Here is a 55,387-nt window from a genome sequence, read left to right as displayed (position 1 = left end):
CCCTCTATGCATCGGGCGAGCCCTGCGTGATGTGCGCAGGCGCGATCTTCTGGTCGAACATCGGCCGCGTGGTGTTCGGCATCGATGCCGAGCGCCTGCGCGTGTTCCGCGGCGAGCGGCAGGACCAGCGCGATGTGGAGCTGTCGTGCCGCGACGTGTTCCGCGCCTCTGCGCATCCAATCGAATGCATCGGACCCGCATTGTTGGACGAAGCGAGCGCCGCCCACCACGGAGCGTGGGGTAGCTAGTTCCAAAGGAAAGAGAGCGCGCGGGGCGAATAGACTCGCTGGATGTCCTGGCACGCACGTCTCCATCTCGATTACCGGCACGAAACCGGGCGCAGCGTTGCGCGCTTTCGGCACGACGGGCCGCTGCGCATTCTGCAAAGCCTGTACCCCGAAGGAGACGCGATCTGCCACAACGTGCTGGTGCATCCGCCGGGCGGGCTGGTCGGGGGCGACACGCTGGACATCGACATCGAGGCGGCGGATGGGAGCCATGGGCTGATCACAACGCCGGGCGCGTCGCGCTTCTACCGCTCCGAAGGCGAACTGGCGCTGCAGCGCACGCGCATCCGGCTCGCCAGTGGCGCGCGGCTCGAGTGGCTGCCGCTGGAGGCCCTCTGCTACAGCGGATGCCGGGCCGAGAACCGGCTCACCATCGAGGCCGAACCGGGTGCCGAGATGATCGGCTGGGACGTGACGGCGCTCGGTTTGCCGAATGCCAACCAGCCGTTCGAGCGCGGCACCTATCTGCAGCACATCGAAGTGCCCGGCGTCTGGCTCGAGCGCGGCCGCATCGACGCGGCGGACCATCGCCTCTTGCAAAGCCCGCTGGGCTTCGGCGGGCACCGCTGCATTGCATCGCTGTTCTTCGTGGCGGGCACACCGTCCACGAAGGCGCGGCGCGAGGCGCTGCTTGCCCTCGCGCGCACCGCCATCGAGTCGCATGGCCTGCAGGAGAGCGCGGGCGCGACGAGCCCGCATGCGGAGATCGTCGTGCTGCGCGTGCTCGCGCCGGTGGTTGAGCCCGCGATGCAGCTGCTGCGGCAGGCGTGGCAGGCATGGCGCGCCGAGCTGTGGCAACTGCCCGCGAGTTCTCCGCGCATCTGGGCCACCTAGGCCCACCAAGGGTTCAGGCCGGCATGTCGGTGCGCGGCAGCCGCAGGTGCTTCTTCAAGGTTTCGAACACCTGCCGCGTGACCGGGTTCACCACGTGGCTGCGCACGTACAGGTAGTACGCCAGGTCGGGCAGGCGCGGCATGCCGTCGCCCGCGCCGAGCACGCGCAGGCCCGCATCCAGTTGCTCAACCCCGCGCGCCGTCACACCCAGGCCGGCACGCAACGCGGCCTTGATGCCGATCAGGCTCGACGAGGTGTAGCGCGGCGTCCAGGCCACGCCCGCGCCATCGAGCGCCTCATGGCCGATGCGGCGAAAGATGCTGGGGCCGTCGGCCATGATCAGCGGCACCGGCTTGGCCGGGTCGTGCACATAGCTGGCCGCGCAGAGCCACACGGTCGGCGAATTGCGCAGCACCACGCCATCGAACTGCGGATCGGCACGGTTCGAGATGATCATGTCGACCTCGCCGCTCTTGAGCGAGGTCATGAGGTAGGGGCTGCGGCCGATGTGGATGTCCAGCTGCAGCAGCGGCGACGTGCGCGCTATCTCGGACAGCAGCAGCGGCAGCATGGTCTCGGCCACGTCGTGCGGCGCGCCGATGCGCAAGTTGCCTTCGAGCTCGCCCTGCCGGAGGCTGCGCAGCGCCTCGTCGTTGAGGGCGAGCAGATGGTGGGCGTAGGTCAGGAGCCGCTCGCCATGTTCGGTGAGCCGCTTCTGCCGGCCCTGCTTGGCGAACAGCGGATGGCCCGCCTGCTCTTCGAGCCGCTGCATCTGCTGCGTGATGGCCGACTGCGTGCGCCCCATGTGCACGGCCGCCGCCGCAAAGCTGTGGTGGCTGACAACCGCCACGAAGGAGCGCAGCAGTTCAAGATCGAGCGTGGGCATACATTAATTTTATTGATGTATTTCGTGCGCCGGCTGGATTGTCGGGTCACGCCCGCGTCACTACAGTGAGCGCACACCCAGACAAGCATCCCCATTGGAGAAACCCGCATGAGCCCCCTGTCCGACCAGCGCCGCGAGGCGGTCGCCGCGTCCATCGCCCAGATGAAGAAAGCCATTGGCGGCGCTGAGCCCACCCGCGAAAAGCTCGATGCGGTGCTCGGCTCGCTGCAGGGGCTCGCCGCGCACACCGACTACTGGGGTGCCGCCGACTTTCCGCCGCCCGAAGCCGGCGAGCACCAGGCCCGCTACCTGATTGCCGAAGACCCGGACCAGAGCTACGCGCTCTACCTCAACGTGATGCGCCCGGGCAAGAAGATCGTGCCCCACAACCACACCACCTGGGCCTGCATTGCCGCGGTGGAAGGCACAGAGCACAACCGCGTGTACGAGCGGCGCGACGACGGCTCGGTGCCGGGCGTCGGCAAGCTCGAGGAAACCGCGCTGGTCGTGGTCGCGCCGGGCACTGGCATCGCGCTCATGCCCGAAGACATCCACTCGGTCGAGATCCAGGGCGAGCAGGTCATCCGCCACCTGCACATGTACGGCCGCGCGCTCGAAACGTTGAACCAGCGCACCGCGTACGACCTTGCGGCCGGCACGTACCAGACGATGGGCATCGGCGTGCAGACGCGGCGCTAGGCGCCACCTCCCTTTCTTTTTGACTCTTTCGATGCGGGCCGCCTGTGCGGCTTCGCACGGAGCCGCTCGCCCTGCCGCATCCGCCTCATCGATTTCCCTCCTTGCCCATGACGACTTCTCACATCGATCCGAAGACCCTCAGATCCTGGTTGCACGATGGCAGCGAGATCGCACTGCTCGACGTGCGCGAGCACGGCCAGTACGGCGAGGCGCATCTGTTCTATGGCATTCCCCTGCCCTTCAGCCGGCTCGAACTCGATGCGCCGCGACTCGTGCCGCGCCGCGGCGTGCGGGTAGTTGCGTATGACGATGGCGATTCCGACGTGGCCGAACGCGCCGCCCGGCGGCTCGCGGTGCTGGGCTACACCGACGTGCATGTGCTGCAAGGCGGCACCCGCGCCTGGAAGGCCGCGGGGCATGCGCTCTTTGCGGGCGTCAACCTGCCCTCGAAGACCTTCGGCGAGCTGGCCGAAGAGGCCTATCACACACCCCGCGTCAGTGCCGACCAATTGGCCGGCATGCTGGCGCGCAACGAAAAGGTGGTGGTGCTCGACGGCCGGCCCGTGAGCGAGTTCCACAAGATGAACATCCCCACGGCCACCTGCTGTCCGAATGGCGAACTCGCCTACCGCGTGCGCCAGCTGGTGCCCGACACCACCACGCCCATCGTCATCAATTGCGCGGGCCGCACGCGCAGCATCATCGGCGCGCAGACGCTCATCAACCTCGGCCTGCCCAACCCCGTCTATGCACTGGAGAACGGCACGCAGGGCTGGTACCTGAACGACCACACGCTGGAGCACGGCGGCACGCGGCACTACCCGGCGGACAGCGGCAACACCGATCTCCGCCCCGCCGCCAAGACGTTGGCCGAACGCTTCGACGTGCCCACGGCCACCGCGCAGACCGTGCAGCAATGGGCCGGCGACGCGAGCCGCACCCTGTTTCTCTGCGACGTGCGCACGCCCGAAGAATTCGCGGCCGGCAGCCTGCCCGGCGCACAGCACACGCCCGGCGGGCAATTGATGCAGGCCGGCGACCAGTACGTCGGCGTGCGCGGCGCGCGGCTCGTGCTGTTCGACAACGACGGCGTGCGCGCGCCGACGATTGCGAGCTGGCTGCGGCAGATGGGACACGATGCGAGCGTGCTCGAAGGCGGCCTCGCGAGCGGGCTTGCTCTTGCGCCTGCGGCCATCCCCAAGGCTCCCGCGCTGCAGACCATCGATGCACAGGCACTGTCCACTCGCCTGGATCGAGGCGACGTGGCGCTGATCGACTTGCGCCCGAGCATGCAGTTCCGCGCCGGCCACATTCCGCAGGCACGCTGGTCCATTCGCCCGCGCCTCGCCGATGACGTGAAAAGCGAAACGCGGCAACTGGTGCTGCTGGCCGACGACGCCGCTCTCGCGGCCTGGGCCGCGGCCTCCGAGCTCGCCGGCCGTTCGCCCGCCCCGCTGCTGCTCGAAGGCGGCATGGCCGCGTGGCGCGGCGCCGGACTGCCGGTGGAACCCACGCCCGGGTTGCCCGCCGATGCGGAGTGCATCGACTACCTGTTCTTCGTGCACGACCGCCATGACGGCAACAAGGAAGCGGCTCGCCGCTACCTCGCCTGGGAAACCGGGTTGGTCGCACAGCTGGACGCAGAGGAGCGCGCGGCCTTCAGGCTGCCCGCCGCGCCTCACGCCTGAGCCGGTTTCGCATCTTTCCTTTCATTCGTTCGCCGTTGTCCGTTCCTATTCCGGGAGTCCTGCCATGTCGTCTGCCGATCGCCTTTCGAGCCTTGCCCGTCTTACCGTCGTCGCCGCATGGCTGGCGGCCATGGCCCTGCAGCCTGCCGCGGCGCAGCCGCTGCCCGCGCGCAACGGCTTTCCTTCGCAAACGGTGAAATTCGTCTCGCCGTTTCCACCGGGCGGCGGCAACGACGCCACGGCCCGGCTGGTGACCACGCGCCTGCCGGAAATCATGGGCCAGGCCGCGGTGGTGGACAACCGCGGCGGCGCGGGCGGCAACATCGGCGCCAAGTCGGTGGCCGAGGCCAAGCCCGACGGCTACACGGTGCTCACCTCGCAGGTGTCGATCATGGCGGTGAACCCGTCGCTCTACTCGGCGCCGGGCTTCGATCCGCTGAAGAACTTCATGCCCATCACGCAGGTCAACGCGGCCCCGCTCGCCCTGGTGGTGGAAGCCAATTCGCCCTACAAGACCTTTGCCGATCTCGCCACGCGCGCCAAGGCGAGCCCCGGCAAGGTCACCTATGCCTCGCCGGGCAACGGCACGCTCTCGCACCTGGTCGGCGTGGTGCTGCAAAAGGACAGCGGCGTGGACATGACCCACGTGCCCTACAAGGGCGCCGGCCCCGCGCTCACCGATCTGCTCGGCGGGCAGGTCGACGTGCTCGTGACCTCCACCGCCTCGGTCGCCGGCATGGTGCAAAGCGGCAAGCTGCGCGTGCTGGCCGTCACCAGCCCGCGCCGCATCGGCGTGTTCGCCAAGGCGCCCACGCTCGAGGAGCTGGGCTACGCGAATGCCCGCTTCGAAGACTGGTACGGTTTCTTCGCGCCGGCCGGCACGCCGCCCGAGCGCGTGGCCTATTTGAACGAAGCCATCGTGCGCACGCTGCGCCTGCCCGAAGTGACCAAGCTCGTGACCGACGGCGGCAGCGAAGTGGTGGCCAACACGCCCGAAGCCTTTGCCGCGCAGTTGCGCCAGGACATCGATCGCTGGTCGCGCGTCGTCAAGCTTTCCGGCGCCAAGGCCGATTGACGCACCATAGAGGCCTTGCGAATAACGCCCTTCGTTCACCAACATGACTGCTTCTTCGCACACCGATCCCGCCGCGCAGGCGCTGCAAACGCGACTTGCCCACACCGGCAAGTCGCCGCGCCATGCCGGCGGCAAGCCCGTCAACCCGCCGCTGGTGCGCGCAAGCACCGTGGTGTTCGACAGCGTGGCCGCCATGCGCGATGCCCGCGCACGGCGCGGCGACGAGCGCGTCTTCAGCTATGGTGCACGCGGCACGCCCACCACCTTCGCGCTCGAAGATGCGGTGAACGAACTCGAAGGCGGCTTTCGCACGCGCCTCTTTCCCACTGGCCTCGCGGCCATCGGCATGGTGCTGCTGTCGTACCTGAAGCCCGGCGACCACGTGCTGATGTCGGACAGCGTGTACGAGCCGGCGCGCAACCTCGTGCATTCCTTTCTCGATCCCTACGGCATCCGCTGCACCTTCTTTGCGGCGGACGGCAGCGGCGTGGAAGAACGGTTCGAGCCGAACACGCGGCTCGTGTATGCCGAGTGCCCGGGCTCGCTGGTGTACGAGATGTGCGACCTGCCCCGCCTGGCCGAGCTGGCCCATGCGCGCGGCGCGCTCCTGGCCGCGGACAACACCTGGGGTTCGGGCGTCCAATACCGGCCGCTTGCGCTGGGTGCCGACATCTCGCTGATGGCCGCGACCAAATACCTCTCGGGCCATTCCGACGTGATGATGGGCACGGTCGCCACCACGCGCGAAGCCTGGCAGCCGCTCAACGAGCGCTGCGATGCCTTCGGCATGACGGTGAGCCCCGACGACGCATGGCTGGTGCTGCGCGGCATCCGCACCTTGTCGGCCCGGCTGCAGATGCACGAGCGGCATGCGCTCGAAGTGGCGCGCTGGCTCGAGGCACGGGACGAAGTGGCGGCCGTGTTCTGCCCCGCACTTCCGCAGCACCCGGGCCACGAACTCTGGAAGCGCGATTGCCGCGGCACCAACGGGCTGCTCTCGTTCGAGCTGAAGCCCGGCATCCAAGACGCCGCGGTCGAGCGGATGGTCGATGCCCTCTCGCTGTTCGGCCGGGGTTCATCGTGGGGCGGCTATGAAAGCCTCGTGGCCTGGGCCAACATGCGCACGGCCCGCAGCGTGACCGACTGGAGCGCGCGCGGCGCCGTGGTGCGGCTGCATGTGGGGCTCGAAGCGCCTTCGGACCTGCTGGCCGATCTGGCGCGCGGGTTTACCGCCTTGAGCGCAGGCTGAGCGGTTTTTTTGCCGGCTCAGGCGGCCACCGGCTCGACCGGTTCTGGCTCGGGTTCAGGAAGAATCGCCGTCAGCGCAAAGTCGACCAGGTGAAGCCAGGTCGATTCGAGTCCCATGATGCTGTGGTGGTTGGAGCCGGGAACGGTCTGCACGCTGATGGGCGTCGGCCAGGCCGCGATGAGCTTTTGCGAGCGCTCGGGCAGCACCACGGTATCGTGCTCGGCCAGCAGCACCTGGGTTTTGGCGGCCACCTCCTTGCAGTGCATGAGCGAATCGAACCGGTGGCGCAGCAGCAGCGACAGCGGAACCAGTGGAAAGCGCCGCTTTGCAACCTCCAGCATCGAGTCGTAGGGCGTGACCAGTTGCAGGCTGGAGAAATGCTGCTGCGCCACCAGCTGGATGGCCACGCCCGTTCCCAGGCTGCGCCCGACCACGTGCAGGCGCGCCTTGGGAAACGCCTTGCGCAAGTGGCTCGCAAACTGGATCGCGTCCGCCACCGACGCGATCTCGGAAGGATGGCCCTGCGAATCAGCCACGCCCCGATAGTTCACGGCCGCAAACCCGAAGCCGTCGGGCAGCCAGTGCAGCGCCTGCGCAGTGGCGCGCACGTCCTCGCCGCGGCCCGCAAAATAGATGAACAGGTCTTGCAGCGAGTCTTCGCCCTGAGGGTGATAGACGTAGCCGCGGACCATGCCGCCGGGCACCGTGTGCGAGTAGGTGGAGAAGTGGTCGGACAGATGAACGACCGGATGCTTTCCGACGTTGAACAGGATGTGCCCCTGGCGTGCAGCCAGGATGGTCCAGTACGCCGCGATGCTTCCGATGGCGGCGGCCGAAACCGAGAGTGCAATGCGAGAGACTTTGCGGGACAAGGTGAGCTCCGGAAAAAAGTGCGATGGCAGGGCAACGGCTTACTGCTTGCAGCTGCCGCCGACGGTCACCGTGCCGTCCTTGCATTCCGTCAGGATGCGTTCGTTCGACGGGGCGGGCGCGGCAGGGCGCACCGGGGCGCCGTCCGCTGCGGTAGCGCCTTCGCGCTGATAGACGATCTTCTTGCTGCCGAGATCGCAACTGCCCACCACTTGGCCATTGGCCTGTGCATTGGCATCGATGGTGGTGACGCTGAAGCGCGTCACGCCCGACGCGGCGATCTTCGATTCGATCTGGGTGCGCAGGGCTTCGCAGTTTTCAGCGCCGTGGGCGGCGCCGGCAAAAGCAAGCGCCATGGAAATCGACCAGAGTTTCATGATGAGTCGGCCTCATGCCGAGGATTTCGTGAACCACGAGTCTAGCCCCGCATTCGCGGAGACAGCATCCTCGCGCACACTCTGGTAACCGCACGTCACCAGCCCCGGAATGCCGGCTCACTCGCAGGCGTTTCTTCCAGAAGGAGACTGGCGCAGCCTGTTCAGGAAAGTGAGCTGGACCCTGGCCGTGTCGCTGCCCTGCGACGCGGCCCGCAGCATCCACCTGCGGGCTTCGCAGCGATCGGCCTTCACTTCAGTGCCGTACAGCGTGGAGCCGGCCAGCAGCACCATGCCCAGCATCTCCTGCGCCTCGGCGCTGTCCTCGGCAGCCGCCTGCCTGAGTTCCTCGAGCATGGTGCGGTAGTCGCGCGCCGCCTGCGCTTCCAGTGCCAGCTGGAAGCGCTGGTCGGCATGCAGCACGATATTCGCACCGGGCGGCTGCGCCGCGGAAAGCGCTGCCACGAGGCATAGCGCGCCCGAAAGAAAGATGCGCCAGCGCAGCGACCAGCTCGTGATCTGGTTCAGTTCGGATGCCATCGATGTTCTCCACCATTCAGTTGTGTGGGGGCATCGTGGCAGCAAGCGCTTGCAAAAAGAAACTGGAATTCGCGCAGGCAGGCTCAGTTGGCGCCTGAGCCTTTGCCGTTCTCTTGGCCTTGCGCCCGATCAGAACTTCGCGGTCAAGGCCACCTGCAGCTCGCGCCCCGGACCCGGCATGATCAGGTTGTCGACGCTGCCGTGTGCCGACACGTAGTACTTCCTGCCGGTGATGTTCTTCAGGTTCACGGAGAGTTCGTACTTCGCGGTCTTGTAGCTCGCCGCCAGATCGGCGGTGACATACGAAGGCAGCGTCACCAGGTTGCTGAGCGAGGCATAGCGTGCCGCCACGTAGTTGACGCCACCGCCCGCGCTCAGGCCATGCCCCAGGTCTTTCATCAGCCAGACGAAGGCCGAATGCCGCGGCGTGAGCGGTGCCACCTTGCCCTGCACCGGCATGGCCGCACCGATGGGCAGCTGCAGCGAACTCACGGTGGCCAGCGACTTGACCATGCGACCGTCGAGGTAGGCGTAGCCCGCGCTGATGTCCCAGCGGCCCGGCAGCTTGCCGGCCAGCGCCAGTTCCATGCCGTTGGTGCGCTGCGTGCCCACGTTGATCTGCCGTGTCGGGTTGGCGGGGTCGGTGTTCTTGATACCCGAGCGCTCCAGGTTGAAGAGCGCCGCCGTGAGGTTGAGCGCGCCGTCCAGGAAGTCGAGCTTGGCGCCGATCTCCTTGTTCACCGTGATCTCCGGGTCGTTGGCCGCGTTGTTGGCAGACAGCGCAAAGGTTTCGGCCGACGGCTGGAACGAGCGGCTGTACGACAGGTAGTAAGACTGCGCTTCGGTCGGCTGCCAGACCACGCCCGCACGCGGGCTGAACTTGCGATCGGTTCGCGACATCGGGGCCAGCGTGCGCTCGAACGAGGTCTCCTGGCCGAAGACATCGTAGCGTCCGCCGATCAGTGCCTTCCACTGCGGCGCCAGCGTGATCTGGTTCTGGGCGTAGAGGGCCGACGTTTCAAAGGTGGAGTTGCTTGGAATCGCGCTGCTGGCCAGGTAGCTCGCCAGCGGGATGGGCGGCGGCGCGGACACGGGGTTGAGGATGCTCACGCGTTCGTAGCCGGTGGGGGAAGACACCGAATACAGGCGCTTGTCCTGCTTGCCGAACTCCGCACCGACCAGCCATTCCTGCTTGAAGCCGCCGAGCTCGTTGCGCCACGTCAGGTCGGTCTGGTTGAACCAGCCGCTTTCGTCGCGGTCGACGAAGCCGCGCGTGCGGCCCACGGTCAGCCGCACCGGGTCGGTGGTGCCGCTGGGCAAGGTGTTGAAGCGGTCGAGCTTGTAGCTGTAGTAGCGGGTGGTGTTGCGCAGGCTCAGCGTATCGCTGAACCGGTGGTTCAGCGTGGCCGTGAAAGACTGCACGCGCGTGGTGGTGGTGTCGTCGCGCTTGGCGAAGGCAGAGCCGAAGTAGGTGCCGATGGGCACGTTGACGGGGCGGCCGTTGAGCGCGGGAACGCCGAAGTCCGTCAGCCGCTGGTCGTAGGTGTTGGTGTACTGCAGCAGCAAGTCGGTCTGCGGGCTGAACTTCATCGCCAGCGAGGGCGCGATGTTGTAGCGGTCGATGAACTGCTGATCGCGGTAGCTACCCGATTTTTCGCGCGCCACATTGAGGCGGAAGGCCATGTTCTCGCCGATGGGCTGGTTGAGGTCGGCCGTGAGCCGCTTGAAATCGTGGCTGCCCAGGCCGAGCGAAACCTCACCGAAAGGACGCTCGAAAATCGGCTTCTTGGTCACGCGGTTGACCAGTCCGCCCGACGATCCGCGGCCATAGAGCACAGCGGCAGGGCCCTTGAGCACTTCGATGCGCTCGGTGTCCGACAGGTCGCGAAAGTACAGCGCATCGTCGCGCACGCCGTCCACGAACCAGTCGGCGATGGCCGTGAACCCGCGAATGACCACCTGGTCGCGCTGGCCGTCCCCGGCATTGAATGAAACGCCGGGCGCATTGCGCAGCGCGTCCTGCATCGACGTGGCGCCCTGGTCGCGCAGCAGCTGCGCCGGCAGCACGTTGACCGCCTGCGGAATGTCCCGCAGCGGCGCACTGCCTTTGGTGGCCGTGCTGCTCACCGATGGCGCGTAGCCTGTCTCCTGCTCGGAGGTGACGGTGATTTCCTTGAGCGTGCCGGTACCCTGCGCGTGGGCGGCAGAGCCCAGAACGGCGAGGACGGCAAGACACAGGGGCTGGTGGCGCAGGCGCAGCGCATGCAAACGATCGGGCATGAGATTCCTTCAGGGCAACAACAAGATCGCGAAGCGACATGCCGCCTCGCCATCCATCGGATGGCGAAACGCATGTGCCCTGCCTCGAAAATCTGGGTTGGGTGCCCTCGCCGACCCATGCTGGCGCGGTGGCCAGGGGGTGCAGCAAAAGGGGATCGCATCGCGCGACCCGGCGGATTCTAAGCGGCGAAAAGCTCAGTTCGCGCTCAGGTCCATCAGCATGCGCGACAGCAGATAGAGCCGCGGCACCACGCTTTCGACCTCGGCGTATTCCTCCGGCGTGTGGATGCCGCCGCCCACGATGCCGAAGCCGTCGAGCACCGGCACGCCCACGCCCGCCACCAGGCTGGCGTCGGCCGCGCCGCCGCTGCTCTCGATGGTGAGCTTCTTGCCGATCTCGGCATAGATGCCCTCGGCCATGGCGACCAGCTTGTCCGACGCAGGCGAGCGCGGCATCGGCGGCAGGCCGCGGATGAGGCGCACACGCACTTCGGTGTCGGGAATCAGCTTGTTCTGCGAGATGCGGGCCAGGTCTTTCTCGACGCGGTCGAGTTCTTCGGGCGTGGCTGCGCGCACGTCGCCCTTGGCGCTGGCGCTTGCGGGAATCACATTGGTCGGGCCGTTGGCCGTGAGCACCGTGAAATTGACCGTGGTCTTCTTTGCGGCATCCCCCGTCTTCGAAAGCTGCAGCACCTGGTGCGCCACTTCCATGGCCGCGTTGCGGCCGGCCTCGGGCGCGACGCCGGCATGCGAGGCCAGTCCCTTCACCTCGATGAGGGCGGTGGCCGAGCCCTTGCGCTCCACCACGAGGCCATCGGCCGGGCGGCCCGGCTCCAGGTTCAGCGCCACGTCGTGTTGCTTGGCCACGCGCTCGATGAGCGCGCTGGTACCGACCGAGCCCACTTCTTCGTTCGTGTCGATGAGGAAAGTGATCTGCCCATAGTCCTTGAAGCCGATCTTCTGCAGGATCTTCAGCGCCTGGAGCCCCGCGACCACGCCGCCCTTGTTGTCCATCACGCCGGGGCCGTAGGCGCGCCCGTCCTTGACGTAGAACGGCTTGGCCGCGGCCGTGCCTTCCTTGAACACGGTGTCGATGTGGGCGAGGATCAGGATCTTCTTCTTGCCCTGGCCGGTGAGTGTGGCGACCACGTTGGTGCCGGGGTGCGGCTCCGCCGGAAAGGTCTCGATGCGCGCGCCGAGCTTGCGCAGCTCTTCGACGGCAATCCCGCGCACCTTGTCCAGGCCCTCGGTGCTGGCCGAGCCGGAGTCGATGTTGACCATGCGCTCCAGCAGCTTGAGCGCCTCTTCCTTCTGCTGCGTGGCCGCGTCCAGCGCACCCTGGTGCGGCTTCTGGGCCATGGCGTTGCCGGCCAGCAGTGCGCAGGCCAGCACAATGCCGTGGCAGGCGGCGCGCAACGGCGCGGGGTTTGTGAAGGGATGGCGCTTCTGGATAGTCATGGGTTCCGTTCTGTTGTTCGTTCGAGGTTGGGCGAAAGAAAGCCCGCTGGCCGCGGGCGTCTCAGGCTATCACCCGCCTTTCGCGCGGGTCAAGCGAACAAGCAACAAACGGGCCCTGGCGCCCTAGCAGCAGCGGCCCTTGCCGGCGCCGTAGCGCGCCTCGAGCCGCTCCCGAAAAAAAGCCTCGTAGCTCATCGGCGGCTGGTCCGGATGGGTGGCCGCCATGTGGGTCAGGTAGGCGTCGTAGTCGGGCATGCCGACCATGAGCCGCAGCGACTGCTTGAGCGAGCGGGCGAAGTAGCGCCCGGCTTCCGGCAATGCGAGACCCATGGCGTTGCTCAGGGCGCCGCCGACGCGGCGAGCGGCTCGAAAGGCGTCTCTTGCGCGGTGGGGCGGTTGGCCGCGCGCGCCGCGAGGCATGCCTTCACGGCATACACCAGCACGCTCAGCACCACGAACATGAAGAGCGCGCAGAGCGCGGCGTCGAGCCGGTCGTTGAAGACGATGCGCGACATGGCCTCGGGCGTCTTGGCCGGCGCCACCAGCACGCCGTTGGCAAGGCCTTCGGTGTACCTGGCCGCATGCGAGAGGAAGCCGATCTTCGGATCGGGCGAGAAGATCTTCTGCCAGCCCGCCGTGAGCGTGCAGGCCAGCAGCCATGCGGCGGGCGCAATGGCCACCCAGGCGTAGCGCTCGCGCTTCATGCGGAACAGCACCACCACGCCGAGCAGCAGCGCCACCGCGGCCAGCATCTGGTTGGAGATGCCGAAGAGCGGCCACAGCGTGTTGATGCCTCCCAGAGGATCGACCACGCCCTGGTACAGGAAGTAGCCCCACGCCGCCACGCACAGCGCCGTGGCAATCAGGTTGGCCGGCAGCGAATCGGTGCGCTTGAGCGCGGGCACGAAGCTGCCCAGCAGGTCTTGCAGCATGAAGCGGCCCGCGCGGGTGCCGGCGTCCACGGCCGTGAGAATGAAGAGCGCTTCGAACAGGATCGCGAAGTGGTACCAGAAGGCCATCATGGCCTGCCCGCCGATCACCTGGTGAAGGATGTGGGCCATGCCCACCGCGAGCGTGGGCGCACCGCCCGCGCGGCCGAGGATGGTGCTTTCGCCCACGTCCTTGGCCGTTTGCACCAGCATCTCGGGCGTGACCACGAAGCCCCAGCTCGAGATGGTCTGCGCCGCCTGCTGCGCGGTGCTGCCCACCAGCGCGGCCGGGCTGTTCATTGCAAAGTAGATGCCGGGCTCGATGCACGATGCCGCCACCAGCGCCATCACCGCCACGAACGATTCGGCCAGCATGCCGCCGTAGCCGATGAAGCGCGCGTGGCGCTCGTTGTCGAGCATCTTGGGCGTGGTGCCCGAGGAGATCAACGCATGGAAGCCCGACACCGCGCCGCAGGCAATGGTGATGAACAGGAACGGGAACATGCTGCCCGCCCATACCGGCCCGCCACCTTGCGCAAACTGCGTGAGCGCAGGCATTTGCAGCGTGGGCATGACGAACACGATGCCCAGGGCCAGCGCGATGATGGTGCCGATCTTCAGGAAGGTCGACAGGTAGTCGCGCGGCGCCAGCAGCAGCCACACCGGCAGGCTGGCGGCAATGAAGCCGTAGCCCACCAGCATCCACGTGAGCGCCTTGCCGTCGAAGGTGAAGAGCGGCGCCCACACGGGGTTCTGGCTCACGGCCTGGCCGCCGAAGATGGCGAGCATGAGCAGCACGAAGCCGATCAGCGACACCTCGCCGATGCGGCCCGGTCGAATGAAGCGCAGGTATACGCCCATGAAGAGCGCCACCGGAATGGTGGCCGCCACCGTGAAGGTGCCCCACGGCGATTCGGCCAGCGCCTTCACCACGATCAGCGCCAGCACCGCGAGGATGATGATCATGATCATGAAGGTGCCGAACAGCGCGATCATGCCGGGCACCGTGCCCATCTCCTGCTTGACGAGGTCGCCCAGCGAGCGGCCGTCGCGCCGCGTGGAGATGAACAGGATGATGAAGTCTTGCACTGCGCCCGCGAACACCACGCCCGCCAGCACCCACAGCAGTCCGGGCAGGTAGCCCATCTGCGCGGCGAGCACCGGGCCCACCAGCGGACCGGCACCGGCAATGGCCGCAAAGTGATGGCCGAACAGCACGTTCTTGTCGGTGGGCACGTAGTCGAGCCCGTCGTTGTGGCGGTGCGCCGGCGTCTTGCGGTTGTCGTCGAGCCCCAGCACCTTCTCGGCAATGAAGAGGCTGTAATAGCGGTAGGCGATCAGGTAGGTGCAGATCGCGGCGGTCACCACCCAGAGGGCGTTGACGCTTTCACCACGCGTCAGGGCGACGGTGCCCAGCGCGAATGCGCCGACCACGGCCACGACGAGCCACACCAGGTGGCGGCGGATGCTATGCATGGGAATGTCTCCTCGGTATTGGAACCCGGGAGTGTTCCCCGCCAGCCTCGAACCCGCATCCGTCGGACCGCGTGGGCGCTATGCGTGGGAATTCTTAATGGAAAACCCTAGCGCAGGCCATGCGGCCGTGGCGCTCGTCTTGCAGGCAGCGGCGTCAACGGACGGTCGACATCACCGTCGCGCGGCAGCGGGGTTGGTCGCGCGGAGCCAGCAGGTTGCAGTTGTCCAGCGCGCGCTGCTGCATGTCGCTCAGCCTCGGCTGTTCGCCGGGGGGCGGGGCGTCCCACTGGCGATAGACCGGCGGCGGCGGCGGTTGTTCGGCCCAGCGCTCGCGGCGCTCGTATTCGCGGCGCTGCTCCCTTTCGTAGGCGCGCTGCTCGCGCCGTTCATGGCGCTCCTCGCGGTCGCGCTGGATGCGCCACATGCAGGTGTTGAAGTCGACGCCGGAGCGGCCGCTGGCGCAATAGCGGCGGTCGTTCTCGTACGAGTCGGGATCGCGCTGCGCAAGGGCCGGGAGCGCGGTGGCAAGGCCCAGAATGGCCAGGACGATGAGTTTTTTCATGGGGACCTCTCCGAGGTTCGGTGATATCGGCACAGCATGCCACACCGATCAGACCGCCCCAAGGCAGGCATCCCTGTAGACCAATGTCTACGCCGATCCGTTAAGTTGGATTGAGTGGCGATTTCCAGCGCCTAGAGCCGGCGCGCCTGCATCGGTTGGCGCGACCAGTAGATGCCGTCCAGCCGGTCGAGCCGCACCTCCCCACCGGTCGATGGCGCATGCACGAACTGCCCTGCCCCCACGTAGATGCCCGCATGCGTGGGCGTGGACGCGCCGAAGAGCACCAGGTCGCCCGAGCGGATGTCCGACGCGGGCACCGGCCGGCCGAAAGCCGCCATGCGCGCCACCGTGCGCGGCGTGGCCTGGCCCGCGCTGTTTTGGTACACGTAGCCGATGAGCCCGCTGCAATCGAACCCGCCCTCGGGCGTATTGCCGCCATAGCGGTATGGCGTGCCAACCAGGCCCAGTGCATGGATCGCGACGCTGTTCGATTCTTCGGACGTGAGCGGCGAGGTGCTGTATGAGGCCGACGGCGGTGCCCGCGGGCTCGCGCAACCCAGCGCCAGGAGGCAGGCGCCGACGGAAAGCAGACGGAACAGCAGCAGTGGCATGCGGGGACGGGGCGCGGGTACGAGTGCGTCGGGCATGTGGGATGGCGGTCTTGTGGACGTGAGCGGACTCTAACGCGAGCAGCCGATCCGGCCAAGGCAAGAGGCCGGCCAGCAGATGGATATGGCACGATCAAAACATGCCCGAGCCCTCACGCCGCATCCCGTACCGCACCTGGCCAGCTGCAATCGCCGTTCTCCTGGCCATTGCCGGCTACGTGGGCGGCCTCGTGTTCTGGGACAGGCACACGCCCGGCAACCGGCCGTTGCCTGCGGGCGAAATGGTCGAGGTCGGCCATGCGAGGTTCGTGCCCGCCAGCGGGTGGGAGATGGACGTGTCGCGCTCAAGGGCCGGCCGGTCGCTGATGCTGTTCAAGGGCGGCCACAAGTTTCTGGTGACCACCGGCCCATGGGCGGGTGGCCCCGATGGCCCGCTGGTGAGGCAGCAAAGGCTCATGGAGCGCGGCCAGCGTTTGCGCATCGACGGCGACGCCTCCGACTTCGTCACGACCTGGGGGCTGCAGGGCAAGACCTTTGCCTACTATGGATCGAAGCTGGCGGGCCGCTTCTGGCAAGTGGTCGACCTTCAGCGCCGGTCGCTGGTACAGATCGACTTCTACGGCGCGACCGACGGCTTGAACGAAGCGATGGCCGAGGCCCGCAGCATGCTGGAGTCGATGGACCTGGAGGCTCCGCAGTGAACCTCAACGTCTCCGAACAACAGGACCGGGGCGACTGGCCCATTGGCACCGACTCGTTCTTCCAGCCGCATCGCGCAGCCTTTTGGGTGTTGGCGGCGCTGATCGTCAACGGCTTGTTCTACACGGTCAACATGTTCTCGATGGGTTTCCGCGTGGTCCCCATCACCGCGTTGCTCGGCATCCTGGTGTGGGCCATCTACACGCTGGTTTTTCTTCTCGTTTTTCGCGCCCTGGATTTGCTCGAGCAGCACCCGCCGGAGGCTTTCGCGCTGGCCTTTGCGTGGGGCGGCCTGGGCGCCGTGTACTTTGCCGCGCCCGCGAACATTGCCATTCAGAGCCTGTGCGCCAAGCTGGTGTCGCCGGACTTCGTCGCGGCCTGGGGGCCGGCCATCGCGGGGCCGATCACCGAGGAGTTCCTGAAGCTTGCCGGCGTCGTGCTGCTGGTGCTGGTGGCGCGCAACCAGTTCCAGACTTATCTTTCGGTGCTGATCGTCGGTGCCATGACGGGGCTGGGTTTTCAGGTGGTCGAGAACCTCACATACACCGTCAACGCCTCGATGCATTTTCCGCTCGAGAACCAGGTGGTCCCGGTGCTCATCAACCTGCTGACGCGCGGGCTGCTGAGCGGGCTGTGGAGCCACGCGGCCTATACGACGATCGCCTCCTTCGGGGTCGCGTGGTTTCTGCTGCACCCCGAGCGGCCGATGGCGGTGAGGATCGCCTGCGCCCTGCTGTGCTTTGCGCTGGCATGGGCCATGCACTTCATCTGGAACTCGCCGTGGCTCGAAGATCTTTTCGATGGCGGATACGGCGAGATGGCGGTCTTGCTCGTCATCAAGGGCATTCCCGCGATGGCCGCCGCCTGGCTCGTCTGGCGCGAAGCCGCCCGCGAGAACGGCGCCTACCTTCATGCGCTTGCGGCCTACTTCGTGCCGGAGCGCGAACTGATCCGCGACGACGAATGGCTCCGTTTGGGCGCGCCTTTGTTGCGGTACAGGGTTCGCCGTCAGATCGGCTGGACCTTCGGCCTGCGCGCAAGGCGGCTGAAGGCGCAACTGCAGCGCGAGCAGCTGCGGTTGATCCGCAAGGCGATGACTTACGGGCGCGGCGCGCAGACGCTGCGGCACGAAGTGGCGATAAGGCGCATACGGGCCGAGCTGGATCCGCTCATCGCGACGCAGCCCTGAACCAATGGGCGCGAGACACGGGCCGGTCGCGACGCACACCCGGCCGATGTGCCTGCGGGCGAGTGAGAACCTTGGAGCTACATCGCACGCGCCTCCTTTGAAAAGAGCTAGGCGACTGCAGGGTCTTCACCCAGAATCCCGCCGGTGTTGAAGTTTGCCCCCCGCAAACCGCCCACCGCAAGGACCGCCCATGAAGTGCCCGATCCGCCGTTTCTTCACCACAACCGCCGCGGCCCTGAGCCTGGCGGCCGCGTTGGCCTCCTGCGGTGGTGGCGGCGGGGGTGGAGGCGGCGGAGGGATCGGCGTTCCATTGGCGTCCGCGCCGACCACCACGGCGCAATTGCCGGAACGCGAGGCGCTCATTGCCCGCGCGCGAGCCCTCGAACTGAACACGCCTTATGTGCCGCCGCCCGGCAACGTGCTGGAACACAACACCTCCGGCTATGCCAAGACGATGTGCTCCGCCGTGTTCATCACCGGCATCGACCCCGACGTAGCCGCCGAAAGCCTCGGCTACTTCGTGGGACCGTACGACCAGCGCAAGAACGTGAGCAAGCCCGTGGTCGATCGTGTCAAGAAGGAAGTCCGCATCTCGATTCCCAACGGCCCGACGCTGGTGGCACGCCACTTCGGCTCGCAGGGCTGCGTCACGCTGCCGGCCGGCAGGGACGACGTGTTCTTCACGCCCGTCGTGGTCCAGAGCACACTGCCCGACCCCGCGACCCAAGCGTGGCCGATGGGCGATGTGCTGCCGGGCGACCCGCCACCGGCCGAGGTCAACATGGCCAAGGTGAACGAGGCCGTGGAAGCCGCGTTCGGCGTTTCGGAGGCCTACACATCGGCCTTCGTGGTCACCCACAAGGGACGCATCATTGCCGAGCGCTACATGAACGGCATCGGTGCAACGACGCCGCTCGAATCGTGGTCCATGGGCAAGAGCGTCGTCGCCACGATGATGGGGTTGCTCATCAGACAAGGCGTGTACAAACTCGACCAGCCGGCGCCGATTCCCGAGTGGCAAGCCACTGGCGATGGGCGGCAGAAGATCAAGATCTCAGACATCCTGCAGATGTCGAGCGGACTGCGCATCAAGGCGCCGGACGATCCGGACTTCGATCCCAACGGCACCTACCCCGACCACACCTACTACTACACCGGCCGCATCAATGCGTTCAACTACGCCGCCACCCGTCCGCAGCAATGGCCACCGGGCGCGGTGGGCCGCTACCGCAACACCGATCCGGTGCTTGCGAACTACCTGGTTCGCCTCGCGGTAGAAAAGCGCGGCGAGGAGTACCTGTCGTTTCCGCAACGCGCGCTGTTCGACAAGATCGGCATCCGCTCGATGGTGATCGAGACCGACCCCTACGGCAACTTTCTCACGCAGGGCTACGACTTCATGTCGGCCCGCGACTGGGCTCGCCTCGGCAATCTCTATCTGCAGGACGGCGTGTGGAACGGCGAGCGCCTTCTGCCCGAGGGCTTCGTCAACTTTGTGAGCAGCGTTGCACCGGCCTGGGCAGCGGACAAGCGCCCGATCTACGGCGGCTTCTTCTGGATCAACGGGATGGGCTCGTTGTCGATGCCGACGTCGGCCTACTACATGCTCGGCGCCGGGGGCCAATTTGTGCTGGTGATTCCGTCGCACGATCTCATCGTCGTGCGCATCGGGCATTCCAAGGGCGAGCGCTTCGCGACCTCGACGCTGAACCAGGCGCTTGCGCTGCTGACAGCTGCCGTGCCCCGCGTGCGCTGACAGGCAGCGATTCAGGACTGGGGCTGACCTTTGCGCAAGGTCGGCAAGCCGACCCCCGCAGCATCGAAGCCGCCATCGACCGCCAGCACCTGGCCGTTGATGAAGCTGGCCTCGTCGCTGCACAAAAAGCCCACCGTGTTGGCCATCTCTTCCGGCGTGCCGTAGCGGCCCTGAGGAATGGTGTCGTAGTAGTCGGAGCGGATCGCCACGGTGTGGACGAGCTTCGCCATCTCGGTTTCTACCGGCCCCGGTGCGATCACGTTGACGCGCACTCCTGCGTTGCCCAGCTCGACCGCGTACTGCTTGGTCAAATGGATGAGCGCCGCCTTGCTGGTGCCATAGGCGACACGCAGCGTGCTGGCGCGCAGGCCAGAAATGGAGGCGACGTTGACCACCGCGCCGCGCCCGCGCTCCGCCATCAGCGCGCCGAACGCCTGCGTGCACAAGAACGCGCCGTCGAGGTTGGTGCCGAGCACGGTGCGCCACTCTTCGAACGAGGTCTGGAGCACCGGCTTGAACACCGCCACGCCCGCGTTGTTGACCAGCGCATCGACATGCCCGAAGCGTCCGACCACGGCCGCCACGGCGCTGCCGACCTGCGACGGATTCGAGACGTCGCAGTGCACGCCAAGCACCCTCTCCGGCTCGGCCAGATCGGCCACCGCCTGATCGAGCGTGGGGGCATCGATGTCGAGCAACGCGACGTTGTAGCCGTGCGCCAAAAACCAGCGGCCAATGGCCAGGCCGATGCCGCGCGCACCGCCGGTGACGACGGCGACGCGGGAGGGGGTGGAGAGAGCGGTCATGGATCGAAGTTTCTACAGTGGACGAAAACCGTTGCCGGGGCGACGGGAGTCATTCTTCCAGAGTGATACCGAAAGCGACACAACCGAGTGTCACTTGCCACGAACGGACCTTAGAAGCCAAAGACCAACAGCAGATTGTTCGCAGGCATCGCATGCCGCTCGCGCAACGCGAGGCCTGCACGGCGCGCCTCTGCCACCACGTCCTCCAGGCGGCGTATGCCCCAGGCGGAATTGCGGGCGCGCAAGTCTTCGTCGAACGCCAGGTTGCTCGGCGCCGTGGGGACTTCTTCTTCGAAGTAAGGCCCGTATGTGATCAGCAACCCGCCCGGAAGCAGATGCCGCGCGGCCCCTTGCATCAGCGCGGCGCATGTGGCCCAAGGCGCGATGTGCAGCATGTTGGCGCAGTAGATCGCGTCGAACTTCTTTCCTTCTTCTTGTTGAGCGAACGCGGGTCCCTGCGAGGGCCACTGAGGCGCCATCACGTCGAGCAGGAGCGGCGGGCGGAGATTGGGCAGCGCGGCTTCTGCGACGCGGCTTGCGAGCGCGGGGAGCATGCGCGCGTCTGCATCGGTGGGCTGCCAGATCCACTGGGGCATTGCTGCTGCGAACCAGGCGGCGTGCTGACCTGTGCCGGATGCAATCTCCAGTGCGGTGCCGCGCTCGGCCAGGATGCGGGTCAACGCGTCGAGGATGGGCTGTTTGTTGCGGTCGGCGGCGGGACTGTGGGGAAGGTCGGGCATTCGGATTGGGCTTGGATGGTTGGTTTGGAGGGTATCAGGGCCGGGCGATTGAGGCGCTTGCCGGTCGCGACGATGTCTGCATTGCAGCGATTGCCGACTTCGAAATGCTATGCGGCAAGAATTTCATGCGTCCAAGTTGTCAGTCCCACGTCCGATTCCCACCTCGCTGAAATTGCCGCCGGTACGCAGAAGGCGTCGCCCCTACGATCTGTCCGAAACGGCGCGCGAACTGCGTCGGCTCTCCAAACCCTGTGCTTTCACCGATCTCCGCTGCGGAGGCGCCGGTGAAGACCAGCAGCGTCTTGGCGCGCTCGATCCGGCGCTCGGTCACCAGCTCCAGGAAGGTCTTGCCCGTTTCGCTCTTCAGCAGGTGGGCCAGGTGCGTGGGCGACACATGGCTCGCATGCGCCGCGTCCGCCAGGTTCAGCTCCTGCGCGAGGTTTCGGCTGATGTAGCGGATGCAGCGCAGCACCGCCGGCCGGTACGACTGCAGAGCCAGCCCCTGCGCCTCGCAGTTGCGAAACTCGTCGCCGTAGCGCCGCCACACCATGCCGATCAGGTGGAGCAGATGGCTGCGAATCAGCAGGTGGCTGGCGGTGTCTTCACCCGGCGGCCGCTGCGCTTCCTGCGCCATGCGTTCGCACAGCGCCTGGAGTTGCTGGGTCTCGGCTTCGTCGAAGCGGAAATCCAGGCAATGCTGGAAGCGGAAAGGCGCGAGCTCGGGCGCGCGTGACAACGGCACCTCCGACAGCTCGAACACATCGGGGTCCAGCGACGGCAGCAGATACTCCTTGCTGATGTTGATCACGTGGAACACGCCGTCGGCCGCGTTCGGGATGTAGTGGACCAGGAAGGGGAGCACGAAGCTCACCGTGCCGGCGCCGATGGCGCGCTGGTTGCCGCCGATGTAGTGCGTGGTCTCGCCCCGCGTGTTGACGTAGATCTGGAAGTACTCATGCCGGTGCGGCACCGGGTTCGGCAGGCAGTTGCTCTGGTCGTGAATCCCGAAATAGGCGCGCTGCGCCCGCGCCGCCATCGTGTAGTTGCTGATGGCGGCACGGGCCGCACCGGCGCGGGGCGGCGTGAATTCGATGGAAGAAGGCGTGGGTTGCATGAGGGAGCCGGTCGCAAGATCGCAAGGATTGCATATCTTTGCGCAAGCCTGTGCGTTGAGGCCGGGGGGCCGCGTTCCTAGACTCTAGCCACTCCTTTCCAAACCTTCCAGAGAGACAAACCCATGCCCCCCCAGCTGACGGCCGACCTCGCGACCGATACCCGTGCCGCTATCGACGCCCTTCAAGTCCAGCCCATCTCCATCGACATCGTGGGCAGCGACAAGCGCTTTCCGGTGCGTCGCGTCTACTGCGTGGGCCGCAACTACCTGGCCCACATCCGCGAGATGAAGGAAGGCGACGAGCGCGATCCGCCGTTCTTCTTCCAGAAGCCCTCCGACTCGGTGGTAACCGACGGGCGCGTGCCCTACCCCACGCTGACGGACGATTTCCAGTTCGAATTCGAGCTCGTCGTGGCCATCGGCAGCGATGCATCGAACGTGTCGCCCGAGACGGCACTTGACCACGTCTTCGGCTACGCTGCGGGCCTCGACATGACGCGGCGCGACCGCCAGCGCGAATGCAACAAGCGCGGCCTGCCGTGGGAGCAGGGCAAGTCGTTCGACCACTCGGCGCCCTGCGGCCCGATCCATCCCGTGGCGAAGGTCGGGCACATCCGCTCGGGAACGCTCAACCTCTCGGTGAACGGCGCGGTGCGGCAGGACTCGGTGCTCGAGAAGATGATCTGGAACGTCCACGAGATCGTGAGCGAGTTGTCCAGGCAATACCGGCTGCTGCCCGGCGACCTGATCTTCACCGGCACGCCGGAAGGGGTCGGCCCGGTGCAGCGCGGCGACAAGCTCACCGGCCGCATCGACGGGCTCGCGCCCCTGCAGGTCGAAATCGTCTGAGGCCGGCACAGCACCGCATCGAACTGATTACGGAGACACCATGAAACCACTCGAACGCATCTCGTACTCGTCCATCGCGGACCGTCCCGCCCTGAAGCTGCCCGGCGGCAGGCGGCTGGCGGTCTGGGTCATCGTCAACGTCGAGGAATGGAATATCGACGAGACCATGCCCCGCACCGTGCTGACGCCACCGGCCGGCGGTTCGCCGATGCCCGACATCCCGAACTGGGCCTGGCACGAGTACGGCAATCGCGTCGGCTTCTGGCGCATGCTGGAAGTGATCGACGCGCTCGGCATCAACGCCACGCTCGCCATCAACGGTTCGGCCATCGGCGCCTACGAGCCCATCGCCAGGGCGGCGAAAGAGCGGCAGTGGGAGTTCATCGGCCACGGCTTCGGGCAACGCAACATGCAGAAGGTGCCCGACGAGGTCGAGGACATCGCCAAAACCACCGAGGCCATTCGCGCCTACACCGGCAAGCGCCCGCGCGGCTGGCTCGGCCCGGGGCTCACCGAGACCTGGCACACGCCCGACATCCTGGCCGAGCAAGGCTACGAGTACGTGTGCGACTGGGTGCTCGACGACCAGCCCGTACGGCTGAAGACGCGCGACGGCGGCTCGATCGTGAACGTGCCCTACACGCAGGAATGCAACGACGTGGCGATGATGCTGATCCAGCACCACAAGGCCAGCGAGTACCGCGACCGCGCCATCGACCAGTTCGAACAGCTCTACGCAGACGCTAAAGATTCGGCCCGCGTCATGGCGCTGGTGGTGCATCCGTACATCATGGGCGCGCCGCACCGCCTGCGCTACTTCCGCGAGGCGCTGGCGCACATCCAGAAGCACGACGACGTCGCCTTCATGACCGGCGAGCAGATCCTCGACTGGTACGGCGCGGCAAGCACCGTGGCGTGAACCATCGCTGGAGACTCCGGGCAACGAACGAATAAACAACAAACAGATTTCTCGCTCGACGAGAAGGAGACAACACGTGCATTCCTCAACCTCGGTCATTTCCCCGGCGGCCGGTGGCGCGCGCCGCGAGGCACCCATCACCGCGCTGGAGATCGGCATGTTCCTGGTGCTGCTCGCCTCGTACGCGCTCAACGCGATGGACCGGCAGATCTTTCCGCTCATCGCCGCGGACGTGCGCAAGGAGTTCGGCTTCAGCCTGGCCGACACCGGCCTGCTGTCCACCATCTTCACGCTGGGCATGGCCGTGGCCGGCGTTCCCACGGGCTACCTGCTGGCGCGGCTGTCGCGCAAGACGGTGCTGCAGATCGGCATTGCGATCTTCTCGCTGGGCACGCTGCTGGCGGCCTACTCGTACGGCTTCGCCGACATGATCGTCTACCGGGCCGTCACCGGCATCGGCGAAGCGATGCAGCTGACGGTGGTGATCGCCATTGCCGCGAGCTACTTCGCGCGCTACCGCGCCACCGCCGTGGGCGCCATCAACTTCTCTTTCGGGATCGGCGCGATCCTGGGGCCGCTGCTCGGCGGCCACCTGATCGGCGTCGAGCGCGACTGGCGCCTGCCGCTCATCGTGTTCGGTGTCGCGGGCTTCGCGGCCATGGCAATCATCGCGCTCGCCGTGAGCAAGCGCATGACCGAGAACGTGTCGGCCACCGGCGGGCGCACCGACCAGCGCGGCGCCACGACCCTGTGGAACCGCAACACGGCCCTGCTGACCGGCATGAGCGTCATCGGCGGGCTCTGCATCTACGGCTATCTCGGCATGTACCCGACCTTCCTGCGCGAGCACCTGCACTACACGCCGTCGGACACGGGCCGCGTCATGAGCATCTTCGGCTTCGGCGTGTTCGCGTCGATCTTCGGCGGCTGGCTCGGCGACCGCTTCCACCCCAAGCTCGTGCTCTCGGCGAGCTTCGTGGGCACCGGCCTGCTGGGCTTCCTGATGTTCTCGGGCCCCACCGACATGCTGGTGCAGTCGGCGCTGTCCTTCGCCTGGGGCTTCGTGGTGAGCGGCGTGCTGTACGTGAACCTGGCCGGCTATCACATCAAGGCCGTGCACGCCTCGCTCACCAGCCGCGCCACGGGCGTGTTCGTCACCACGCTGTACGGCGCGGGTGCGGTCGCGGGCTTCGTCATCGGCGGCATCGCCTCGCGCTTCGGCTGGAGCGTGGCCGGGCTGGCGCAGATCACGCTGCTGGCGGCCGTGGGCGTGGTGCTCACGATGCTGCTGCGCACCGACCGCATGTCGCTGCCGGCGCGCACGCCGTGATGCTGCTCGACTGGGCGCTGCTCGGCGGCGCCGCGGCACTGGCCGGTGCGCTCAATGCCGTGGCTGGCGGCGGCAGTTTTCTGACCCTGCCTGCGCTGGCGATGGTCGGCGTGCCGCTGGTGTCGGCCAACGCCACCGGCACCGCCGCGCTGCTGCCGGGCTACCTGGCCGGCGCCTGGGCGCTGCGCAAGGAACTGTCGGGTCCGATGTCGCCCTCGCTCCTGTGGCTGGGCGTGCTGTCGGTGCTCGGTGGCGCAGCCGGTGCGGCGCTGCTGCTCTCGACCTCGAACCGTGCGTTTGCCCGCATCGTGCCGTGGCTGCTGCTGGCCGCGACGCTGCTCTTCGCGATCGGGCCCGGCCTGGTGCGCCGCAGGCTCGCCACCGCCGACAACCGCAAGCCACGAGGCCGCTGGATCGCCGACCTGGGCATCGTCGCGGTCGCCGTCTATGGCGGCTACTTCAATGGAGGCCTGGGCATCCTGCTGCTCGCCATGCTCGGCGCGCTGGGGCACACGGACATGGGGCGCATGAACGGCATCAAGAACTTCGTCTCCGCGATCCTGACGCTGATCGCCGTGGCCATCTACGCGGCCAGCGGCGCGATCGTCTGGACACACGCCCTTTGGATGGCCCTCGGCGCCACGGTCGGCGGCTATGCCGGCGGCATGGCCGCACGGCGGCTGAAGCCCGATGTCGTGCGAGGCTTCGTCGTGCTGACGGGGCTGGCGATGACCGCGGCGTTTCTTCTCAAGGCGTATTGAGCGGGCTCTCGCTTCCTCTTCTTTTCGTCACTTCAATCACTGGGTCTGGACATGCAAACAACCAAGAGAGACTTCACCCGTTTTGTCGGCGCGCTGATGGTCGCCGCCACCGGTGCGCCGGCACTCGTCGGCTCGGCGTCGGTGTCGGCCCGCACGACGCGTGCACCCGCATCGCCCGGCATCCGCCGCGGCAGCTACCTCATCCGCAACGGCGCGGTCATCACGGTCGACCGCGCCAAGGGCGTTCTGCCGCGTGCCGACGTATGGGTCCGCGACGGCATGATCGAGAAGATCGGACGCGGCCTGAGCGCACCGGCCGGCGCGGTGATCATCGACGCGACCGACATGATCGTCATGCCGGGCTTCGTCAATTCGCACTATCACATGTGGAGCGCCATCGGCCGCAGCTTCACCGTGCGCGACGGCGGCTTCTCGTACTACCCCGCCAAGAGCGCGACCTCGACCCTGTATACGCCCGACGACTTCTACAACAGCGTGATGCTGGGCTGCGCCGAGCTGGCGAACGGCGGCACCACCACCGTGCACAACTGGTCGCACAACACCCGCTCGCCAGCCCATGCCGATGCCGAGTTGCGTGCGCACCAGCACTCGCTGCTGCGCGCCCGCTACGCCTACGGCCACGTCGACAAGATGCCCGCCGACGAGATCAACCGCTACGACGACCTGTCCCGCGTGCGGCGCGAGTGGTTCGGCGAGCGCTCGCCTTTCGACGGGCTGGTGCATCTGGGGTTGAACCTGCGCGGCCCGCAGCAAAGCACCGACGCCGTGTTCCATGAAGAGATGAAGTCCGCCAAGGCCAGCGGATTACCCACTGCAATCCACGCGCCGCAGGAGGCGCCGAACAACGTCGATGCCGTCGACTACGAACGGCGCGGCTACCTGGGCCCGGATTTCATGCTCGCGCACTACGTGCCCGCCAGCGCAGCCGACCTGGCGGCGATGGCGCGCACCAAAACGCCACTTTCCTTTGCCACGCATTCCGAACTGCGGCTCAGCGGCACCGGCGATGCACGCGCCGCGCTCTTCGCGATGCGCAACGCGGGCCTGACCATCTCGCTGTCGAGCGACGCAACCTCCATCGCACCGCCGGACATGTTCGAAGCGATGCGCTTCACCTGGAACCTGGGCGTGCCGTGGGCCGGCACGCCGAGCGAGCGGTCGAAGGCGGTCGGCGTGCCCGAGGTGATCGAAATGGCGACCCTCAACGGCGCCATCGCCATGGGGCTCGGCGACGTCACCGGTTCGATCACCGAAGGCAAGCGCGCCGACATCATCCTGGTGCGCACGCAGGACCTGAACATGGGCCCGATCGGCAACAGCGAGACCGCCATCGTGCAGAGCGGCAGTGCAGCCAACGTCGACACCGTGATGGTCGACGGGCGCATCGTGAAGCGCAACGGCCGGCTGCTGGCCTACGACACGCGCGGCATCATGCGCCGCGCGCGGCAATCGGCGGACCGCATTCGCGCTGCGGCGACTGGAGCCCTGAAACCCTGAGGAGCACTCGCCGCATTGCAAAAGAAGAGGTTGATCCGCGTGAAGCACGGCGGGTTAATAGTTCTCTTGCACGACGGCTGCGTTCATCTGGCACCAGAGGCTGCAAATCACCTGCGACCGAGTTGGTCAGATTTAAGCGTCGGCTTCTCGCGGAGCGTACGCCTCCACACGACTCGGTCGAAGGTCAGCAATCAGTCTGAAGCGCCCCATTGCCGTCGTTTGGCTGCGCACCTCACATCAGGAGAATCCCGAGTTATCGGCGGCTTGGCCGGCACCCACCGCCTTCATATCGCCATGCGCAGTCCCCTCGCGCGCCTGCTCGCTCACGTCCAGTTCTGCTGCACCCAGCTGCGCACCGCCGCCCACTCGGGCGAGGTCTCCATGTAGTTCTGCGTCGCGCTCACCAATTCGCCGACGTTCTTGTAGTCGTCCAGACCGAACGGCTGGCTCAGCGGCACATTGCCGCGCATGTAGTTGCTGCCGAGCAGCTGCTGGGCCTGGATCGCCGCCAACTCCGCGGTGGCATCCATGGTGAGATTGAGCAGCGCCGTGGCCGGCACCGCGCCATTGCTGAACGGCCACAGCCAATGCGTGACGCCCCAGTCCAGCGGATTGGACACGGAACCGGGCGGCACGCCCACCGGATTGGCGCCAGTGCCCAGCGACAGCATCACGATGTCCGACGTGGCGGTGGCGTAGCCCTGGTAGATCGCTTCCACGATCGCCGTCATCGAGGGGTTGTTGGCGAAGGTGCCGCCGTCGGCGAAGTAGCCGAAGTCACCCACCCGGTACGGCGGGAAGTACGTCGGCGCGGCCGAGGTGGCCAGCGCGGCGTCCACCATGCTGATGCCCCGGTAGGTGTTGCTCGGACCGTTGGAGATGGTGCACGGCGCCCAACTGTTGTCGCTCGCATCCCATAGCCGCGCGGAGTTGACGGCCACGAAGCGGCTCGCCGACGACAACGCGCCTCCACCCACCAGTTCCTGGGCGACTGCCTGCAAGCCGGTGTTGACGTACTGGCATCTGAAGATGCCAGGGCCGCTGCCCAGCAGTTCTTCCATGGACTGCGCCGGCGCACGGTCCTGCTGTTTGGCCTGTGCGCCCAGCAACCAGCCATTGGGCTCGAAGATCTTGGCCCCTTCGTTCAAGTAGAGATTGACGATGGCGTCGATGCCCACATTGCTCACCAGGCCCAGCGAGATCAGGCCACCAGTGGAAGTGCCGGCGAAACCGTCTGCCCCTTGGACGATGCCGAAGCTTCGGTCCAGGTCCTGGATCAGCAGCGCCGTGATGATGCCGCGGATGCCGCCGCCGTCGCAGCAGAGAATCTTGAAAGACATGGCTGTGCTCCTTGCTTGAGGGATGAATGAGAAATGCACGCTCGGAAACCGAACGTGGGCACTGTGGCGCCTCTTGATGCGCCAGTCCATTTCACCCCATTACAGGCCGGTTCTGGCCAGCTTGCTGCAGCGGAAGCGGACTGTCGTTGGCCGAAACTAGGCTTCCAGGTTCGGCCAAGGCCGGCCGTTCATGTCGCTAGGGCCTATGTCTGCTTCAGGCGCAATCGCAGCCATCAGAGTGCCTGAGCCGTCGGTGGACGGCTGCGTCAGCCACGCACCTCGGCCGCCGGCGTGGCCACCATCGTGTTGCGTCTTACGGGGGTTCCCGTGACGGCGACGGGCGAAGGCCGATGCACCAACCGACGTGAACATCATTGCGCGTGTGCGGCGGCCGATACCGCGGCACGCAGACCGAGCAGGTAGCTGTCTACGCCAAATCCGCAAATCTGTCCTTTCACAATCTCTGCGAACACCGAGTGGTGGCGGAATTTCTCGCGCGCATGGATGTTCGACATGTGCAGTTCGACGACCGGCACCGTAAGGATCGCCAGCGCGTCGCGGATGCCATAGCTGTAATGCGTCCATGCGCCAGCGTTGATGAGCACTGCGTACACGCCCTCGGCGAAGCCGCGGTGGATTCGCTCGCACATCGCGCCTTCGCTGTTGCTCTGGAAGCTCTCGACTTCAGCGCCGAGTTCCTTGCCGAGTGCCTGCAATTGCGCGTCGATCTCGGCCAGCGTCACCGTGCCGTATTGCTTCGGGTCGCGCTTGCCGAACATGTTGTGGTTGATGCCGTGCAGCATGAGGATCTTCATGGGGGTGCCTGCGAGTCGTTCGGTCAGACCAAGGGGATGGTCATGCGGTCGATGACGCCGCGCGTATCGGGCCGCACGCCGCGCCACCACACGAAGGCCTCCGCGGCCTGCTCCACGAGCATGCCGACGCCGTCGGCCAGTTTCGGCACGCCGGCGTTCTGCGCCAGCCGCAGGAAGGGAGTGAGGCCCTTGCCATAGGCGAGCTCGTAGGCCAGCTTCGCACCCTGAAGCGTCTCGGCGGGCAGGGGCGGTAGTTCACCCTTGAGGCTGGCCGAGGTGCCGTTGATGACGATGTCAAATCGCTCTCCTGCCAGATCGTCGTAGCCGCAGCCTTGCACATGGCCGTGCCCGGCGAACTGCCTTGCAAGGTCGATGGCCTTTGTCTCTGTGCGGTTCGCCAATACGACGACGTTCGGTTGTTGCGCGAGAAAGGGCAGCAGTGCGCCACGCACCGCACCGCCAGCGCCGATCACCAGCATGCGCACACCCTTGAGCGAGAAGCCCAGGTTGCGCTGGATGTCGTTGGTCAGGCCCACGCCGTCGAAGTTGTCGGCGATGATGCGGTCGCCTTCGAACTTGAGCGCATTGGTGGCGCCGGCGAGTTCGGCGCGTTCGAGCCGTTCGGTGGCCAGTGCGTAGGCCTGAAGCTTGAAGGGGGCCGTGACGTTCATGCCTCGCCCGCCTGCCTTGCGAAATGCGTGCACGTCGTCGGCGAAGCGGTCGAGCGAGCCCTCGATCGCCCGGTAGTCGATGTCCTGGCCGGTCGCTTCGGCGAAGCTGCCGTGGATCATCGGCGACTTGGTGTGTCCTATCGGGTTGCCGATCACGGCGTACTTGTCGGTCATCGCTGTCTCCTTACTTGCTGTAGAGCACGCCATCGGCCTGCATGTCGGCGATCTGTGCCGCGTCGAAGCCGAGGCTGGCTGCGATTTCCGCGTTGTGCTCGCCCAACTCGGGTGCCACCTGCACGATCGAGGTGTCGCACCCCGACATGCGGAAGGGAAGGTTCGGCAGGCGGATCTTGCCGAGCACCGGGTGGTCCTGCTCGACCACCATGCCGCGCGCACGGATCTGCGGATCGGCCAGCACTTCGTCGATGCGTTGAACCTTGGCCGCCGGCACGTCGATGCCGTCCAGCATCTTCAGCACCTGCGCGACCGGCCGCGCCGCAACCCACGGCTTCACCACTTCGAGGATCTCCGTGCGATGGGCATTGCGCCCGGCTGAAGCGTGCAGCCGCGTGTCGCTGCCGAACCCCGCAGGGCCGCCGTTCTTTTCGACCAGTGCGGCAAAGCGCTTCCACGCGTCATCCACCTGCGCGGCGATCACGAGGTCACCATCCAGCGCGCGGAACACGCCGTAGAGCGTGGAATTGGGCATGTCGTGGCCGGTCTGCACCGGCACTTCCTGTCCGTTGGAAAGCGTGTAGCACTGCACCGCGTACTCGTGCATCGACACCAGCGTGTCGTACAGCGCCATGTCGATGTGCTGCCCGCGGCCGGACTTCACGCGCCCCAGCAGCGCGGCGTTGATTGCGGCGACCGCATGGATGCCGGTGTACATGTCGCCGAGCGAGATGCGCAGCAGCGGCGGGGCCTCGCCCGGGTTGCCCACCATCTGCATGATGCCGCTCTTGGCTTCGGCGATGAGGCCGAAGCCGGCCCGGTGCGAATCGGGGCCGGTGTGGCCGTAGGCCGAGATCGAGCAGTACACGAGGCCGGGGTTGGTTTCGGCAAGTTCGGCATAGCCCAGGCCCAGCTTGTCGAGCGCGCCGGGGCGGTAGTTCTCGACGAACACGTCGGCGCTGTCGACCAGCTTCTTCATCAGTGCCCGGCCGCGCGGGTCCTTCGTGTTCACGCTGAGCCCCTTCTTGCCCATGTTCTGCTGCAGGAAGTAGCCGCTGTGGTCGCCGACGAACCACGCATGCTGGCGCCCCGCGTCGCCCGTGCCGGGACGCTCGACCTTGATGACTTCCGCACCGAGCGCGGCGAGGCAGCGCCCGACATAGGGCCCGGCCAGGAAGTGGCTGTAGTCGATCACGCGGAAGCCGGCCAGCGGCAGCGCTTCGGCGCTCATGCCGGCCTCCTCGGCACCATCACGCGGTGCTCGCCCTTTTGCACGACCTCGTCGCGCTGGTTGATGAGTTCGGACGGCAGCACGAGGATGCCCCAGCCCGGCTTGCTCTTGGATTCGCGTTTGCTGCCGACGTGGAATTTCACGCGCACCGTATCGCCGAGCTTGATGGGGGCCACGAAGCTCCACTCCCAGCCAAGCGACATACCCGGCATGAAGCGCATGTCGCTCTTGGTCTTGAGCCCATCCGCCACCGACAGGCCGAACAGTCCGTGCGCCACACGGGTGCCGAACGGCGTGGTGCGCGCATAGGCTTCGTCGGTGTGAACGGGGGTGTGGTCGCCGGTGAGGTCTGCATACGCCATCACGCGGGCCTCTGTCACTTCGTAGGGCGGGCTGATGCACTCCTGGCCGACGACGGCGTCGTCCCAGTACTTGTCTTCGATGGTCAAGGCGGTCATGGTGTGTGTCTCTCTCTAATCTATGTGTCGGATGGACGGTTCTTCAGGCGCGGGGATCGATGGCGAGAGCGCGCGCCACGGCGCCAGCACTGGCCTGGATGAATTCGACGGTCAGGCCGTCCGGCAGGCGCAGCCAGTTGCGGCCCTGCGGCATCTCGGTCACACCGAAAGCCCGCGCGGCGGCGAGTGCGGCTTCGAGGTCTTCGCACATCACGCCGAGATGGCCGAGGCGGCCTTCGGGCCCCGCGTAGTCCGGCTTGGCCATGAACTGCATGCCGCCCAGAGTCCAGTACTGGACCGGCTCTTCGAGCGTGCCCTGTACCTCGCGCATCGTCATGCCGCAGACGTCGTGGAAGAACTTGATGTGCCAATGGATGTCTTTCACCCAGATGGCAACGTGTTCCACGTAGGCGCGCGGCGTGCTCATTTCGCCCCCAGCCGGCGTTCGATGCCCTTGATGGCGGCAACCAGCGTCTGGTTCACCGGCGTCGGCACGTTGTGCTTGAGTCCGGCGCGCACCACCGAGCCGTTGATGAAGTCGATCTCGGTGATGGAGCCTTTCTCCAGGCTCTGCAGCATGGAGGTCTTGAACTCGTAGGGCAGGCCTTCGGCGGCCATCACCCATGCATCGCGCGGGGCCTTGATCGACAGCTTCACGCCGATGGCCCGCGCGACGGCCATCGCCTCGGCCACGGCGGCGATGGCCGTGGCCTCGATCTCGGGCACCGCGTAGAGGCTGCCGTACACCTGGCCCGTGATGCCGCTCAGTGCGCCGGTCGAGACGTTGATGAGCAGCTTGTCCCACATCACGCCCGTGATGTTGTCGCTGACCTCGCAAGGCAATCCGGCACGATCGAACTCGGCTGCGATGGCCCTGGCGCGTTCGCTCACGTTGCCGTCGAGCTCGCCGATCACCGTGCGCTTGCCACGCGTGCCGGCAATGATGTGGCCCGGACCGAGCAGAACGCCGCCAACGTAAGTCTTGCCGGCCAGCACATGCGCGCGGCCGGCGACATCGGCCAGGATCTCCTCATGGCCCATGCCGTTCTGCAGCGACATCAGCGCGGTGTCGGGCCCGATGATCGACAACGCGCCTTCGATGGCGGAGCGCGTGTGGAAGGACTTGACCAGCACGATCACCAGGTCGGCTGGCTCCAAGCCCTCCACGCCTGTCGATGCGCGCACTTTGACGCGGCGCTCCGAGTCGCCGTCCTTCATGAGGAGACCGTCGCGATGGATGGCATCGACGTGCGCCTGAAACGGATCGATGAGCGTGACGTCCGACCCGCCGGCCGCAAGCGTGCCGCCGATGGCGCAGCCAAGGGCGCCAGCGCCCAGGAAGTAGATTTTCATACGTGTCTCTCGAAGAGGTGTCTCGAAGGAATGCCTTGAAGGTAGGTTTCGACGAACATTTCGTCCATGACATGGAGCGAATGGTCTACATTCCGTTTTAAAATGAATGCAGACGACGACAACCTCGACACGAGCGCGGGCTTGCTCAGCCTCAAGCTGCTGCGCCTGTTCGATCTGATCTACACCACGCAGAGCGTGACGCGCGCGGCCGAGCAGCTGGGCCAAAGCCAGCCGACGGTGAGCAACTGGCTGGGCCGGCTGCGCAGGCATCTGGGTGACGAACTGTTCGTGCGCACCGCGGCAGGCATGCAGCCGACGCCGCGCGCGCAAGAGCTGATCGTTCCGGCGCGCGAGGCATTGGCGGCGCTGCGCCGTGTGGCCGCGCCACCGGAAGCGTTCGACCCGTCGAGCTCAACGCGGCGCTTCCGTATCTGCATGACGGATGCCAGCCACATCACGCTGCTGCCGCAACTGCTGGCGCACGTGCGCGCCGTGGGTCCCGGCATCCGCCTGGAGGCCGCGCGCATCGACGAGCAGACCGGGCAGGCACTGCAGTCCGGCCAGGCCGACCTTGCGATCGGACTGGTGCCGTGGCTCGAGTCAGGCTTCTATCAACAGGTGCTGTACCCGCAAGACTGGGTATGCCTCGTCAATGCCCGGCACCCGCGGGTCGCGGCAAAAGGCATGGGCTTGCGCGACTTCAAGGCTGAAGCGCATATCGGCATCGTCGGCGGTACGGGCGTGCAACTGCTGGAGGCGGCGCTGCTGCGGCACCGCGTCGAACGGCGCATCCTGCTGGAGTTGCCCGGCTTCCTGGGACTGGCCGCCATCGTGTCGACCACCGATCTTGTGGCCACGGTGCCCCGCCAGATCGGCGAGACGCTGGCTCGCACCAACGGGCTCGCCGTCTTTGATTGCCCGGTGCCTGTGCCGCCGTTCACCGTCAAGCAGCACTGGCATGCACGCTTCAACCAGGACCCGGCGAATCGCTGGTTGCGCGGCTTGTGCGAGCGGCTTTTTGCCAGAAAATCGAACGCGCGTAGATAGAGGCAAACAACGGCCCGTTTGCGACATTCGGGCAGCGCGACCTTGGGACCGCAACCGGTCTCAAGCAGCCTCTGGAGAAATGCCCTCCTCTGCATCTGGCAGCAGCGGTTCACCCGCCCCCGAACTCCCTCGCATGCTCCACCGCATACTTGATGAGTTCCGCCTGCCCCTCGATCCCCAGCCGCCTCTTGATGCTCTGCCGATGCGCCTCCACCGTGCGCACGCTCAGCCCCAGGTCCCGCGCAATCTGCTTGCTCGATTCGCCCCTGCCTAGCGCCGTGAGTATTTCGCTCTCCCGCGGCGTGAGCAGCGGCCTCGGCGCCTGGTTGCGAAAGAGCTTCTTCGACACGGCCGGGCTCAGGAAGGTGCCGCCACCCGACACGGCTTCGATGGCGGCGACGATCTCTGCGGCGGGGGCGTCTTTCAACACGTAGCCGCGCGCGCCCACCTGCAGGGCCTTCTGCACGTACTCGGGGTTGTCGTACATGCTGAGCATCACCACGTGCGGCGCGGGCTGGCGTTGCAGCACCAGTGCGGCCAGGTCGATGCCGTTCATGTCTTTCATGCCGACATCCATCAGCAGCAAGTCGGGCTTGAGCGATTCGACGAGCGCAAGGGCCTCGGCCGCACTGCCCGCCTCACCGACGATCTCGAGGTTGGGCATGGCGCCGAGCCGCGCGCGCAGGCCATCGCGCACCAGCGGATGGTCGTCGACCAGGAAGAGGCGAATGGGGGCGGCGTCTTTTCTCGTCATTTGACTATTCGGGCTTCGCGCTACCGGTCGGCACTTCGGCCACGATGGTTGTTCCGCCTTCGCCGGATGTCACGCTCAGGCGTCCGCCGATCGACTCCATGCGTTCGCGCATGTTGCGCAGGCCGATGCCGCGCCGCGGGTCGAGCTGCATGGCGTCCACGTCAAAGCCCGTGCCGTCGTCGCCAATCTCCAGCCGCACGCCCTCGTCGTCCGAAAAGCACAGTGCAATGTGCACGAGGTGCGCCTTTGCATGCTTGCGCACATTGGTCAGCGCTTCTTGTGTGACGCGGAAAAGCGCGGTCTTGGCTTCTTGCGAGAGCTCGAAGGCTTCGCCCTCGATCATGATCGACGCGTCGATGGTGCCGTCTTCGGCAAACTCGTCGCCCAGGCGTTGGAGCGCGGCGGGCAGGCCGAGCGTGTCGAGCAGGGCCGGCCGCAGGCGGTGCGAGATGCGGCGCACTTCGAGCAGCGAATCGTTGAGCCTTTGCAGCGCCTTGGCCAGCGCGGGCGGCGCAGCCTGGCGTTCGCGGTCCAGCGCGTCCACCACGGATTCGATCAGCAGCTTGGCCGACACCAGCGTCTGGCTGGTGCCGTCGTGCAGCTCGCGCGCAAGGTGGCCGCGCTCTTCTTCCTGCGACTGCACCACGCGCCGTGCCAGCAGTCGCAGCTTGGCTTCGGCCACGCGGTGCTCGCTGAGGTTGAGCAACAGGCCGGTGGCGCTCACCACGGCGAGGCACAGCGCCGCAATGCCGGCAATCCAGAGCAGCGTGGTGGTGACGTTGGTGCTCATCTGGCGGTCGAGCGCCTGCATGGTCGTCTCGATGTCGTCCAGGTACAGGCCGGTGCCGACCATCCAGTTCCAGCGCGGCAGCGCCGTGACGTAGCCGAGCTTGGGCGCCATCTGCTCGCTGGAGGGCTTGCGCCACTCGTATTCGACAAAGCCGCCGCCGGTGCGCGCGCCGGCAATCAGGTCCTGGATGGTGAAGCGACCGTGGGCGTCGCGCAGGTCCCAGAGGTTCTTGCCCACGAGATCGGGCTGGCGCGAATGCATGAGCGAGCGGCCTTGCATGTCGTAGACGAAGAAGTAGCCGTCGTCGCCATAGTCGAGTGCGGCCAGGCGGCGCAGGGCTTCGTTGCGGGTTTCCTCGTCGTCCTGGCCGGCGTCGTACAGCGGCCGCACGGTGCTCACGGCCAGGTCGACATAGCTGCGCAGCTCGCTGCGCCGCTGGTCCATGTAGCTCTTTTCGATGAGCGCGCGCTCGCGCCGGGCCAGGTCATGCTCCTGGTGGCGCACCGCCAAGGCCACCAGCACCAGCGCAACCAGCAGCGGTGCAACAGCCAGCGCGACGATCTTGGTGCGGAGGTTCATCGGGGGGCAAGACTACCACCCGGCGGGGCCATCAACCTGAAGATCGTGAGGGCACGGGGACGCAGCACCCGGCAAAGACACGCAGGGTTGCCGTACTGGCGTTTCTCGCCTCCCGTCCGTCGACAGACGCCGCTCAGTGCAGGCTCGTGGGGCGCCCCGAAGCCACCCAGGCGTCGAGTCCGCCGGTCAGCGGCAGGGCCCGCCGCGCACCGCGGGCCAGCAGCACGCGCGCGGCCAGGGCCGCGGTCACCTCGTTGGGGCAGTTGCAGTAAACGATCACGTCGCGCCCGTCGATGTGCGGCAGTTCGGGGTGCCGCTGCTGCAGCGCCTTGAGCGTGTACGGCAGTGCACCGGGAATGCGGCGCGGGTCGACCTGCACGCCCGCCTCGCCGCGCACGTCGATCACCAGCGGCGGTGCTTCGCTGGCCAGCAGTTCATGCAGTTCGTCCACGGTGATGCGCGGCATGCCGGTGAGCCGCATGAACGCGCGGCGGCGCCAGTAGCGCACCGCCAGCGTCACGGCCAGTACCACCACCAGCGCCACAGTGGCAATGCCGCCGGCCTGGGCCAGCATGGCCAGCACCTCCTGGATCTGGTCGCGAAAGACCCAGCCGAGCCCGAGAAAAAGGCCGGTCCAGACCAGCGCGGCGCCAATGTCGAAGACGATGAAGCGCCACACCGGCATGCCCAGCGCGCCGGCCATCGGCGGCGCGACGACCGACACGCCCGGCACGAACTTGGCCGCCACCAGCGAGAGCCCGCCCCAGCGGCCGATGAGCGATTCGCCGCGCCGCACGCATGAATCGGGCGACAGCGAGATGCGGCACAGAAGGCGCATGAAGCGGTAGCCGAAGCGGCGCCCGGCATAGAACCACGCGCCGTCGCCCAGCAGGTTGGCCAGCACCGCGGCCAGCACCACGCCCGCCACCGAGACGTTGCCGGCTGCCAGCAGTGCGCCCGACACCACCAGCACGGCGGCCGCGGGCACCGGCAATCCGAGGCGGGCGGCAAAGCTCGCCGCGAAGACGATCGCGATCGCGTTCTGCACCAGCAGCGACATCAGCTGTGCCATGGCAGCAGCGCGGGGTTGGGGTTCACTCCTTCGGGGCCTAGCGGGGCGCGTCGCCCTTGCGGTATTCGGCCGTGAGCTCGTCGAGCCTCTGCTTCAGCGCGGGGTCCAGCTTGTATGCGGCCGCGGCCAGCGTGGCGTCGAGCTGCTCGGGGCGGCTGGCGCCGAGCAGCGGCGCGGTGATGAGCGGGTTGGCCATGACCCATGCCACCGCCAGCGTGGCGAGCGGCACGCCGGCTTCGTCGGCCAGCTTGTGCAGCTGCGTCACGGTGTTGAAGCTGCGCTCGTTCCAGTAGCGGTCCTGGTACATGCCGCCGGCCGTGCCGAGCGTGAAGCGGGTGTTCTCTTCGGGCGTGGCGCCCGGCTTGTACTTGCCGGTGAGCAGGCCGCCGGCCAGCGGGTTGTAGGGAATCACGCCCAGGCCCTCTTCGCCCGCCAGCGGCAGCAGCTCGCGCTCGATCTCGCGGAACAGCAGGCTGTAGCGCGGCTGCACCGACACGTAGCGCGTGAGCTTGTGCAGCTCGGCCTTGCCGAGCGCGCGGGCCAGCCGATAGGCCAGGAAGTTGGACACGCCGATGTAGCGCGCGCGGCCCGACCTGACGATGACGTCGAGCGCCTCCAGGCTCTCTTCGAGCGGCGTCTCGCGGTCGTCGCTGTGCAGCTGGTACAGGTCGACGTGGTCGGTCTGCAGCCGCTTGAGCGAGGCATCGATGGCATCGAGCAGGTGCTTGCGCGAGGCGCCCTGGTCCCAGCTGTTGGGCCCGACCTTGCCGACCGCCTTGGTGGCCACCACGAAGCGGCGGCGACCCGTGGCGCCCTGCTTCTGCAGCCAGCGGCCGATGATTTCCTCGGTGCGGCCGGTGGTTTCGACGGTGCCGCCAAGCGGGTACACGTCGGCGGTATCGAGAAAGTTGATGCCGCCCTCGGCAGCCTTGTCCAGAATGCGGTGCGACACCGCCTCGTCGGTCTGCAGGCCGAAGGTCATGGTGCCGAGCGCTAGCCGCGACACGGTAAGGCCCGTGCGGCCGAGACGGGTGGTGGGAATGCTCATGGTGGTCTCGATCGAGAGAGATGACGGAGAGGAAGGGCGGCGGCCATCATAGACACGGCCGCGCAAACCTGCTGGCACCCCCGATATTTCAGGTGGCTTCGAGATGCACGCCGGGCGCGCCGCGCTCCACCGCAAAGCGGGCCATCGGCGCGACGGCGCTGTCTGCGGATTTCTCGTCTTCCACGGCACGGAACTCGACCGTGCAGCCGCGCGCATCGAGCGCCATGTGCGCATAGCCGCGCTTGCCGCCCCGGCCGTAGCGCAGGTGCTCATTCTTCGCGAGCAGGTTGGCAACGTTGGCGGCGCTGGGCCCTTCGGAGGTGATGGCGCCGCCCACGAATTCGGTCGCCACCGCCGGGCCCTGCGGCTCGCGGCGCAGGTCGGCGGCCCAGAAGGCGTGCACGTCGCCGCTGATGACCAACGCATCGCCGCCGCGCGCCTTGTTGGCGGCCAGGCTGTCGAGCAGGCGCGCGCGGGACGCGGCGTAGCCGTCCCAGCCGTCCATCCAGTAGCCGTGCTCGGGGCCGCGCTTGCGGTCAGCCTCGGCGAGCAAGGTGGGCTGCGCAATGACCGTCCAGCGCGCGGGCGGCGCGGCCAGCTCGTTCGCGAGCCAGGCTTCCTGCTTCTTGCCCAGGAAGCTGCGCTCCGGAGCGAGCCGGTCGGCGCAATCGGCCAATGGCGATGCACTGCGGCCCGCAAGGCAGGCGTGGTGCGAGCGGTACTGGCGCCCATCGAGCAGAAACACGTCGAGCATGCGGCCGAAGCGGTGGCGGCCGTAAATGGTGGCCGCGGCCCCGGTCGGGCGCATGCTGGCGGGCACGGGCATGTGCTCGTACCACGCCTGGTAGGCCGCGGCGCGGATGGCAAGAAACTGCGCGGGATCGATGGTGCGCGGCGACACGTCGTCGGTGTAGTCGTTGGCCACCTCGTGGTCGTCCCAGGTCACGAGCCAGGGGCATGCAGCATGCGCGGCCTGCAGGTGCGGGTCGGTCTTGTAGAGCGCATAGCGGTCGCGAAACTCGCCCAGTTGCATGGGAATGCCGCCCTGGTGGTGGCGCACATGGCGCGAACCCCATGAGCTTTCGTAGATGTAGTCGCCCAGGTGCACGACAAAGTCGAAAGGCTGCGCGGCCATGTCACGGTAGGCCGCGTAGTAGCCCTGCTCGTATTGCTGGCACGACGCGAAGGCAAAGCGCAGCGGCTGCAGCGCGGCATCCGCTTCGGCCGGCGCGGTGCGGGTGCGGCCGACGGGGCTTCGCACGCCTTCGGCCGTGAAGCGGTACCAATACGGCCGGCCGGGCGCGAGGCCGCGCACTTCGGCGTGCACCGAGTGCGCGAGCGCCGCCACGGCCATGGCCCTGCCCTCCGCGGCAATGCGCGCAAAGCCTTCGTCGTGCGCCACTTCCCAGCGCACCTCGACCGGTGCCTCGCCCATGCCGCCGCCCTGCAGCGGATCGGGCGCCAGCCGGGTCCACAGCACCATGCCGTCGGGCCTCGGGCTGCCGGATGCCACGCCCAGGGTGAAGAGTTCGCGCGAGGCCTGCTGCGCGTTCAGCCGCAGGAAGGGGTGGCCCAGCGATGCGGCAGCCATCCCGCCGAGCAGCAGGCGGCGGCCGTGCGAGACAGGCCGGTCCGCGCTCATCTTTTTCCGCGCGCGGCCAGGGCCAGGTCGGGGCGGTCGGTGGTGATCTGGCGCACGGGCATGGTGAGCCATTGTGCAATTTCGCCGGGCTCGTTGACCACCCAGGCGCCCAGCACGCGTCGCTGCTGGTGCGCTACGGCCTGTCTACGAGGCGTTCGGCGCGCGCTGAGCGGCGCCAGGCCGGGTACTGGCGCGTGCGCTCATCACCGCCCACCAGAACACGCCCATGCCGGCCAGTGCCAGCAAGGCGCCGACCCAGCCGGTCGAGGTCCAGCCCAGGCCCGCGGCAATGGCCACGCCGCCGAGCCACGCGCCGAGCGCATTGGCCATGTTGAAGGCCGAGTGGTTGAGCGCGGCGGCGAGCGTCTGCGCGTCGCCGGCCACGTCCATCAGGCGGATCTGCAGGGCCGGGCCGATGGCCACGGTGGTGCCGATGAGGAACACGTTGAACGCCGCGGTGAAGACGTTGTGCGCCGCGAAAGTGAACACCGCGAGCACCAGCGCCGCATAGACGAGCAGGCCGCCGATCGTGCGCATGAGCGACTTGTCGGCCAGGCGCGAACCGACGAGGTTGCCGGCGACCATGCCCAGGCCGAACAGCGCGAGCACGAAGGGCACACCGCCCAGCGGCAGGCCTGCCACCTCGATCAGCGTGGGCTTGATGTAGCTGAATACCGAGAACATGCCGCCGAAGCCGATGGCGCCGATGCCGAGCGTGAACCACACCTGCTTGCGCTTGAGCGCGCCCAGTTCACGCCAGGGGCTCGCACCTGCGGGCGCCGCAAGGTCGGGGATGTCGCGGCGCAGCAGTGCCATGGCGATCAGCGCGATGACGCCCACGAACACGAAGGCCGCGCGCCAACCGAACAATTGGCCGAGCCAGGCAGCGATGGGCACGCCGACCAGCGTGGCGCCGGTGAGCCCCAGCATCACGAGGCCCACGGCCCGCGCGCGGCGACCGGGTGGCGCGAGCGTGGCCGCCACGAGCGCGGCGACGCCGAAGTAGGTGCCGTGCGGCAGCCCGGTTGCAAAGCGCAGCAGGTTGAGAGACATGTAGCCCGGCGCCATGGCGCTGGCGAAGTTGCCAGCGGCAAACACGGCCATGAGCGCAATCAGCAGCGCGCGGCGGCGCCAGCCCGCGGCAAGCACCGCAAGCACGGGCGCGCCGATCACCACGCCGAGCGCGTAGGCGCTGATGACGTGGCCGGCCTGCGGAATGGTGACGGCGATGTCGCGCGCCACCTCGGGCAGCAGCCCCATGATCACGAATTCACCCGTGCCGATGGCAAAGCCGCCCACGCCGAGGGCCAGCACGGCTCGCAGGAAATTGACGCGCGAGACGGAAGAGGAAATGTCGGTATCCGCGCTGTCCAGCGCGGGCGGGGAGGCGTTCAAGGCCAGGCTCCTGGGAGGGTGCCCGGCGGCGACGGGCAGAGGCCCGATTTTAGGGTAAACCCTGAATTTTTGCAGTACGGGGATGCCGGGGGACTGGTACTGCCATGCCGGCCGGTGGCCAGCCGGCTGCCTAAATCGCCACGAGCTGGCGCACGCCCTGCGCTTCCATGTCCTTGCCGAGGCCGCGCGCGATCACTTCGCCGCGTTCCATCACGAGGTAGTCGTCGGCCAGCTCCTGGGCAAAGTCGTAGTACTGCTCGCAGAGCACGATGGCCATGTCGCCCCGGTCGGCCAGCATGCGGATGACGCGGCCGATGTCCTTGATGATGCTGGGCTGGATGCCTTCGGTCGGCTCGTCGAGGATCAGCAGCTTGGGCTTGGGAGCCAGCGCGCGTGCGATGGCCAACTGCTGCTGCTGCCCGCCCGAAAGGTCGCCGCCGCGGCGGTTGATCATCTGCTTGAGCACCGGGAACAGGTCGAACAGTTCCGACGGAATGGGCGTGCTGCCGCTCTTGTAGGCCAGGCCCATGCGCAGGTTTTCTTCGACCGTGAGCCTGGCAAAGATCTCTCGGCCTTGGGGGACAAAGCCGATGCCGGCTCTTGCTCTTTCATAAGGCGTGGCCTTGTGAATCGGCTTGCCTTCGAGCTCGATGCTGCCGCTCTTGATGGGAACGAGGCCCATGAGCGACTTGAGCAGCGTGGTCTTGCCAACGCCGTTGCGGCCCAGCAGCACGGTGACCTTGCCGGGCGTGGCCTCGAAACTCACGTCGCGGAGGATGTGGGAGCCGCCGTAGTACTGGTGGATGTTCTTGACTGTCAGCATGGAATCGATTCCTCAGCGGCCCAGGTAAACCTCGATCACGCGCTCGTCGGCCTGCACTTCGTCCAGAGTGCCTTGCGCCAGCACAGACCCATCGCACAGCACCGTGACGATCTCGGAGATGGTGCGGATGAAGCTCATGTCGTGCTCCACCACCATCAGCGAATGCTTGCCCTTGAGCGAGAGGAACAGCTCTGCCGTGCGGGCGGTTTCCTCGTCGGTCATGCCGGCCACCGGCTCGTCGAGCAGCAGCAGTTTCGGGTCCTGCATCAGCAGCATGCCGATTTCGAGCCACTGCTTCTGGCCATGGCTCAGGTTGCCGGCCAGGCGCGACACGCTGTCGGCCAGGTGAATGGTTTGCAGCACTTCGGCGAGCCGGTCGCTCTGCGCCGAGTCGAGCCTGAACAGCATCGACGCGCGAACACCCTTGTCGGTCTTGAGCGCGAGTTCGAGGTTCTCGAACACGGTGAGGTGCTCGAACACCGTCGGCTTCTGGAACTTGCGGCCGATGCCCAGCTGCGCAATGTCGGCTTCGCGATGGCGCAGCAGGTCGATGGTGCTGCCGAAGAAAACCGTGCCTTCATCCGGCCGCGTCTTGCCGGTGATGATGTCCATCATCGTCGTCTTGCCCGCACCGTTCGGGCCGATGATGCAGCGCAGCTCGCCCGGCGCAATGTCGAGCGACAGCTTGTTGATGGCCTTGAATCCGTCGAAGCTCACGCTCACGTCTTCGAGATAGAGGATACGGCCGTGCGTTACGTCGACCTCGCCCGGCGTTGCAATGCGCCCGAAGTCGGCGGAACGGCCGCCGGACTCGGTGCTGCCGCTCACATACGGGATGCCCCTGGCGCGGGCGGCGCGCTCGGCGCCGGCTTCCATCAGGTCGGGCGTCATGCGCGCGCTCCCTTCACTTCGGCGGCCAGCGGCCCATGCAGTGCCTCCGGCTCCACGCCCTGCGCGGCCGCCATGGCGCGCTGCGCTTCTTCACGGCCGGCGCTCGGTGCGGCCGGCGCCTTCTCCCTCGACAGCCACTTGCGCACCAGACCCACGATGCCGTTCGGCAGGAACAGCGTGACAGCAATGAACAAGGCGCCCAGGAAGTACAGCCAATACTCGGGGTACGCCACCGTCAGCCAGCTCTTTGCGCCGTTGACGATGAAGGCGCCGATGATCGGACCGATGAGCGTTGCGCGCCCGCCCACCGCGGCCCAGATCGCGATCTCGATGGAGTTGGCTGCGCTCATCTCGCCCGGGTTGATGATGCCGACCTGCGGCACATACAGCGCGCCCGCCACGCCGCACATGATGGCCGAGATGACCCAGATCGTGAGCTTGTAGGGCAGCGGGTTGTAGCCCGAGAACATCACGCGCGTTTCGGCATCGCGGATGGCCTGCAGCACGCGGCCGAACTTGCTGCCGATGAGCCACCTGGCAAAGAGGAAGAAACCCAGCAGCGTGAGGCCCGTGAGCGCGAAGAGCGTCATGCGCATTTCCTGCGTGGCGATCGGAATGCCCAGGATGCGCTTGAAATCGGTGAAGCCGTTGTTGCCGCCGAAGCCTGTTTCGTTGCGGAAGAACAGCAGCATGGCCGCGAAGGTCATGGCCTGCGTGATGATCGAGAAATACACGCCCTTGATGCGCGAGCGGAACGCGAAGAAGCCGAACACGAAGGCGATGAGGCCCGGCACCGCGACGATGAGGACGAGCGTGGCAATGAAGCTGTCGCTGAAGGTCCAGTGCCAGGGCAGCGTCTTCCAGTCGAGAAACACCATGAAGTCCGGCAGGTCGCTCTTGTAGTTGCCGTCGCGGCCGATCTGGCGCATGAGGTACATGCCCATCATGTAGCCGCCGAGCGCGAAGAAGAGACCATGGCCCAGCGAGAGGATGCCGGTGTAGCCCCAGATCAGGTCCATGGCCAGCGCGCAGATGGCGTAGCACATGATCTTGCCGACCAGCGCCACGGCGTAGTCGCTCATGTGCAGCGGGCTGCCGGCCGGCACCACCATGTTGAGCACCGGCGCCACCGCGCAGACCACGATCAGCGCGACGAAGAAGGCTGTCCAGCCCTTGCCGCTCAGAAGCGGCCCCTTGGTTGGCAATACGACCTTGCTCATGCTTCCGCGCTCCGGCCCTTCATGGCGAAGATGCCCTGAGGTCTCTTTTGAATGAAGATGATGATGAAGACAAGCACCGCGATCTTCGCGAGCACCGCGCCCGCCCAACCTTCGATGAACTTGTTGAGAATGCCCAGCCCCATGGCCGCATACACCGTGCCGGCGAGCTGGCCCACGCCGCCCATCACGACCACCATGAAGCTGTCGACGATGTAGCTCTGGCCGAGGTCGGGGCCGACGTTGCCGATCTGGCTCAGGGCGCAGCCCGCGAGGCCGGCGATGCCGGAGCCGAGCGCGAAGGCGTAGGTGTCGATGCGCGCGGTGTTCACGCCCATGCAGGAGGCAATGGGTCGGTTCTGCGTCACGCCGCGCACGAAGAGGCCGAGCCGCGTGCGGCCGATGAGCCAGCCCATGGCAAGCAGCACCAGCACGGCGAAGATGATGATGCAGATGCGGTTCCACGGCAGCGTGACGTTGCTCAGCATGGTGAAGCCGCCGCTCATCCAGCCGGGGTTTTCCACGCCGACGTTCTGCGCGCCGAACAGCGAGCGCACGAGCTGCTGCAGCATCAGGCTGATGCCCCAGGTGGCGAGCAGCGTTTCGAGCGGGCGGCCGTACAGGAAGCGGATCACGCCGCGTTCGAGCACCGCGCCCACCAGCGCCGAACTCAGGAAAGCCACCGGAATGGCCGCCACCAGGTACCAGCCGAAAGCCGCCTCGGGCATGTAGCGCTGGAAGATGCCCTGCATCACGTAGGTGGCGTAGGCGCCGATCATCATCAGCTCGCCGTGCGCCATGTTGATGACGCCCATCAGGCCGTAGGTGATGGCCAGGCCGAGCGCGGCGAGCAGCAGCACCGAGCCCAGGCTGATGCCGCTGAACACCGCGTTGATGCGGTCGCCCCACACCAGCGAGCCGTCGATGCTGGCAATGGAAGCGACGATGGCGGCCTTGACGTCCGCTTCGGTCTCGTCGGCAAGGCGCTGGTTGAGCAGCAGCTTGGTGTCGGGGCTGCTGTTGGCGCCGAGCTCCTTGGCCGCGGCCAGGCGCTTGGCCTTGTCGGTGCTGGTGAGCATGCTGGCGGCGCGCACCAGTTGGAGCTGCGCCTTGATGCCGGGGTTGGTCTCGGCGGCCAACGCCTTCTCGACCATCGGAATGCGCGATTCGTCGGGCTCCTTGAAGAGCGCCTGCGCGGCTTCGGCGCGCACCGCGTCGTCCTTGCTCGTGAGCTTGAGCGCGGCCTGCGCGGCATCGAGCGCGCCGCGCATGAGGTTGTTGTTGACTACATCCTCGGCCGTGTCGGGCACCTTCAGTTCGGCGCCGGTCACGGGGTCGTAGCCCTTGTCGTCCTTCATCACGAAGACCTTGTCTTCGGTGTACTTGACCGCGTCCTCGGACATGGCCTGAATGAAGGCGGCGGTCTTGTCGTCGGCCGTGAGCACGGCCTTGTTGAGCGCGGAAATACGGGATTCGGATTCGCCGGAGGCGATGGCCTTGGCTTCGTCGGCGGTCAGCGCGTGGACGGCCGATGCCATGAGGAGCATGGCGGCGAGTGCACAGTGAAGGGGTCGTCGAAGCATGGTGAGTTTCGTGTGCCCCCTCTCCCCTTGGGGAGAGGGAGCAAGGCAAGGGACTTGCCGATGAATTACAGCGACTTGCCGGCCGGCTGGTCAGGCTTCTTGTCGTTGCCTTCGATGTACGGGCTCCACGGCTTGGCCTTGACCGGGCCCGGCGTCTTCCACACCACGCTGAACTGGCCGTCGGCCTTGATCTCGCCGATGAACACGCTCTTGTGCAGGTGATGATTCTTCTCGTCCATCTTCGAGACGATGCCCGAGGGCGCCGTGAAGGTCTGGCCGGCCATCGCCGCGATCACCTTGTCGGTGTCGGTGCTCTTGGCCTTCTCGACCGCCTGCTTCCACATGTGGATGCCGATCCAGGTGGCTTCCATCGGGTCGTTGGTGAGCGGCTTGTCCTTGTGGCCGGCGATGTTCTTGGCCTTGGCGTAGTCGCTCCACTGCTTGATGAACGCCGTGTTGGTCGGGTTCTTGATGCTCATGAAGTAGTTCCATGCGGCCAGGTGGCCGACCAGCGGCTTGGTGTCCACGCCGCGCAGTTCTTCTTCACCCACCGAGAAGGCCACCACCGGCACGTCCTTGGCCTTGAGGCCTGCGTTGCCGAGTTCCTTGTAGAACGGCACGTTGGAGTCGCCGTTGATGGTCGACACCACGGCCGTCTTGCCGCCGGCCGAGAACTTCTTGATGTCGGCGACGATGGTCTGGTAGTCGCTGTGGCCGAAGGGGGTGTACTTCTCGTCGATGTCGGTGTCCTTCACGCCCTTGCTCTTCAGGTAGGCGCGCAGGATCTTGTTGGTGGTGCGGGGGTACACGTAGTCGGTGCCCAGCAGCACCCAGCGCTTGGCGCCGCCGCCTTCCTTGCTCATCAGGTAGTCGACGGCCGGAATGGCTTGCTGGTTGGGCGCGGCGCCCGTGTAGAACACGTTCTTGGAGAGCTCTTCGCCTTCGTATTGCACGGGGTAGAACAGGAGGCCGTTCATTTCCTCGACCACCGGCAGCACCGACTTGCGCGACACCGAGGTCCAGCAGCCGAAGATCACCGACACCTTGTCCTGGCCGAGCAGCTGCTTCGTCTTTTCGGCGAACAGCGGCCAGTTGGAAGCCGGGTCGACCACCACGGGCTCGAGCTGCTTGCCCAGCACGCCGCCCTTCTTGTTGATGTCTTCGATGGCCATCAGCACCGTGTCTTTCAACACGGTTTCCGAGATGGCCATCGTGCCCGACAGCGAGTGCAGCACGCCGACCTTGATGGTGTCGGCGGCAAAGGCCGGCGCAGCAGAGATGCTGGCCAGGGCGACGGCGGCGGTGAGCGCCTTGAGTGTGAAACGACGTTGCATGTGGACTCCTGCTCCAGGGTGGTTGAAACCTTTGTCGCCGGCTGGCCGGACGATGGAGGGGAGTCTGCGGATTCGCCCGCCCGCGAGAAATACGCCGGGTGGCGTACACGGAGGTACTCAGCGCGGCGACGGCGCGGCGCTTTCACTCCCTCGCCGGCTGCATCCGGCTGCCTCGCCGATGCAGCACCGCCACCAGCAGGGCCGACGCCATCAGGTACGCCAGCGCCACTGCAAACGCTGCGCCATGGCCGGGCGCATCGGCCACGCCGCCCAGCCGTCCATAGAACAGGATGCCGATCAACGCCACTCCCAGCGCGTTGCTCGCCTGCTGCACCATCGCCAGCACGCCCGAGGCCACGCCCGCATGCTGGGGCGGCAGGCCGGCCAGCACGGTGGACACCAGCGGGGCCATCACCATGCCGAGGCCGGCGCCCTGAACGACCAGCAGGGGCACCATCCACGCGACCACGTGAGAATGGCCCAGCCAGCCTGCCACGTTGACGAGCTGCAGCGCATGCCCCATGGCCAGCACGAGGGCACCGAGTGCGATGGGCGGCTTGCCGCCGAAGCGGCGTGCCAGGCGCGCACCGGCCATCGAGGTGGCGAAGAAGCCGATTGCCAAGGCGGTGAAGACGAGGCCGGAGCTGAGCGGGTCCAGCGCGAGTCCTTGCTGGAGATAGAGAGCCAGCACGAAATAGAGCGACGCATTGCCCACGTAGAAGGCCAGCGTGGTGAGAAGCCCCGTGACGAAGCGCCTGTCGGCCAGCAGCGTGGGCGCCACCAGCGGTGCGCCGCCGCGCGCCGCGAGACGGCGCTGCTGGCGCGCGAACACGGCCAGCAGCGGCGCCGCCGCCGCAAGACAGAGCCAGCTCCAAAGCGGCCAACCTTGCTCGCGGCCTTCGACCAGCGGCAGCACCACGGCCACCGAGCCGGCGGCGGCCAGCAGCATGCCGGCGATGTCCAGCCGGCTCCCGGCACCGTTGCCGCCGTTCGCCAGCGGAGGAATGACGCGCGGTGCAAGCGCCAGCGCCAACAGGCCGATCGGCAAGTTGATGAGAAAGCAGCTGCGCCAGCTGAGCCCGCCCAGGTCGGCATGGATCAGCAGCCCGCCGACCAGCTGGCCGAGCGTGGCGCCCAGGCCCAGCGTGAGCCCATAAGCCGCGAAGGCGCGCGCACGGCTTTCGCCCGTGTAGGCCAGCCCGATCATCGCCAGCACCTGCGGCTGCAACAGTGCGCCGGCCAGTCCCTGCAGCACGCGGGCCGCCACCAGCAGGTCGGCATTCGGCGCCAGGCCGCATGCGGCAGAAGCGAGCGTGAACAGCAGCAGGCCCAGCATGAACATGCGGCGGCGGCCGAACAGGTCGCCGAGCCGCCCGCCGGTGATCAACCCCGCGGCCGTGGCCAGGCCGTAGCCGGCCACCACCATCTGCAAGGTCCCCGCCGAGGCGTGGAGCTCGCGCTGCATCGAAGGCAGCGCGACGTTGACGATGAAGAAGTCCAGCACCACCAGGAAGGTGCCGCTGAGCATGACCCACAGAGCCCATCTGCCGGGTTGCGCGGTGGCGGAATTGAGCGCTGCTGCCGAAGCAGCGATGTTCGATGAGTGCGACATGATGGGTTCGAGTGTTGGGATGGAGCGGCGCCGGGGCAATGACCCCGGAGGTCATGGCCGGCACTCAGGCAGCGGGCGTCGGCAGGATGAACTGGTAGTCCACCGCGATGCGCCCGTCTTCCGCGAGCACGAGAAACTCGAGGCCGAGCGCGGCAATGGGGCCACCCTCGGCCGGAACCATGTGCCAATGAAACATCACGGCGTCATGCAGCAGTTGCACGTCGCCCGCGGACGCAAAACGAAAACCTCCGCCCTGCACGTTCTTCTCGTGCGATCCGATGACGCGCTGCTCCAGCGCCTCATGGCCCTTGACCCGCAGGGTGCGCACGTAGTGCTCGCCTTCGGGCACCCATAGCCCGGCGATGGCGGCGCGGCGCGCGGCGGGGTCGGTCTCATTCCAGACCGCGACGTAGCGATCGGCGAGTTCGGCAAAAGAGGGGCTGGCGGTCATGATCCTCGGTCCTTGTGAGTTGAGTGAAGCGAAAGCGCGAGACCGCAGTTTCTGACGCCATGGGTGGACAATGAATGCCTGCAAAGCCGACAATCTTGTCCATTCGTCCACTGCCACAGGAGCCTCCATGGACCCGCTCGATGACGTGTTCGCCGCCATGCGCGTACGCAGCGCGCTCTATGCGCGGCTCGAGGCGCGCACGCCGTGGGGCGTGAGCCTGGCGGGCGGCGAGAGCGCGCGATTCGGCCTGGTGGTGCGCGGCAGCTGCCTGCTCGAAGTGCCGGGCGTGGCGCAGCCGGTGGCACTGGCCGCGGGCGACTGCTATGTGCTCGCGCACGGCACGCCCTATGTGCTGCGCGACCATCCGAACACGCCCACGGTCAGCTGCGCCTCGGTGGTGCGCGACCGCATCGGCGGCGTGGTCGAGCTCGGCGGCACGGGCACCGCGGCTTCGGTCATCTGCGGCTGGTTCCATTTCGACCAGCGCGCGGCACGGCCGCTGCTCGATCTGCTGCCCGTGCTGCTGCACGTGAAGATGGAACAGGCGCGCGCCATCGCGCTGCAAGGCACCTTGCAGCTGCTTGCAATGGAAACGGGCGAGCCGGGCCTGGGCTCGGGCCTGCTCGTGAGCCGGCTGGCCGACATCGTGTTCGTGCAGGCGGTGCGTGCGCACGTCGCGGCAGAAGGCCAGCAGCAAACGGGCTGGCTGGGGGCACTGGCCGACGCGCGCATCGGGCCCGCGCTGCGCGCCATGCACAAGGACATGGCGCGTGGCTGGACGGTTGAAACGCTGGCCTCGGCCGCCAGCCTGTCGCGTTCGGCCTTTGCACAGCGCTTCCGCGAACGGGTCGGCCAGGCGCCGCTGGAGTACCTCACGCATTGGCGCATGTTCAAGGCCGGCAACATGCTCGGCCAGGGCCATGCCGCGGTCGGCACGATTGCCGGTGCGGTGGGCTACGAGTCGGAAGCCGCGTTCAGCAAGGCCTTCAAGCGCAGGATGGGCATGGCGCCCGGCGCATGGCGTGCGGCGGCGCGCGATGGCGCCGTGGCCTAGCCGCTGGCTGCAAGGCGCGGCTCAGGCCTTGGCCACAAGCTTGAACTGCGCCGCCGCAAAGGCCCAGACCATGCGCGTGGCATCGGGCCCGTCCGGGTCGCTGAAAAGCAGCCGGGAAGCACCGCCACTCCACGCGTGCCCCAGGCGGGCAATCTCGCACAGCGTGACCACCGTGCGGCCTTTGCGCCGGAACTCGGTCACCTGCATGGGGTGGCGCTTGCCGCGCTGGAGCGTGCGCGGCGGCCCCGGCTTCGCCCCCATGGCCGTGGCCCACACGGCCGCACTGCTGGCGGCATTGCTCGGCGCCACCACGGCATCGGCGGTGCCGTGCAGCACCAGCATCGGCGGCAGGGTCGCAAAAACGGCGGCCGCGCCCATCGCCTTGCCGACCGCGGTGGACGGCATGGGCGGCGTGTGCTGCCCGCGCATTGCGCCGAGGGCCGTCGCCGAAGACTTTGCCGCACCCGGCGCCACGCCCGAATGCATGACCACGGCGCGAAAGCGCAGCGGATAGCGCGTGGCCAGCAGCGCCGCCATGCTGGCACCGGCCGAGAGGCCGGCCAGTGCAATGCGCTCGCGGTCGACCGGATACAGCACGCAGGCCTGGTCGATGGCCGCCATCAACGTGGCGGCCTCGGCATCGGCCTTGCCCGAGCGGCGCTCATACCAGTTCCAGCAACCTTGGGGGTGGGCCAGCCTGTCCTGCTCCAGGTACAGCACCAGGAAGCGCTGCCGCACGGCCAGCGCATTCATGCGCGTGCTGGCCGCAAAGTCGCGCCCCGTCTGGCCGCAGCCGTGCAGCATGACCATGAGCGGCAGCTTTTCGCCGGGCGCGAGCTTCAGGTCGACGGGACGAAACAAGTGATAGCCGCGTGCACCGCCGGGGCCCAGCGCCATGCCGCTGAGCCAGTCGCCCCTGCCCGGCGGCGGCTTGAGCCGCTTGGCGGTCGCGCGCTGCACCTGACCCGACACGCGCTTGCTGTTGCTGAGCGTGAGCTTGGTGAGTGCCTTCAGGTTGCGCTCGTAGGCGCGGGCGAACAAAGAAGCAGTGGAACGACGGACCATGGGCGCAGTGTGAGGGCAAAGCGCCGGCCGGCCAAACGGCCGCCAAGCCTCAGTAGATTTCCGGCACGACCATGTGGGCCGGCACAGGTTGGCGCAGGTAGTCCGCATGGCGCTCGCGCGCCGGCAGTTCGACGGGTGGATGCGGCACTTCCTGGTAGGGCAGCTGGCCCAGAAGATGGCTGATGCAGTTCAGCCGCGCCTTCTTCTTGTCGACCGCCTGCACCACCCACCAGGGCGCTTCGGGAATATGCGTGCGCTCCAGCATGATCTCTTTGGCCTTGGTGTATTCCTCCCAGCGGCGGCGGCTTTCGAGGTCCATGGGGCTCAGCTTCCATTGCTTGAGCGGATCGTGAATCCGGCCGAGAAAGCGCATGTGCTGCTCCTCGTCGGTGATGGAGAACCAGTACTTGATGAGCTTGATGCCCGAGCGCACCAGCATCTTCTCGAACTCCGGCACGGTGCGGAAGAACTCTTCGTATTCGTCGTCGCTGCAAAAGCCCATCACGCGCTCGACGCCGGCACGGTTGTACCAGCTGCGGTCGAACAGCACCATCTCGCCGGCGGCCGGCAGGTGCGCGGCGTAGCGCTGGAAGTACCACTGCGTGCGCTCCCGGTCGTTGGGCGCGGGCAGCGCGGCCACGCGCGCCACGCGCGGGTTCAGGCGCTGGGTGATGCGCTTGATGACGCCGCCCTTGCCCGCCGCGTCGCGGCCTTCGAAAAGAATGACCACCTTCTGCTTGCTGTGCTGCACCCAGTCCTGCAGCTTCACGAGCTCGCCCTGCAGGCGGAACAGCTCCTTGAAGTAGGCCTGGCGGGCGGCCTTGTCGGTGGTATGCGCCGCGGGGTCGAGCCCGTCGATGTTGCGGTCCTCGATTTCCAGCTCGAGCTCTTCGTCATAGCTGTCGATCAGGTCGCGGGCGATGCGTTGCATCAGGTCTTCATGGTCTGGAAGTGCGCTCGTCAGCATCATGGCAAGGTGAAGAGGTGAGGGTAGAACAAAGCATGCTGCCCGCCGCGCATGACCGTTGCGTGACAGCCCGCAATCGACCGACACGAAGTTGTCATATATGGCGAACACCATCCGGGACACACCCTTTTGTCTTTCCTGATCCACTCGCACCTTGCCGGCACTCCATGACCTGGCCGCCAATTCGTACGGCGGCGACGAAGCCGGGCTGATCTGCGGCTACCTGTTCGACGCCGATGCGCCGGAGCCTGTGCGGGCCATCGATTCGGCGCAGGCCGCGGCCTGGCTGGACACCGGCTCGGTACAAGACGGCCCGAGCGCAGCGTCGGGCCGCGCGAGCTCCCCCGCTTTCCTGTGGCTGCACTTCAACCTGAGCCACGCCCAGGCCGAGCGTTGGCTGTTGCGCCACGCGCAGCTCTCCGACACCTTCTACGAAACGCTGCACGAGGGCCTGCCCTCCACGCGCATCGAGCGCGCCGACGATTCGCTGATCGCGGTCATCAACGACGTGCACTTCGAGTTCAGCTTCGAGCCCTCGGACATCTCCACGCTCTGGATCAGCGTGGGACCGCGCCTGGTGGTCACGGCGCGCGCCAAGCCGCTGCGCTCGGTCGATGCGCTGCGCACGGCGGTCAAGGCCGGGGATGCGCCGCGCTCGAGCACGGAGCTGCTCGAGCACCTGCTGCGCGCGCAGGCCGACGTGCTGGTGAAGATCGTGCGCGGCGTCACTTCGCGCATCGACCGCATCGAGGACGAGCTGCTTGCCGGCCGGCTCGACCACAAGCGCGCGCGGCTCGGCGTGCTGCGCCGGCTGCTGGTGCGGCTTCAGCGGCTGCTGGCGCCCGAACCCGCCGCCCTCTTCCGGCTGCTGCAAGGGCCGCCAGGCTGGATGTCCGAGCCCGACGTGCAGGAGCTGCGCGGATCGACCGAGGAGTTCTCGGTGGTGCTGCGCGACATGCAGGCACTGCAGGAGCGCATCAAGCTGCTGCAGGAAGAAATTGCCGCCAACGTGAACGAGGACAACAACCGCAGCCTGTTCGTGCTGACGGTGGTCACCGTGCTCGCGCTGCCGATCAACATCCTCGCGGGCCTGTTTGGAATGAACGTGGGCGGCATTCCGCTGGCCGAGCACAAGCACGGGTTCTGGATCGTCGTGGCAATCGTCGCGAGCTTCACCGCGGTGGCGGCCTGGGCGGCTTTCCGCAAGAAGCGCTGAGCCGCATCGGCGGCCGCAGTAATGCTATTTATTTAATAGCAACCGCAATAGCATCCATGCGCCTGCATCGATGTTCCAGACCCAATAGAATGACGATGTGTCCACTATTCTCAATGCCGATCTGCACTGCCATTCCGTGGTTTCCGACGGCACCCTGACGCCCGAAGAACTGGCTGCGCGCGCGGCAGCCAACGGCGTCGAACTCTGGTCGCTCACCGACCACGACGAGGTCGGCGGCCAGCACCGCGCAGCCGCCGCGGCACGCGCCAACGGCATCCGCTATCTCACCGGCACCGAGATCTCGGTGACCTTCGCCAACGAGACCGTGCACATCGTCGGCCTGGGCTTCGACCCCGACGACGCCGCGATGACGCAGGGCCTCTACGACACGCGCGGCGGCCGCGGCAAGCGCGCGCAGGAAATGTCCGAGGGACTGGCCAAGGTCGGCATCCACGGCGCCTACGAAGGCGCGCTCAGGTTCGTCGGCAACCCCGAGCTGATCTCGCGCACCCACTTCGCGCGCTTCCTGGTCGAACAGGGCCACTGCCGCGACACGTCCGAGGTGTTCCGCAAGTTCCTCACCGAAGGCAAGCCCGGCTACGTGCCGCACCGTTGGGCCTCGCTCAAGGATGCAGTGCACTGGATCACGGCCGCCAAGGGCATGGCCGTCATCGCGCACCCGGGGCGCTACAAGTTCACGGCGAACGAGGAATACGCGCTGTTCCTCGAATTCAAGGCGCATGGCGGGCAGGCGATCGAAGTCGTCACCGGCAGCCATACGACGGCCGAATACGTCGAGTACGCCGACAAGGCGCTCGAGTTCGATTTCGCCGCTTCGCGCGGCAGCGATTTCCACAGTCCCGACGAAAGCCATTGCGATCTCGGCAAGCTGCCACCGTTGCCCGGCGCGCTCACGCCGGTGTGGGAACTGCTCAGCGACCGCATCCGGCAGTGAGCCAGAGCCCCGGGCCCGGCACCGACAGCGCGGCAACGGCGGCACTGGCGAACGCCCGCGCCATGTCGCGCCAGGCGCGCGACACCGAATCCGAACGCATTCTCGCGGGCATCGGCCTGGTGCTGGTGGCGGTGGCCTGCTTTGCCACGCTCGACACCGCCACCAAGACGTCCACCGCCGCCGTGCCGATTCTCATGGGCGTGTGGTTCCGCTACGCCTTCCAGGCCGTGGCCACCACGGCGGTGCTGCTGCCGCGGCATGGCACCGCGCTGCTGCGCACCCGGCATCCGCGCTACCAACTGCTGCGCGGCGCGCTGCTGCTGGTGTCGAGCACGCTGGCGTTCCTGAGCCTGC

Annotated in this window: 54 protein-coding genes (2 of these 54 only partly in view); 19 read left to right on the top strand and 35 right to left on the bottom strand. The window is 67.0% G+C overall.

The genetic code is table 11. The features are described from left to right. On the top strand, positions 1–248 hold the 3' end of the coding sequence (locus ACAM55_RS05425; protein WP_369655022.1) for a nucleoside deaminase. The gene continues 277 nt to the left of window position 1, outside the view; 248 of the gene's 525 nt are visible here — the last part of the coding sequence; the start codon falls outside the window, past its left edge; its stop codon occupies positions 246–248. 42 nt (positions 249–290) lie between these two features. Next, positions 291–1,121 (top strand): urease accessory protein UreD, encoded by an 831-nt coding sequence (locus ACAM55_RS05420; RefSeq protein ID WP_369655021.1) that lies wholly within the window; start codon positions 291–293, stop codon positions 1,119–1,121. A 13-nt stretch (positions 1,122–1,134) separates the two neighbouring features. On the opposite strand, the gene ACAM55_RS05415 is transcribed toward ACAM55_RS05420, so the two are convergent. Next, positions 1,135–2,007: a LysR substrate-binding domain-containing protein gene (locus ACAM55_RS05415; protein WP_369655020.1), complete on the bottom strand. Its 873-nt coding sequence runs from the start codon at positions 2,005–2,007 to the stop codon at positions 1,135–1,137. A 108-nt stretch (positions 2,008–2,115) separates the two neighbouring features. On the opposite strand from ACAM55_RS05415, the gene ACAM55_RS05410 reads away from it, so the two are divergent. The 4 genes from ACAM55_RS05410 to metC all read left to right on the top strand — a co-directional run bounded on the left by ACAM55_RS05410 (position 2,116) and on the right by metC (position 6,718). Continuing rightward, positions 2,116–2,706, top strand: coding sequence for a mercaptosuccinate dioxygenase (locus ACAM55_RS05410; RefSeq protein WP_369655019.1), 591 nt, complete (start codon positions 2,116–2,118; stop codon positions 2,704–2,706). Between the two features lie 107 nt (positions 2,707–2,813). Beyond that, positions 2,814–4,394 carry a rhodanese-like domain-containing protein gene (locus ACAM55_RS05405; RefSeq protein WP_369655018.1) on the top strand — a complete coding sequence of 527 codons (1,581 nt, stop codon included), beginning with the start codon at positions 2,814–2,816 and terminating at the stop codon, positions 4,392–4,394. Between the two features lie 64 nt (positions 4,395–4,458). Next, positions 4,459–5,469 carry a Bug family tripartite tricarboxylate transporter substrate binding protein gene (locus ACAM55_RS05400; RefSeq protein WP_369655017.1) on the top strand — a complete coding sequence of 337 codons (1,011 nt, stop codon included), beginning with the start codon at positions 4,459–4,461 and terminating at the stop codon, positions 5,467–5,469. Positions 5,470–5,512: 43 nt separating this feature from the next. Continuing rightward, positions 5,513–6,718 carry a cystathionine beta-lyase gene (gene metC, locus ACAM55_RS05395; RefSeq protein WP_369655016.1) on the top strand — a complete coding sequence of 402 codons (1,206 nt, stop codon included), beginning with the start codon at positions 5,513–5,515 and terminating at the stop codon, positions 6,716–6,718. 17 nt (positions 6,719–6,735) lie between these two features. On the opposite strand, the gene ACAM55_RS05390 is transcribed toward metC, so the two are convergent. From ACAM55_RS05390 to ACAM55_RS05350, 9 genes are all read right to left on the bottom strand, one after another. Then, positions 6,736–7,590 carry an alpha/beta hydrolase gene (locus ACAM55_RS05390; RefSeq protein ID WP_369655015.1) on the bottom strand — a complete coding sequence of 285 codons (855 nt, stop codon included), beginning with the start codon at positions 7,588–7,590 and terminating at the stop codon, positions 6,736–6,738. Positions 7,591–7,629: 39 nt separating this feature from the next. Further along, positions 7,630–7,965, bottom strand: a complete 336-nt coding sequence (locus ACAM55_RS05385) for a DUF1161 domain-containing protein (protein ID WP_369655014.1) — start codon at positions 7,963–7,965, stop codon at positions 7,630–7,632. A 117-nt stretch (positions 7,966–8,082) separates the two neighbouring features. Continuing rightward, on the bottom strand, positions 8,083–8,502 hold the full coding sequence (locus ACAM55_RS05380) for a sel1 repeat family protein (RefSeq protein WP_369655013.1): 420 nt from the start codon (positions 8,500–8,502) through the stop codon (positions 8,083–8,085). A gap of 129 nt (positions 8,503–8,631) precedes the next feature. Further along, positions 8,632–10,782, bottom strand: a complete 2,151-nt coding sequence (locus ACAM55_RS05375; RefSeq protein WP_369655012.1) for a TonB-dependent receptor — start codon at positions 10,780–10,782, stop codon at positions 8,632–8,634. Positions 10,783–10,977: 195 nt separating this feature from the next. Beyond that, positions 10,978–12,141, bottom strand: a complete 1,164-nt coding sequence (locus ACAM55_RS05370) for a glutamate carboxypeptidase (protein ID WP_369656342.1) — start codon at positions 12,139–12,141, stop codon at positions 10,978–10,980. Between the two features lie 222 nt (positions 12,142–12,363). Further along, entirely contained in the window at positions 12,364–12,570 is a 207-nt protein-coding gene (locus ACAM55_RS05365) for a YbdD/YjiX family protein (protein WP_198086834.1), read from the bottom strand. 8 nt (positions 12,571–12,578) lie between these two features. Further along, entirely contained in the window at positions 12,579–14,645 is a 2,067-nt protein-coding gene (locus tag ACAM55_RS05360) for a carbon starvation CstA family protein (protein ID WP_369655011.1), read from the bottom strand. Positions 14,646–14,799: 154 nt separating this feature from the next. Further along, entirely contained in the window at positions 14,800–15,207 is a 408-nt protein-coding gene (locus ACAM55_RS05355) for a hypothetical protein (RefSeq protein ID WP_369655010.1), read from the bottom strand. A 131-nt stretch (positions 15,208–15,338) separates the two neighbouring features. Further along, positions 15,339–15,854, bottom strand: coding sequence for a C40 family peptidase (locus tag ACAM55_RS05350; protein WP_369655009.1), 516 nt, complete (start codon positions 15,852–15,854; stop codon positions 15,339–15,341). 101 nt (positions 15,855–15,955) lie between these two features. On the opposite strand from ACAM55_RS05350, the gene ACAM55_RS05345 reads away from it, so the two are divergent. The 3 genes from ACAM55_RS05345 (at position 15,956) to ACAM55_RS05335 (ending at position 19,459) form a co-directional block, all read left to right on the top strand. After that, positions 15,956–16,516 carry a hypothetical protein gene (locus ACAM55_RS05345; RefSeq protein WP_369655008.1) on the top strand — a complete coding sequence of 187 codons (561 nt, stop codon included), beginning with the start codon at positions 15,956–15,958 and terminating at the stop codon, positions 16,514–16,516. Beyond that, on the top strand, positions 16,513–17,703 hold the full coding sequence (locus tag ACAM55_RS05340) for a PrsW family intramembrane metalloprotease (RefSeq protein ID WP_369655007.1): 1,191 nt from the start codon (positions 16,513–16,515) through the stop codon (positions 17,701–17,703). The genes ACAM55_RS05345 and ACAM55_RS05340 overlap by 4 nt, the downstream gene beginning before the upstream one ends. A gap of 190 nt (positions 17,704–17,893) precedes the next feature. After that, positions 17,894–19,459, top strand: coding sequence for a serine hydrolase domain-containing protein (locus ACAM55_RS05335; protein ID WP_369655006.1), 1,566 nt, complete (start codon positions 17,894–17,896; stop codon positions 19,457–19,459). Between the two features lie 11 nt (positions 19,460–19,470). Here the strand turns inward: ACAM55_RS05335 and ACAM55_RS05330 are convergent, their stop codons facing one another. From ACAM55_RS05330 to ACAM55_RS05320, 3 genes are all read right to left on the bottom strand, one after another. Continuing rightward, positions 19,471–20,265, bottom strand: a complete 795-nt coding sequence (locus ACAM55_RS05330) for an SDR family NAD(P)-dependent oxidoreductase (protein ID WP_369655005.1) — start codon at positions 20,263–20,265, stop codon at positions 19,471–19,473. A gap of 110 nt (positions 20,266–20,375) precedes the next feature. After that, positions 20,376–21,005, bottom strand: coding sequence for a DUF938 domain-containing protein (locus ACAM55_RS05325; RefSeq protein ID WP_369655004.1), 630 nt, complete (start codon positions 21,003–21,005; stop codon positions 20,376–20,378). A 139-nt stretch (positions 21,006–21,144) separates the two neighbouring features. Next, positions 21,145–22,119, bottom strand: coding sequence for a helix-turn-helix domain-containing protein (locus tag ACAM55_RS05320; RefSeq protein ID WP_369655003.1), 975 nt, complete (start codon positions 22,117–22,119; stop codon positions 21,145–21,147). A 123-nt stretch (positions 22,120–22,242) separates the two neighbouring features. Between ACAM55_RS05320 and ACAM55_RS05315 the strand changes: the two genes are divergently transcribed. The 5 genes from ACAM55_RS05315 (at position 22,243) to ACAM55_RS05295 (ending at position 27,496) form a co-directional block, all read left to right on the top strand. Beyond that, positions 22,243–22,968: a fumarylacetoacetate hydrolase family protein gene (locus tag ACAM55_RS05315; RefSeq protein ID WP_369655002.1), complete on the top strand. Its 726-nt coding sequence runs from the start codon at positions 22,243–22,245 to the stop codon at positions 22,966–22,968. A gap of 40 nt (positions 22,969–23,008) precedes the next feature. Next, positions 23,009–23,887, top strand: a complete 879-nt coding sequence (locus ACAM55_RS05310; RefSeq protein WP_369655001.1) for a polysaccharide deacetylase family protein — start codon at positions 23,009–23,011, stop codon at positions 23,885–23,887. A gap of 76 nt (positions 23,888–23,963) precedes the next feature. Then, positions 23,964–25,217, top strand: coding sequence for an MFS transporter (locus tag ACAM55_RS05305; RefSeq protein WP_369655000.1), 1,254 nt, complete (start codon positions 23,964–23,966; stop codon positions 25,215–25,217). 2 nt (positions 25,218–25,219) lie between these two features. Then, positions 25,220–25,978, top strand: coding sequence for a sulfite exporter TauE/SafE family protein (locus tag ACAM55_RS05300; protein ID WP_369656341.1), 759 nt, complete (start codon positions 25,220–25,222; stop codon positions 25,976–25,978). 51 nt (positions 25,979–26,029) lie between these two features. Further along, a complete protein-coding gene (locus ACAM55_RS05295; protein WP_369654999.1) occupies positions 26,030–27,496 on the top strand; it encodes an amidohydrolase family protein in 1,467 nt (488 codons plus the stop codon). Positions 27,497–27,819: 323 nt separating this feature from the next. On the opposite strand, the gene ACAM55_RS05290 is transcribed toward ACAM55_RS05295, so the two are convergent. The 7 genes from ACAM55_RS05290 to ACAM55_RS05260 form a co-directional block, all read right to left on the bottom strand. Next, positions 27,820–28,836 carry a patatin-like phospholipase family protein gene (locus ACAM55_RS05290; protein ID WP_369654998.1) on the bottom strand — a complete coding sequence of 339 codons (1,017 nt, stop codon included), beginning with the start codon at positions 28,834–28,836 and terminating at the stop codon, positions 27,820–27,822. Positions 28,837–29,207: 371 nt separating this feature from the next. Beyond that, positions 29,208–29,651, bottom strand: a complete 444-nt coding sequence (gene aroQ / locus ACAM55_RS05285) for a type II 3-dehydroquinate dehydratase (protein ID WP_369654997.1) — start codon at positions 29,649–29,651, stop codon at positions 29,208–29,210. Positions 29,652–29,674: 23 nt separating this feature from the next. Next, entirely contained in the window at positions 29,675–30,496 is an 822-nt protein-coding gene (aroE, locus tag ACAM55_RS05280; RefSeq protein ID WP_369654996.1) for a shikimate dehydrogenase, read from the bottom strand. A 10-nt stretch (positions 30,497–30,506) separates the two neighbouring features. Then, positions 30,507–31,727 carry a CaiB/BaiF CoA transferase family protein gene (locus tag ACAM55_RS05275; RefSeq protein ID WP_369654995.1) on the bottom strand — a complete coding sequence of 407 codons (1,221 nt, stop codon included), beginning with the start codon at positions 31,725–31,727 and terminating at the stop codon, positions 30,507–30,509. Further along, positions 31,724–32,176 (bottom strand): MaoC family dehydratase, encoded by a 453-nt coding sequence (locus ACAM55_RS05270; protein ID WP_369656340.1) that lies wholly within the window; start codon positions 32,174–32,176, stop codon positions 31,724–31,726. Before ACAM55_RS05270 ends, ACAM55_RS05275 begins: the two co-directional genes overlap by 4 nt. Positions 32,177–32,228: 52 nt before the next feature. Further along, positions 32,229–32,612: a VOC family protein gene (locus ACAM55_RS05265; protein ID WP_369654994.1), complete on the bottom strand. Its 384-nt coding sequence runs from the start codon at positions 32,610–32,612 to the stop codon at positions 32,229–32,231. After that, positions 32,609–33,538, bottom strand: a complete 930-nt coding sequence (locus tag ACAM55_RS05260) for a ketopantoate reductase family protein (RefSeq protein WP_369654993.1) — start codon at positions 33,536–33,538, stop codon at positions 32,609–32,611. The genes ACAM55_RS05265 and ACAM55_RS05260 overlap by 4 nt, the downstream gene beginning before the upstream one ends. A 102-nt stretch (positions 33,539–33,640) precedes the next feature. Here ACAM55_RS05260 and ACAM55_RS05255 point away from each other — a divergent pair, with 102 nt between their 5' ends. After that, positions 33,641–34,585, top strand: a complete 945-nt coding sequence (locus tag ACAM55_RS05255; protein WP_369654992.1) for a LysR family transcriptional regulator — start codon at positions 33,641–33,643, stop codon at positions 34,583–34,585. Positions 34,586–34,694: 109 nt separating this feature from the next. On the opposite strand, the gene ACAM55_RS05250 is transcribed toward ACAM55_RS05255, so the two are convergent. The 13 genes from ACAM55_RS05250 to ACAM55_RS05190 form a co-directional block, all read right to left on the bottom strand. Next, on the bottom strand, positions 34,695–35,339 hold the full coding sequence (locus ACAM55_RS05250) for a response regulator (protein ID WP_369654991.1): 645 nt from the start codon (positions 35,337–35,339) through the stop codon (positions 34,695–34,697). Positions 35,340–35,343: 4 nt separating this feature from the next. Beyond that, the gene (locus tag ACAM55_RS05245; protein WP_369654990.1) at positions 35,344–36,708 is read right to left on the bottom strand and encodes a cache domain-containing protein; all 1,365 of its coding nucleotides are present in this window, start codon (positions 36,706–36,708) and stop codon (positions 35,344–35,346) included. A gap of 133 nt (positions 36,709–36,841) precedes the next feature. Next, positions 36,842–37,780: a VTT domain-containing protein gene (locus ACAM55_RS05240; RefSeq protein ID WP_369654989.1), complete on the bottom strand. Its 939-nt coding sequence runs from the start codon at positions 37,778–37,780 to the stop codon at positions 36,842–36,844. Positions 37,781–37,817: 37 nt separating this feature from the next. Then, the gene (locus ACAM55_RS05235) at positions 37,818–38,828 is read right to left on the bottom strand and encodes an aldo/keto reductase (protein ID WP_369654988.1); all 1,011 of its coding nucleotides are present in this window, start codon (positions 38,826–38,828) and stop codon (positions 37,818–37,820) included. An 88-nt stretch (positions 38,829–38,916) separates the two neighbouring features. Continuing rightward, positions 38,917–40,470 (bottom strand): alkaline phosphatase, encoded by a 1,554-nt coding sequence (locus ACAM55_RS05230; RefSeq protein ID WP_369654987.1) that lies wholly within the window; start codon positions 40,468–40,470, stop codon positions 38,917–38,919. A gap of 144 nt (positions 40,471–40,614) precedes the next feature. Continuing rightward, entirely contained in the window at positions 40,615–41,865 is a 1,251-nt protein-coding gene (locus tag ACAM55_RS05225) for an MFS transporter (RefSeq protein WP_369654986.1), read from the bottom strand. Between the two features lie 130 nt (positions 41,866–41,995). Further along, a complete protein-coding gene (gene urtE / locus ACAM55_RS05220) occupies positions 41,996–42,688 on the bottom strand; it encodes an urea ABC transporter ATP-binding subunit UrtE (RefSeq protein WP_369654985.1) in 693 nt (230 codons plus the stop codon). 12 nt (positions 42,689–42,700) lie between these two features. Beyond that, a complete protein-coding gene (gene urtD, locus ACAM55_RS05215) occupies positions 42,701–43,579 on the bottom strand; it encodes an urea ABC transporter ATP-binding protein UrtD (protein WP_369654984.1) in 879 nt (292 codons plus the stop codon). Then, complete coding sequence (gene urtC / locus ACAM55_RS05210) at positions 43,576–44,799, bottom strand: urea ABC transporter permease subunit UrtC (RefSeq protein WP_369654983.1); 1,224 nt, start codon at positions 44,797–44,799, stop codon at positions 43,576–43,578. Before urtC ends, urtD begins: the two co-directional genes overlap by 4 nt. Next, the gene (gene urtB / locus ACAM55_RS05205) at positions 44,796–46,343 is read right to left on the bottom strand and encodes an urea ABC transporter permease subunit UrtB (RefSeq protein WP_369654982.1); all 1,548 of its coding nucleotides are present in this window, start codon (positions 46,341–46,343) and stop codon (positions 44,796–44,798) included. Before urtB ends, urtC begins: the two co-directional genes overlap by 4 nt. 101 nt (positions 46,344–46,444) lie before the next feature. Beyond that, positions 46,445–47,713 carry an urea ABC transporter substrate-binding protein gene (urtA, locus tag ACAM55_RS05200; RefSeq protein ID WP_307580687.1) on the bottom strand — a complete coding sequence of 423 codons (1,269 nt, stop codon included), beginning with the start codon at positions 47,711–47,713 and terminating at the stop codon, positions 46,445–46,447. Positions 47,714–47,855: 142 nt separating this feature from the next. Further along, complete coding sequence (locus ACAM55_RS05195) at positions 47,856–49,325, bottom strand: MFS transporter (RefSeq protein WP_369654981.1); 1,470 nt, start codon at positions 49,323–49,325, stop codon at positions 47,856–47,858. A gap of 64 nt (positions 49,326–49,389) precedes the next feature. Further along, on the bottom strand, positions 49,390–49,776 hold the full coding sequence (locus tag ACAM55_RS05190) for a hypothetical protein (RefSeq protein ID WP_369654980.1): 387 nt from the start codon (positions 49,774–49,776) through the stop codon (positions 49,390–49,392). A gap of 127 nt (positions 49,777–49,903) precedes the next feature. Here ACAM55_RS05190 and ACAM55_RS05185 point away from each other — a divergent pair, with 127 nt between their 5' ends. Continuing rightward, entirely contained in the window at positions 49,904–50,830 is a 927-nt protein-coding gene (locus ACAM55_RS05185) for an AraC family transcriptional regulator (RefSeq protein WP_369654979.1), read from the top strand. Between the two features lie 21 nt (positions 50,831–50,851). On the opposite strand, the gene ACAM55_RS05180 is transcribed toward ACAM55_RS05185, so the two are convergent. Together ACAM55_RS05180 and ppk2 are read right to left on the bottom strand one after the other, a co-directional pair. Continuing rightward, positions 50,852–51,895 carry a PHB depolymerase family esterase gene (locus tag ACAM55_RS05180; protein ID WP_369654978.1) on the bottom strand — a complete coding sequence of 348 codons (1,044 nt, stop codon included), beginning with the start codon at positions 51,893–51,895 and terminating at the stop codon, positions 50,852–50,854. Between the two features lie 49 nt (positions 51,896–51,944). Continuing rightward, positions 51,945–52,865 carry a polyphosphate kinase 2 gene (gene ppk2, locus ACAM55_RS05175; RefSeq protein ID WP_369654977.1) on the bottom strand — a complete coding sequence of 307 codons (921 nt, stop codon included), beginning with the start codon at positions 52,863–52,865 and terminating at the stop codon, positions 51,945–51,947. A gap of 151 nt (positions 52,866–53,016) precedes the next feature. Here ppk2 and ACAM55_RS05170 point away from each other — a divergent pair, with 151 nt between their 5' ends. The 3 genes from ACAM55_RS05170 to ACAM55_RS05160 form a co-directional block, all read left to right on the top strand. Further along, positions 53,017–54,078 carry a transporter gene (locus tag ACAM55_RS05170; RefSeq protein WP_369654976.1) on the top strand — a complete coding sequence of 354 codons (1,062 nt, stop codon included), beginning with the start codon at positions 53,017–53,019 and terminating at the stop codon, positions 54,076–54,078. A gap of 97 nt (positions 54,079–54,175) precedes the next feature. Then, positions 54,176–55,033 (top strand): 3',5'-nucleoside bisphosphate phosphatase, encoded by an 858-nt coding sequence (locus ACAM55_RS05165; protein ID WP_369654975.1) that lies wholly within the window; start codon positions 54,176–54,178, stop codon positions 55,031–55,033. After that, positions 55,030–55,387, top strand: partial view of a DMT family transporter gene (locus tag ACAM55_RS05160; RefSeq protein WP_369654974.1) — the 5' end (the start) only. It continues 620 nt past the right edge of the window; the window shows 358 of its 978 coding nt (coding positions 1–358); its start codon is at positions 55,030–55,032; the stop codon falls past the right edge of the window. Before ACAM55_RS05165 ends, ACAM55_RS05160 begins: the two co-directional genes overlap by 4 nt.

The sequence above is a fragment of the Variovorax sp. V213 genome (assembly GCF_041154455.1).
GTDB lineage: Bacteria > Pseudomonadota > Gammaproteobacteria > Burkholderiales > Burkholderiaceae_C > Variovorax.
The sequence above is the reverse complement of the archived record's forward strand: the minus strand, read 5'-3'. Positions and strand labels throughout refer to the sequence as shown.

Excerpts from the sequence above, each read along its gene's own strand:
- ACAM55_RS05420 (WP_369655021.1), top strand. The coding sequence starts at position 291 with ATGTCCTGGCACGCACGTCTCCATCTCGATTACCGGCACGAAACCGGG.
- ACAM55_RS05415 (WP_369655020.1), bottom strand. The coding sequence starts at position 2,007 with ATGCCCACGCTCGATCTTGAACTGCTGCGCTCCTTCGTGGCGGTTGTC.
- ACAM55_RS05410 (WP_369655019.1), top strand. The coding sequence starts at position 2,116 with ATGAGCCCCCTGTCCGACCAGCGCCGCGAGGCGGTCGCCGCGTCCATC.
- ACAM55_RS05405 (WP_369655018.1), top strand. The coding sequence starts at position 2,814 with ATGACGACTTCTCACATCGATCCGAAGACCCTCAGATCCTGGTTGCAC.
- ACAM55_RS05400 (WP_369655017.1), top strand. The coding sequence starts at position 4,459 with ATGTCGTCTGCCGATCGCCTTTCGAGCCTTGCCCGTCTTACCGTCGTC.
- metC (WP_369655016.1), top strand. The coding sequence starts at position 5,513 with ATGACTGCTTCTTCGCACACCGATCCCGCCGCGCAGGCGCTGCAAACG.
- ACAM55_RS05385 (WP_369655014.1), bottom strand. The coding sequence starts at position 7,965 with ATGAAACTCTGGTCGATTTCCATGGCGCTTGCTTTTGCCGGCGCCGCC.
- ACAM55_RS05380 (WP_369655013.1), bottom strand. The coding sequence starts at position 8,502 with ATGGCATCCGAACTGAACCAGATCACGAGCTGGTCGCTGCGCTGGCGC.
- ACAM55_RS05375 (WP_369655012.1), bottom strand. The coding sequence starts at position 10,782 with ATGCCCGATCGTTTGCATGCGCTGCGCCTGCGCCACCAGCCCCTGTGT.
- ACAM55_RS05370 (WP_369656342.1), bottom strand. The coding sequence starts at position 12,141 with ATGGCCCAGAAGCCGCACCAGGGTGCGCTGGACGCGGCCACGCAGCAG.
- ACAM55_RS05365 (WP_198086834.1), bottom strand. The coding sequence starts at position 12,570 with ATGGGTCTCGCATTGCCGGAAGCCGGGCGCTACTTCGCCCGCTCGCTC.
- ACAM55_RS05360 (WP_369655011.1), bottom strand. The coding sequence starts at position 14,645 with ATGCATAGCATCCGCCGCCACCTGGTGTGGCTCGTCGTGGCCGTGGTC.
- ACAM55_RS05355 (WP_369655010.1), bottom strand. The coding sequence starts at position 15,207 with ATGAAAAAACTCATCGTCCTGGCCATTCTGGGCCTTGCCACCGCGCTC.
- ACAM55_RS05350 (WP_369655009.1), bottom strand. The coding sequence starts at position 15,854 with ATGCCCGACGCACTCGTACCCGCGCCCCGTCCCCGCATGCCACTGCTG.
- ACAM55_RS05345 (WP_369655008.1), top strand. The coding sequence starts at position 15,956 with ATGCCCGAGCCCTCACGCCGCATCCCGTACCGCACCTGGCCAGCTGCA.
- ACAM55_RS05335 (WP_369655006.1), top strand. The coding sequence starts at position 17,894 with ATGAAGTGCCCGATCCGCCGTTTCTTCACCACAACCGCCGCGGCCCTG.
- ACAM55_RS05330 (WP_369655005.1), bottom strand. The coding sequence starts at position 20,265 with ATGACCGCTCTCTCCACCCCCTCCCGCGTCGCCGTCGTCACCGGCGGT.
- ACAM55_RS05325 (WP_369655004.1), bottom strand. The coding sequence starts at position 21,005 with ATGCCCGACCTTCCCCACAGTCCCGCCGCCGACCGCAACAAACAGCCC.
- ACAM55_RS05320 (WP_369655003.1), bottom strand. The coding sequence starts at position 22,119 with ATGCAACCCACGCCTTCTTCCATCGAATTCACGCCGCCCCGCGCCGGT.
- ACAM55_RS05315 (WP_369655002.1), top strand. The coding sequence starts at position 22,243 with ATGCCCCCCCAGCTGACGGCCGACCTCGCGACCGATACCCGTGCCGCT.
- ACAM55_RS05310 (WP_369655001.1), top strand. The coding sequence starts at position 23,009 with ATGAAACCACTCGAACGCATCTCGTACTCGTCCATCGCGGACCGTCCC.
- ACAM55_RS05295 (WP_369654999.1), top strand. The coding sequence starts at position 26,030 with ATGCAAACAACCAAGAGAGACTTCACCCGTTTTGTCGGCGCGCTGATG.
- ACAM55_RS05290 (WP_369654998.1), bottom strand. The coding sequence starts at position 28,836 with ATGTCTTTCAAGATTCTCTGCTGCGACGGCGGCGGCATCCGCGGCATC.
- aroQ (WP_369654997.1), bottom strand. The coding sequence starts at position 29,651 with ATGAAGATCCTCATGCTGCACGGCATCAACCACAACATGTTCGGCAAG.
- aroE (WP_369654996.1), bottom strand. The coding sequence starts at position 30,496 with ATGACCGACAAGTACGCCGTGATCGGCAACCCGATAGGACACACCAAG.
- ACAM55_RS05275 (WP_369654995.1), bottom strand. The coding sequence starts at position 31,727 with ATGAGCGCCGAAGCGCTGCCGCTGGCCGGCTTCCGCGTGATCGACTAC.
- ACAM55_RS05265 (WP_369654994.1), bottom strand. The coding sequence starts at position 32,612 with ATGAGCACGCCGCGCGCCTACGTGGAACACGTTGCCATCTGGGTGAAA.
- ACAM55_RS05260 (WP_369654993.1), bottom strand. The coding sequence starts at position 33,538 with ATGAAAATCTACTTCCTGGGCGCTGGCGCCCTTGGCTGCGCCATCGGC.
- ACAM55_RS05255 (WP_369654992.1), top strand. The coding sequence starts at position 33,641 with ATGAATGCAGACGACGACAACCTCGACACGAGCGCGGGCTTGCTCAGC.
- ACAM55_RS05250 (WP_369654991.1), bottom strand. The coding sequence starts at position 35,339 with ATGACGAGAAAAGACGCCGCCCCCATTCGCCTCTTCCTGGTCGACGAC.
- ACAM55_RS05245 (WP_369654990.1), bottom strand. The coding sequence starts at position 36,708 with ATGAACCTCCGCACCAAGATCGTCGCGCTGGCTGTTGCACCGCTGCTG.
- ACAM55_RS05240 (WP_369654989.1), bottom strand. The coding sequence starts at position 37,780 with ATGGCACAGCTGATGTCGCTGCTGGTGCAGAACGCGATCGCGATCGTC.
- ACAM55_RS05235 (WP_369654988.1), bottom strand. The coding sequence starts at position 38,828 with ATGAGCATTCCCACCACCCGTCTCGGCCGCACGGGCCTTACCGTGTCG.
- ACAM55_RS05230 (WP_369654987.1), bottom strand. The coding sequence starts at position 40,470 with ATGAGCGCGGACCGGCCTGTCTCGCACGGCCGCCGCCTGCTGCTCGGC.
- urtE (WP_369654985.1), bottom strand. The coding sequence starts at position 42,688 with ATGCTGACAGTCAAGAACATCCACCAGTACTACGGCGGCTCCCACATC.
- urtD (WP_369654984.1), bottom strand. The coding sequence starts at position 43,579 with ATGACGCCCGACCTGATGGAAGCCGGCGCCGAGCGCGCCGCCCGCGCC.
- urtC (WP_369654983.1), bottom strand. The coding sequence starts at position 44,799 with ATGAGCAAGGTCGTATTGCCAACCAAGGGGCCGCTTCTGAGCGGCAAG.
- urtB (WP_369654982.1), bottom strand. The coding sequence starts at position 46,343 with ATGCTCCTCATGGCATCGGCCGTCCACGCGCTGACCGCCGACGAAGCC.
- urtA (WP_307580687.1), bottom strand. The coding sequence starts at position 47,713 with ATGCAACGTCGTTTCACACTCAAGGCGCTCACCGCCGCCGTCGCCCTG.
- ACAM55_RS05195 (WP_369654981.1), bottom strand. The coding sequence starts at position 49,325 with ATGTCGCACTCATCGAACATCGCTGCTTCGGCAGCAGCGCTCAATTCC.
- ACAM55_RS05190 (WP_369654980.1), bottom strand. The coding sequence starts at position 49,776 with ATGACCGCCAGCCCCTCTTTTGCCGAACTCGCCGATCGCTACGTCGCG.
- ACAM55_RS05185 (WP_369654979.1), top strand. The coding sequence starts at position 49,904 with ATGGACCCGCTCGATGACGTGTTCGCCGCCATGCGCGTACGCAGCGCG.
- ACAM55_RS05180 (WP_369654978.1), bottom strand. The coding sequence starts at position 51,895 with ATGGTCCGTCGTTCCACTGCTTCTTTGTTCGCCCGCGCCTACGAGCGC.
- ppk2 (WP_369654977.1), bottom strand. The coding sequence starts at position 52,865 with ATGATGCTGACGAGCGCACTTCCAGACCATGAAGACCTGATGCAACGC.